Source organism: Bradyrhizobium sp. TM239 (assembly GCF_036247985.1).
Classification (GTDB): Bacteria; Pseudomonadota; Alphaproteobacteria; order Rhizobiales; family Xanthobacteraceae; genus Bradyrhizobium; species Bradyrhizobium ottawaense.
In genome coordinates, this window is sequence record NZ_BTIR01000001.1 from 455,046 (window position 1) to 510,124 (window position 55,079).

Below are 55,079 nucleotides of genomic sequence, written 5' to 3' on the forward strand. Positions count from 1 at the left end.
GGCCCCGCCCCGATGTCGCTGCTGCAGATCGACGACTTCATCCTGTGGGTCACGCTCGGCATCATTCTCGGCGGCCGTACCGGCTACGTGCTGTTCTACAACCTGCCTTTCTTCATCGATCATCCTGCCGCGATCTTCCGATTGTGGGAGGGCGGCATGTCCTTCCATGGCGGCTTCCTCGGCTGCGTCGTCGCGGTGATGTGGTTCGCCTTTCGCAATGGCATCTCGATCCTGTCGCTCGGTGACATCACCACCGCGGTCGCCCCGGTCGGGCTGCTGCTCGGGCGCATCGCCAACTTCATCAACGGCGAATTGTGGGGCCGCGCCACCGATGCGAGCCTGCCCTGGGCGATGATCTTCCCCAACGATCCAACGCAGCTGCCGCGCCATCCGAGCCAACTCTACGAGGCCGGCATGGAAGGCATCCTGCTGTTCACCGTGCTCGCGGTGATGATCCGGCTCGGCGCGCTGAAGCGGCCGGGCATGATCCTCGGCGCCTTCATCCTGATCTATGGTCTGACCCGGATTGCCGGCGAGCACTTCCGCGAACCGGACGCGCAGCTCGGCTTCCTCTGGGGCGGATTAACCATGGGCATGCTGCTGTCGATCCCGATGCTTATCGTGGGCGGCATACTTATTGTATTGGCAGTCAGGCGCGGTGCGCCGAAGCCCGCAGGGGCCATTCGTTAATTCCTTTCGAGAAGATAGCCGTGACCGAACAGCCGCTGCTCAACGAAATCAAGGCGCTGATCAAATCCTCGGGCCCCATGCCGGTCTGGCGGTACATGGAACTGTGCCTGATGCATCCGCGCCATGGCTATTACGTTTCGCGCGACCCGCTCGGGCGTGAGGGCGACTTCACCACCGCGCCCGAAGTCAGCCAGATGTTCGGCGAGTTGCTGGGACTATGGACCGCCTCGGTGTGGAAGCAGATGGGCTCGCCGCAATTCCTGCGGCTGATCGAGCTCGGCCCCGGCCGCGGCACCATGATGGCGGACGCGTTGCGCGCCCTTCGCGTGCTGCCGCCGCTCTACCAGGCGCTTCATATCCACATGGTCGAGGTCAATCCCGTCTTGCGCGAGCGGCAGAATGCGACGCTGTCGGGCGTGCGCAACATCGCCTGGCACGACAGCATCGACGACGTGCCTGAGGGACCGAGCATCATCCTCGCCAACGAATATTTCGACGTGCTGCCGGTCCACCAGATGGTCCGCCACGAAAACGGCTGGCACGAGCGCTTGATCGAGATCGACGGCAACGGAAGACTGCAATTCGGCGCGGCGTCCGAACCGACGCCACGCTTCGACGTGCTGCTGCCGCCCTTGGTGCGCGCCGCGCCCGTCGGCGCCGTGTTCGAATGGCGGCCCGACGGCGAGATCATGAAGCTCGCCACGCGCGTGCGCGACCAGGACGGCGCCGCGCTGATCATCGATTACGGCCATTTGCGCAGCGATGCCGGCGACACGTTCCAGGCGATTGCGCGCCACACCTTCGCCGATCCCTTGAAGGCGCCGGGCCAGGCCGACGTCACCGCACATGTCGACTTCCAGGCGCTGGCGCGCGCGGCCGAGGATCTCGGCGCGCGCGTGCACGGACCGGTGACGCAAGGCGACTTCCTCAAGCGGATCGGCATCGACACAAGGGCTGCCGCCTTGATGCAGAAGGCAACGCCGGAGGTCGCCACTGACATTTCGATCGCCCTCAAGCGGCTGACCGACACCGGGCGCAGCGGCATGGGCTCGATGTTCAAGGTGCTCGGCATCTCCGAGCCGCGGCTGACAGGCATTGCCGGCCTCAGCGATCTCGAACAGGCCGGAGGCGATTCATGACGCTGTCTTCGTCACTGCTGTCCGCCGTGCCCGGACTGCGCCACTCATTCTTCACCCGCGAGGGAGGTGTCTCGGGAGGCATCTACTCCGCGCTGAACGGCGGCCTCGGCTCCAATGACGACCAGACCCTTGTCGCGGAAAACCGCCGCCGCATGGCCGAGCACGTCGGCGTCGCGCCGGAGCGCTTCCTCAGCCTGCACCAGATCCATTCGCCCGACGTGCTGGTCGCCGAGGCGCCATGGCCGAACGGGCCGAGGCCGAAGGGCGATGCGCTGGTGACGAACACGCCCGGCATTGCACTCGGCGTCTCCACCGCCGATTGCGGGCCGGTGCTGTTCGTCGACCCCAATGCGCGCGTGATCGGCGGCGCGCATGCGGGGTGGAAGGGCGCGCTGACGGGCGTGCTGGAAGCGACGATTCTGGCGATGGAGAAACTCGGCGCCACGCGCAGCGGCATCATCGCCGCGATCGGCCCCTTGATCCGGCAGGAGAGCTACGAGGTCGGCAACGAGTTCGTCGTGCGCTTCATCGAGGCCGATGCCGACAACGCGATGTACTTCATCCCGTCGGCGCGCGAGGGACACGCAATGTTCGACCTTGCCGGCTTCATCCGCAAGCGGCTGGAGGCCGCCGGCATCCTGATGATCGACGATCTCGGCGTCGACACCTACGCCGACGAGCGCTTCTTCAGCTATCGCCGCTCGGTGCATCGCAAGGAGCCGGATTACGGCCGCCACGTCCACGCGATCGCGCTGGAGGGGTGAACACAAAGGCAACACTCTGTGTCATTCCGGGGCTCGCGAAGCGAGAACCCGGAATCCATCATGCGGCAGTTCACGCGGCGAAATGGATTCCGGGCTCGCGCCAAGTGGCGCGCCCCGGAATGACCGCGTGTTGTGTCGCTCCCGCCCTAGACCTTAATCGATTTTAACGATATCGCTGCCCTCCATAATGAGGGACGCGTCATTCATCCTGGGCCGTGCGGGTTCGCGCGTGCTGGCGGTCATGCTGCTCGGGGCAGCGACCGCGCTTGGCGGCTGCGCCGGCGGCGGTGGGGCCGCCAACTCCTATGCAATGGCGCCGAGCGCCGGCTCTGGGGCAACGGTCGCCTTCGAATCGATCGACGGGCCGCCGCCGCAGGTGTTCGACCGCATGGTCGGCGTGCTCGACAGCGAATCCAAGCTGCGCAGCCTGTCCGTCGTCTCCCGCGAGGGCTCGGCTGCCTTCCGCGTGCGCAGCTATCTCTCCGCCCAAATCGTGCGCGGCAAGACGGTGATCGCCTGGGTCTGGGACGTCTACGACGCCAACCAGCAGCGGGCACTGCGCCTCTCCGGTGAGGAACCGACCTCGACCAAAGGCAGCCGCGATCCCTGGGGAGCAGCTGACGACCTCGTGCTGCGGAAGATCGCCCAGGCCGGATTCAGCGGACTTTCCAACATGATCAACGGAACGCCGGATACACCTGGCGCTGCTCCGGGCTTGCGGGGCCCGGCGGTGGCGAGCGTGATCCCGCAGGGCCCAGTGGCGGAGATGCCGGCCACGGCACTCGGCTATGCCGAGCGATAACCCCCGCTAAACCACGGCCTCAAGTTGCGGCCAAGCCGTTGGCCCGACTCAGGATTTTCGAAGGGAAAACGTAGCATCCCGGGTTGCCATCGCAGCCCCCGGCCTGATATTTCCTCGCCCGTCGTAACCGTGCTTCCAGTGGGATCTGAGATGTTGAACGTCGTATCCAGCAAAGCGCGGGAGGAAGCGTCCATGTCGGCCAAAAACGGCTCCATCAAGCTCGTCGCCGGCAACTCCAATCCGGCCCTCGCGCAGGCGATCGCGCAGGGCCTCGACTTGCCGCTGACCAAAGCGGTGGTGCGGCGCTTCGCCGACATGGAGATCTTCGTCGAGATCCAGGAGAATGTCCGCGGCTCGGATGCCTTCATCATCCAGTCGACCTCGTTCCCGGCGAACGACCATCTGATGGAATTGCTGATCATCACCGACGCGCTGCGCCGCTCCTCGGCGCGCCGCATCACGGCGGTGCTGCCCTATTTCGGCTACGCCCGGCAGGACCGTAAGTCGGGCTCGCGCACGCCGATCTCGGCCAAGCTGGTCGCCAATCTGATCACGCAGGCCGGTGTCGATCGCGTCATGACGCTCGATCTGCACGCCGGCCAGATCCAGGGCTTCTTCGACATCCCGACCGACAACCTCTACGCGGCGCCACTGATGGTGCGCGACATCAAGGAGAGGTTCGACCTCTCCAAGACGATGGTGATCTCGCCCGACGTCGGCGGCGTGGCCCGCGCGCGCGGCCTCGCCAAGCGCATCAACACCCCGCTCGCGATCGTCGACAAGCGCCGCGAGAGGGCGGGCGAATCCGAGGTCATGAACGTGATCGGCGACGTCGCCGGCTACACCTGCATCCTGATCGACGACATCGTGGACTCCGGCGGCACGCTGGTGAACGCGGCCGACGCGCTGATCGCCAAGGGTGCCAAGGACGTCTACGCCTACATCACCCACGGCGTGCTCTCCGGCGGCGCGGCCGCCCGCATCGCGGGCTCGCGGCTGAAGGAGCTCGTGATCACCGACTCGATCCTGCCGACGGAGGCGGTGACCAAGGCGCCGAATATCCGCACGCTGCCGATCGCCAGCCTGATCTCCGACGCGATCGCACGCACGGCGGCGGAAGAATCGGTGTCGAGCCTGTTCGACTGACACTGTCATTCCGGGGCGGCGCGAGAGCGCCGAACCCGGAATCCATCTTGCAGCAATCCGCGTCGATCAATGGATTCCGGGCTCGCGCTACGCGCGCCCCGGAATGACCATGCTTACCCCACGATCCCCGCCGCGACCTGGCCGCGCAGGCGCTCCAGGCCGAGCAACGTCTCTGCACAAGCGGCCGCGACCTCGACGCCCTTGATCGCAAAATGCTTGCGGAAGAAGTCGTAGTGCACCTCGGTCTCGTGGAATTGCTGCGGCGTCAGCACCGCGGAGAACACCGGCACTTCGGTGCGCAGCTGCACGTCCATCAACGCCTTGATCACGGTGTCGGCGACGAACTCATGGCGATAGATGCCACCATCGACGACGAGGCCGGCCGCGACGATGGCGGTGTAGCGCCGCGTCTTGGCGAGGACCTGCGCGTGCAGCGGGATCTCGAACGAGCCCGGCACCTCGAACACGTCGACATGGGTGAGATGGCGCGCCTCGGCTTCCTTGATGAAGGCGATGCGGGCCTCCTCGACCACGTCGCGGTGCCAGCAGGCCTGCACGAAGGCCACCCGCTGCGGCTTGGCAAAGCGCGGGTGGTCGGGCGCCGGGCCTTGCGGAACCGGCGGTTGGCTGACTTCGGAAGTTTCGGTTTTGGGGTCTTGCAGCATCTGATTCATGGCTTTCCTTCTTAAGGACCAGAATCAGGGCACACGGAACGACAAACAGCCGCATCTTGCGATGCGTCTGCCTCCGACCGTTCTCTTTCATCCGGACTTTAACCGTCGGCTTCGGAGTTGCACCGAATCTGCTGACCCTTCCCCTCGGCAAGAAGACCTTAGGCAAGGCGCTCGCGGGCTTAGGCCTTTCGGCCCTTACCGCCGGTGGGGACTTTCACCCCGCCCTGAGAACATCGGCCGTCCGGGATGAACGGCCTGACGGGAAATATGACGCCAGCCGGCGGCCGCAGCAAGCGTGTTCCGCATGGGGAAAGCGCATGGTCCCATGCCGTCATGGCGGCACGGCCCTCGCCCGGCGGAATTAACGAATGCCGCCCTCCCCCGCGAATCCGATTCCGCTTTGTTCTCATCCAACGGGATCGAGGACGTCCCCCGTTAAGAATTGTGGCGGAGATGAGCTGTGGACGAACGAGTCCTGACTTGTGGACGGACTCGGGACCCCGTTGCGCAGATTCCGCAAATCACATCACTTGATCCGCGACAGGCCCGCGCTGATCCGAGGGATCGCACCAGCGACGTTGAGGGAGCGTGCCGGGCCGACCGCGTGCGTATCAAGGACAACAAGAAGGCAAGAGGTCGAGACGGCATGTCCCTGCTCGAAAGCACTATCGATTCCAAAAGCCATCCGCTCGCGGTGGTCGAGGATATCGCTGCCAGCAACAACTGGCCGTTCGAACGCTCCGGCGAAGACGAGCTCACCATTGTCTCCAAGGGACAATGGACTGACTACCAGATCTCCTTCACCTGGATGGGCGAGATCGAGGCGCTGCATCTGGCCTGCGCGTTCGACATGAAGATTCCGGTCGCGCGCCGCGGCGAGGTGCAGCGGCTCGTCGCCGCGGTCAACGAGCAGCTGTGGGTCGGTCATTTCGACCTGTGGACCAACACCGGCATGATCATGCACCGCCAGGCCCTTGTGCTGCCCGGCGGCCTCACCGCCTCGACCGCGCAATGCGAGGCCATGCTCGCCGGCGCCATCCACGCCTGCGAGCGCTATTTCCCGGCGTTCCAGTTCGTGGTGTGGGCGGGCAAGACCACGACCGAAGCGATGGACGCGGCGATGTTCGACACGGTGGGAGAGGCGTAGGGCTCGCCCCGCCCTCCGCCGTCGTCCCGGACGAGCGAAGCGAAGCTCCGGGACCCATACCGCGTGATGCCTCTTGTGGCGCGCGGCTTGTTGCTCTGCTCTCGATCCACTAGAACCGCCGATGGTTATGGGTCCCTGCGTTCGCAGGGACGACACCGTTTGCAAGGTGATCGCAGTGGCAGATAGCAGCACCCTCCAAAACATCACCGGCACCATCCTGCTCGCCGGCGCGGGCAAGATGGGCGGGGCGATGCTGACCGGATGGCTTTCGGGCGGGCTCGATCCGCGCCGCGTCGCGGTGGTCGATCCGCATATTTCGCCCGAGATCACCGCGCTCGCCGCCAAAGGCGTCGCGCTCAATCCCGATGCAGCCACGGTCGGCACGGTCGAGACGCTGGTCGTCGCGGTGAAGCCTCAGATGTTCCGCGAGGCCGGCGCCAAACTGAAATCGTTCGTCTCGGACAAGACATCGGTGGTCTCGATCATGGCGGGAATCACGATTGCCTCGCTGCAGCAGGTCTGCGGCGGCGCCGTGGTGCGCGCGATGCCGAACACGCCGGCCGCGATCGGCCGCGGCATCACCGTTGCGGTCGCCGCGAATAACGTCAGCGCCGCGCAGCGCGCGGTGGCCGACGCGCTGCTGCGCGCCACCGGCTCGGTCGAATGGGTCGATGACGAGAGCCTGATGGACGCGGTCACCGCCGTCTCCGGCTCCGGCCCGGCCTATGTGTTCCTGCTCGCCGAGGAGCTCGCGCGCGCCGGCGTTGAGGCCGGACTGCCCGAGTCGCTCGCGACCAGGCTGGCGCGCGAAACCGTCGCCGGCTCCGGCGAGCTGCTGCACCAGTCGGAGCTTCCCTCCGCCACGCTGCGCCAGAACGTCACCTCGCCCGGCGGCACCACCGCCGCGGCGCTCGGCGTGCTGATGGGCGAGCCGGGCCTGCGCGATCTCATGATTCGCGCGATCGCAGCGGCGACCAAGCGGTCGAAAGAATTGGCGAACTAGGACGGTGCCGTAGGGTGGGCAAAGCGAAAGCGTGCCCACCATTTCAATCGCAAGCGTGGAGAGACCCGTGGCACGACGCCTCGCGCCTTTGCCCACCCTACGGCGTCGTGCCCGCGGCTAACCGCCTGTTGAACATCTCGACATTGACGAGCCCGCGCGCGTGGCGGCCCTCGCCGAGCTTGCGCGGGCCTTCGAACGCTTCGACCTCGAACCGAATGACGCGGCGCTCGACCGCGACGACCTTCGCGGTGGTCCGCACCGTCGCGCCGACGAGGGCGGCGGCGAGATGGCGGATATCGACCTCGGTGCCAACAGTGACCCAGCCCGGCTGAAGCGCGGCGCGGATCGCATCGCCCGACGTCATCTCCATTTCCAGAATCATCATCGGCGTCGCGTAGACCATCGGCATGCCGGGCACGAAATGCCCGACCGTGCGCTCCGCCGGGACCACCAGCATGCGCTCGGCGCTCATGCCGACCTTGATGAAATCGCGTGCGTCCATGGTGCCTCAAACTCCGCTGTCGTCCCGGACAAGCGAGCGTAGCGAGCGCTGATCCGGGACGACAGCGGTGAATGCCGAACCGCCAGTGGCTACTTCTTCGCGGCCGCCGCGCGTTCCACGAACGTCTTGCCGCCCTTCATCTTGTGGCGGAGCGGGGCTTCGTTGATCTGGATGACGACGGCATCGGCGTCGACGCCGAGATTCTTCACCAGCGCCTGGGTGATGTCGCGCATCATGCCGGCCTTCTGCTCGTCGGTGCGGCCTTCGGCCATGCTGACAGTGATCTCAGGCATCGTTTTCTCCCTGTTGCTGTCGTCATGGCCGGGCTTGTCCCGGCCATCCACGTGCTCATCCATCAAACAAGACGTGGATGCCCGGGACAAGCCCGGCCATGACGGCCTGCCGGAATGGCTATCCCCACTTTACGTCATGGCGGGCCAGGACCTCGCGCACCTTGGCGACGAGATCGGCTTCACTGCACGAGAATTGCGCCGGTCGGCTCTCGCGCCATTCCTGGTTGGAGGCGATCGCCGCGGCCGCCTTCGCGCCTTCGATCAGATCTTTGATCTGCAGCTCGCCGCGCGCCTTTTCATCCGAGCCCTGGATGATCACGCAGGGACTGTTGCGGCGATCGGCATATTTGAGCTGGTTGCCCATGTTCTTGGGATTGCCGAGATAGAGCTCGGCGCGGATGCCGCCGGTGCGCAAGGATGCCACCATCTTCTGATAGTCGGCGACGCGGTCGCGGTCGAACACGGTGACGACGACGGGCCCGAATTCCGGCCGCGTGTCGAGCTTGCCGAGCAACGTCAGTGCGGCCTGCAAGCGCGAGACGCCGATCGAAAAGCCGGTCGCCGGCACCGGCTCGCCGCGGAAACGTGAGACGAGGCCATCGTAACGCCCGCCCCCGCCGACCGAGCCGAAGCGCACGGGCCGGCCCTTCTCGTCCTTGGTCTCGAGCAGCAGTTCGACCTCGTAGACGGGGCCGGTGTAGTATTCGAGACCGCGCACGACGGACGGATCGATCTTGATGCGGTCCGCACCGTAACCCGACGCCGTGACCAGCTTGGCAATCTCTTCCAGCTCGATGACGCCGGCTTGACCGATCTCGCTCTTGGCGAGGTAGGTTTCGGCCGCGGCAATGGCTTCTTTCCAATCCTCGCGCGGCCTGGTGATGGCGAGAACGACATCAGCTTCCGCCGCGCTGAGGTTGGCGCCCTTCGTGAAGTCGCCTTTGCCTTCTTCGCCGCCGTCCCATCGTCCGGGGCCGAGCAATTTACGCACTTCGTCGGCGGAAAACTTGTCGAGCTTGTCGATCGCGCGCAGCACGGTCAGCCTGCGGCCTGCGTTCTCGTCGCCACCGAGCCCGATGGCTTCCAGCACGCCGTCGAGCACTTTGCGGTTGTTGACCTTCACGACATAGGAGCCGCGCGCGATGCCGAGCGCCTCCATCGTGTCCGCCGCCATCATGCAGATCTCGGCATCCGCCGCCGGCGTCGCCGAGCCGACCGTGTCGGCATCGAACTGCATGAACTGGCGGAAGCGGCCGGGGCCCGGCTTTTCGTTGCGGAAGACGTAGCCGACGCGGTAGCTGCGGTAGGGCAAGACCAGAGCGTCGGTGCCGTAGCGCTCGCCGACGTAGCGGGCGAGCGGCGCCGTCAGATCGTAGCGCAGGCTGATCCACTGCTCGTCGTCGTCCTGGAACGAGAACACGCCTTCGTTCGGACGGTCCTGGTCGGGCAGGAACTTGCCGAGCGCGTCGGTGTATTCCATCGCCGGCGTCTCCACCGGCTCGAAGCCGTAGAGCTCGTAGACGGCGCGAATTTTCTCGACCATCTCGCGCGTCGCCCGGATCGCGGCGGGATCGCGATCCTCGAGCCCGCGCGGCAACCGCGCCTTCAGTTTCTGGGGTTTTTTGGGTTTCTCGGCCATGCGCGGCATTTACCAGCCGACGCAGGGGGCGGCAACTGCTGCCTCGCCCTAAGGCTTCTCCATCCGCGCCCTCAGGGCATCCGCGTCCGCCTTCGGCAGCGACTTCAGCGTCGGCTTGATGGTTTCGCCCCCGACGATCTTGCCGTTGCGCATGAACATCCAGTCCGAGATGTCGGCCTCGCCGAATTCGACCTTGTCGCCTGCCCGCTTGCCCGGCAGGTCGCGCGGCTCGTTGGCGAACAGGCCGGAATAGGCCCCATTCGGCAGCTTCTTCACCTCGCCGATCCAGATGTGCTCCCCGCCCTTGCGGGTCGAGAAGCGCACCTTCAGGGCGTGCCCGGCCTCCGACGGCTTTGGCGATTCGTAGGAGGCCCAGAAGGTTGGAAGCGAGCCACGGGCGCGCGCGATCGCGGCATTCATCTCGGGATCGCTGGTGCGGACGTCGACGATCGGTGAGCGGTCTTGCGCGACCACCTCGTGCGTGGGGCCGATGGTCAGAATGCCGAAAACGGAAACGCCGGTGATTGCGGCGAGAACGACCCATTTCGCGGGTTGGGAGAGTTTCGTTGCCATGGTCGCGATGTCCTGATGTCCAGATGTGTCCAGACTTTGTCGCATGTCGGCAACGGCACGTTCAGTGCACGAAAAACCACAAACGATGCGCGTTTCCCCTCTCCTCACGAGAGGGGAAACGCGCATCGCCGCATCTTAAAACACCTTGCGGATCCAGTTGTGCGGATCGTTGGTGCGGCCGTACTGGATGTCGACGAGCTGCTTGCGCAGGCCCATGGCGACGGGACCGGCGGCTCCGCCGCTGATCTCGAAATCGCCGCTCACCGAGCGCACCTTGCCGATCGGCGAGATGACGGCGGCGGTGCCGCAGGCAAACGCTTCCTTCAGCTTGCCGCTGGCGGCATCCTTGCGCCACTGGTCGAGCGAATACGGCTCCTCGCGCACGGTTTTGCCGGCATCCTTCGCGAGCGCGATGATGGAATCGCGGGTGATGCCGGGCAGGATGGTGCCGAGCGGCGGCGTCGAGAGCGAGCCGTCGTCGAACACGAAGAACACGTTCATGCCGCCGAGCTCCTCGATGTAGCGGCGCTCGACCGCGTCGAGGAAGACGACCTGATCGCAGCCATGCTGGATCGCTTCGGCCTGGGCGCGCAGGCTCGCGGCATAATTGCCGCCGCACTTGACCGCCCCGGTGCCGCCGACAGCGGCGCGCGTGTAGTTTTCGGACACCCAGATCGACACCGGCGCGGGACCGCCCTTGAAGTAGGAGCCGACCGGCGAAGCGATGACGGCGAAGATATATTCGGACGACGGCTTGACGCCGAGGAAGGTCTCGCTCGCGATCATGAAGGGCCGCAGGTAGAGACTGCCCTCGCCGCCCGGCATCCAGGCGCGGTCGATGCGCACGACCTGCTCGACCGCCTCGATGAAGACGTCCTCGGGCAGCTGCGCCATCGCCATGCGGTCGGCGGAGTCCTTGAAGCGCCGCGCATTGGCGTCGGGACGGAACAGGTTCACGCCGCCATCGTCGCGCTTGTAGGCCTTCAGACCCTCGAAGATCTCCTGCGCGTAGTGCAGCACCGCGCCGGCCGGATCCATCTGGAAGTTGGCGCGTGCCTCGACACGTGCCTCGTACCAGCCGCCCTTGGCCTGGTTGTAGCGCACGATCGCCATGTGATCGGTGAAGACCCGTCCGAAGCCGGGGTCCACCAGCTTGGCCACGCGGTCCTTCTCGGGCGTCGGATTGGATGCGGGCTGGATGTCGAATTTCATGCTCATGTCCTTGCCTCCCGCTTGCCGGTGGCGACGCCGTTCTGGCGCCGGCCTGCCCTTTTCGGGCCCGGCTGGCTTGATTGGTTTTGGGCCGAACCACCGCCAGCCTTGTTACGGCCGGTTTCCGTGGCCAGCATGTCCGGCAGGACATGCTTTTGCGGAACGCGGAAGTCCAGTATGTTTTGTCGAAACGCCGCTCGACAATCGCACGGTAGATCTGATCCGGCCGTCGTCGCCTGTCCGGCTCTCTCCAGCCGCCCTGCTTCGATGCCACCCCGCGCGAAACGATCTAAAATTTCGTGCTGGTCAATCGTTTTGTAACATTGAACCCAAGATACGTCAATATGCCTGACATAAATTTCGCGACTTCCTCTCACGACGCCGCCGAGCCCAGGCCGGCCGCAGACGACGGAGGCAATTTGCGCTGGGATATCATCGAGCTACTGTTCTTCGCCTATCGCGACTTCGTCGGCGATCCCGACCAGGAGCTGGAGGCTTTCGGCTTCGGCCGCGCCCATCACCGGGTCATGCATTTCGTCTACCGCTATCCCGGCCTCAAGGTCGCCGACCTGCTCGACGTCCTGCGCATCACCAAGCAGTCGCTCGGCCGCGTGCTCAAGCAGTTGCTGGACGAGGGCTACATCGTGCAGAAGACCGGCGACAATGACCGTCGCCAGCGCCTGCTCTACGCCACGCCGAAGGGCGAGGCGCTGGTGCAGAAGCTCGCCGGGCTGCAGACCACGCGGATCACCAAGGCGCTCGCCGAAATGGCTCCGCAGGATGCCGAGACGGTCAAGCGCTTCCTGCGCGCGATGATCGATCGCGATGATCCGGACAAGGTGCTCGAAACGATCTTCGCTTCCGTCAACCACGACGCCAAGGAGTGACCGTGCCGCTCGCTGCCACGCTCGCCCGCCCGCCGGCTCGCCCGGCCGACGACGCCCCGCATCTGCTGCTCGTCGACGACGACCGCCGCATCCGCGATCTGCTGTCGCGCTTCCTCGCCGCCGAGGGCTACCGCGTCACCACCGCCGCGAGTGCCGGCGATGCACGCTCGAAACTGCTGGGCCTGCATTTCGACCTCTTGATCCTCGACGTGATGATGCCTGGCGAGACCGGCTTCGATCTCGCCCGCTTCATCCGGACATCCTCCTCGGTGCCGATCGTGATGCTGACGGCACGACACGAGGCGGAAGCGCGCATCGAGGGCCTGCAGATCGGCGCCGACGACTACGTGGCTAAACCGTTCGAGCCGCGCGAGCTGGCGCTGCGCATCAACAACATCCTCAAGCGCGCCGCTCCGCCGCCGCAGGCCACAGCGGTGGAGAAGATCGCGTTCGGCCCCTACGTCTACCATCTCGATCGCGGCGAGCTGCGCCAGGGCGAGGAGGTCATCCACCTCACCGACCGCGAGCGCGAGATGCTGCGCATCCTCTCGGAGACGCCGGGCGAGACCGTGCCGCGCAGTGCGCTGACCGGCAATGGCAGCGTCAACGAGCGCGCCGTCGACGTGCAGATCAACCGCCTCAGGCGCAAGATCGAGACCGACCCCGCCAATCCGCTGTTCCTCCAGGCGGTGCGCGGTATCGGCTACCGGCTGGTAGCCTCGCCATAAATCAGTGAAGCGCGACCGATGAGCACGATCGATACCGGCCTGACGCTTTTGAAGAGCGCCGCCGGCCGCGTCTCCGCCGCCAATGGCTGGATGGGCAATGCGTTCAAGGGCTGGATGCCGACCGGCCTCTACGCCCGCGCGCTGCTCATCATGATCGTGCCGATGGTGGTGCTGCAATCGGTCGTCGCCTTCGTATTCATGGAGCGGCACTGGAACACGGTGACGCGGCGCCTCTCGGCCGCGGTGGTGCAGGACATCGCCGCACTGATCGACGTCTACAAGGGCTATCCGCAGGACCGGGATCGCGAGCAGATTCGTCGCATCGCGCAGCAACGCCTAGGCCTCGTCGTCGATTTCCTGCCCCCCGGCGACATGCCGCCGCCGGGACCAAAACCGTTCTTCTCGCTGCTCGACCAGACGCTGTCGGTACAGCTCGGCCGCCAGATCGGACGCGCGTTCTGGATCGACACGGTCGGCCGCTCCAATCTCGTCGAGATCCGCATCCAGCTCGACGATGCCGTGATGCGCGTGTTCGCGCAGCGCAGCGCCGCCTATGCCTCCAACTCGGAGATATTCCTGTTCTGGATGGTCGGCACGTCCTCGATCCTGCTGATCGTGGCCGTGCTGTTCCTGCGCAACCAGATCAAGCCGATCCTGCGCCTTGCCGACGCCGCCGAGAGTTTCGGCAAGGGCCGCGAAGCGCCGAACTTCAGACCGCGCGGCGCGCGCGAGGTGCGGCGCGCGTCGGTTGCCTTCCTCGAGATGAAATCGCGCATCGAGCGCACGATGGAGCAGCGCACCGCGATGCTCGCCGGCGTCAGCCACGATCTGCGCACCATCCTGACCCGCTTCAAGCTCGAGCTGGCGCTGATCGGCGACAGCCCCGAGCTCGATGGCATGCGCAAGGACGTCGACGAAATGTCGATGATGCTGGAGGATTACCTCGCGTTTGCCCGCGGCGATTCCGGTGAGCAGTCGCAGCCCACCGACATGGCGCAGGCGCTCGAGGAATTGCGCGGCGACGCCGAGCGCCATGGCCATACCGCGACCGTTGCCTTCCATGGCCTGCCCGTGGTGACGGTGAAGCCGGCCTCGTTCAAGCGCTGTCTCGCCAACCTCGTCACCAACGCGGCGCGCTACGGCAAGGCCATCGCCATCACCGGCCAGCGCGATCACCGTTATTTGACCGTGACGATCGACGACGACGGCCCCGGCATTCCCGCGCATTTGCGCGAAGAAGTGTTCAAGCCGTTCCTGCGGCTCGACAACGCCCGCAACCAGGATGAGGGCGGCACGGGCCTCGGCCTCGCCATCGCCCGCGATATCGCCCGCTCGCATGGCGGCGACATCACCCTCGGCGACAGCCCGATGGGGGGATTGCGGGCGAGTGTGCGGATACCGGTGTAGGCGATGCCGTAGCCCGGATGGAGCGCAGCGCAATCCGGGATCAGCCTATCGTGGCGCGGAGCCCCGGATTTCGCTGCGCTCCATCCGGGCTACGACCTACGATCCCGCCTACTTCGGCAGCAGCGCCTTCAGCTTGTCCATGTCGCGCACGTTCATCTTGAAGCCGCCGGGCATCACGATGTCGCCGGGCTTCTGGTCGGGCTTGCAGGCCCCAAGCCATTTGGCTTGCAGCGTCATGGTGGTATCGCGCCCGGCCGCGCCGGCGACGCCGCCCTGTGCGTGCGAAGAGGTCTTCACCGTGTAGGCCGAATTGAAATCGCCCGTGATCTCGGCATGCGAGGTCGTGCTGACGCCGGCGACGCTGCACTCGGAATCGCTGACATAGCCGGTCGCGGTCTTCTTGATGTCCTGCTTGGCGCAGATCTGCTTCGCCATCGGGGAGACGTTGTTGTTCATCTCCTTGTCGACGGTCTCGTCTGTGCAGTGCTGCATGGTCATCTCGGGCATGGGCGAGCCGGTCGTGACCAGCTTCATTTCCCAAAGACCGGCCTTGCGGACCGGCAGATCGTCGGCGCTGGCGCTGCCCGCCGACACCACGAGGCAAAGCGTCGAGCCGAGCAAAGCGAGTTTGCGCGTCATGTGGAGGCTCCCGGCTGAGAGATGCGGCGCTACGAAAGCGCCTCAGTAGAGCGTGCGGATCGGCTGGTCGGCGGCGCCATAAGGCACCCAGCGGCACGAGAACGAGATGTAGCCGCCCTCATAGGCCTGCACCGCCAGGAATTTCACGACCTTGCCGTAGCGCGCGCAGTGATCGACCGCGGCCTGCCGGGCATCGACCTGGGTGGCCATCGAATAGGCGATGATGCCGCCGGTGTCGTTGCCCTTGAACGGCGGCACATAGTCGGCGCGCGCCGACTGGCTCGCCATCATACCCGAGACAACCAGGCTGGCGAGAAGACCCGCGGCCGCAATGATTCGCATTCCCGTCACTCCAATTGGCTGGCGGCCAGTTTACGGTGCCGGGAGGGAAGTGAAAAGAACGGAAGCCCTGCCAACCACGATGTTGTGGTCAACTCCTGGCGAAGTGTTGCCGCGCTGCACTTGACCTCCCCCGGCCTTCGCGGCACCGTCCAACCTTCGCAAGACTTCAGCTGTCCGGATTGACCATGCTCGCCCCCTTCCTGAAATCGTTCCGCTATGCCGCCGTGCTCGGCCTCATGTTCGGAGCGATGTCGCTCGGCGAGGCCAGGGCCGCCAATCCGCTGGAGCTGAACTTCTGGCTGAGCGGACCGCGCTATGACGGCGCCGTTGCCGATTGCGACCGGGCGCTGCCGACCATCGCCACCCAGTTCTGGGAGAAGGAAAGCACGTTCTGGAATTCCTCGTTGAAGATCACCGGCTTCTCGGCCGTTCGCGAGACCGCGTTCCGGCCCTGGCAGTCCGACAATATTCCGCGCCGCTATTGCACCGGCGAGGCCATGCTCAATGACGGCAAGGTGCGCAAGGTGCACTTCTCGATCATCGAGGATGGCGGCTTCGCCGGCTATGGCAACGGCGTCGAATGGTGCGTGGTCGGGCTCGACCGCAACTGGGCCTATAATCCGGCCTGCCGCGCCGCCAAGCCCTGATCAGGAAGCGCTGATCAGGAAGCCCTGGTTCGTCGCTCGAGGCGCCGAACGGCGGCCACCTGAATTTTGTTCTTGAAATGTTCCCATCGCCTGCTAGGCTTCCTCGCACAGTCTAGTTGAGGGGCGTCGCCATGTTTCATTCCAGATTGCATTCGTTTTCCCGTCTCGTGATCTCCCTGACCCTTGCCGCCGGACTGGCCTTGCTCGCCGGCGGCGCAAACGCCCAGGACAAGCGGCAGAACGCGCCCGGCGAGTTCGACTTCTATGTGCTGTCGCTGTCGTGGTCGCCCTCGTTCTGCGAGGAGGCGGCCGAGCGTGGCGGCCGCTCGCAGATCCAGTGCAGCGGTCGGCCCTACGCCTTCGTGGTGCATGGGCTGTGGCCGCAATATGAGAATGGCTTCCCGGAATATTGCCAACGGCCTTCGCCGCGGCTGAATCGCAACATCGTGTCCTCGATGCTCGACCTGATGCCGGCGCCGGGCCTGATCTTCAACGAATGGGACAAGCACGGCACCTGCTCGGGCCTCGAGGGCCGCAGCTATTTCGAGACGATCCGCAAGGCGCGCGCTGCGATCAAGATCCCGGCCGAATATCTCGATTTGTCGCAGGCCAAGACCGTGGCGCCGGCGGATGTGGAGGAAGCCTTCATCAAGGCCAATCCGGGGCTGAGCAATGCCGCCGTCTCGGTCACCTGCAACCGGACCAGGCTCTCCGAAGTTCGCATCTGCCTCAGCAAGGACCTGCAATTCCGCGCCTGCGACGAGATCGAACGCCGCACCTGCCGCCGCGAGCAGGTGACGATGCCGCCGATCAGGGGCGGATAGGCCGAGGTCTCGTGCCCCGGATGCAGTGCAATGCGCCGCGAAACGCGGCGTAGTGCACTGCTGATCCGGGGCCCATCACACAGGAAGAAGCTGGTCCCGGCTCAGCGGCGCGGCGTTACACGCTGCACCGCGTCCGGGACATGTGATTGTACCTCTTTGCTTCAAGCCATCACGTGGCGTAGTGCTCTTCCCATGAACTACCACCACGCCTTCCACGCCGGCAACTTCGCCGATGTCATCAAGCACATCGTGCTGGCGCGCATCCTCACCTATCTGCAGGACAAGCCGGGGGCGTTCCGCGTCATCGACACCCATGCCGGCGCCGGCCTCTACGATCTCGACAGCGACGAGGCGCGCCGGGGCGGCGAATGGCTGACCGGCATCGCGCGGCTGATGCAGGCGCGCCTGTCGAACGAGAGCGCGGCGCTGGCCAAGCCCTATCTCGACATCGTCCGCGCCTTCAATCCGAAGGGTGAGCTCAAGGCCTATCCGGGCTCGCCGTTGATTGCGCGCGGCCTGCTCCGGCCGCAAGACCGGCTCGTCGCCTGCGAGCTTGAGCCGAAGGCGCGGAAAGCGCTGATCGCCGTGCTGCGCCACGACGAACAGGCTCGCGTGGTCGACCTCGACGGCTGGGTGGCGCTGCCGGCCTTCGTGCCGCCGAAGGAGCGGCGCGGCCTCGTGCTGATCGATCCACCCTTCGAGGCAAAGGACGAGTTCGAACGGCTGGGCGAGGCCTTCTCCACAGCCTTCGCGAAATGGCCGACCGGTATCTATGTCATCTGGTATCCGGCCAAGAACCGGCGCGCCACCGACACGCTGGCCCAAACGGTGGCGCGGCTCGCAGCTGCAGCAAAACCGCCGGGAAATTGTCTGCGCCTCGAGTTCAGCGTCGCGCCTCAGCTCGATGGCGGGGCTCTCGCCTCCACCGGGCTGCTGATCGTCAATCCACCCTACACGCTGCAGGGCGAGCTCAAGACGATCCTGCCCGAGCTGGAAATGCCGCTCGGCCAAGGCGGTGCTGCCAGATTCCGATTGGAGGTGCCCAAGCCTTAGAGCCAAAAAGCCGTAACACTCCGGCATTCTTGGGAAAAATATGCAGGAGCGGTAGTCAATCTGCAGAGAACCGTATTATGCTATTTCCGTGACTGGCTTTACGTTCCGCTTCCGCGAATGGTTGCGGCGGAGTGAAGGCCTAAGAAAGATCCGGCCGGACCGCCAGCGGTCCGCCCAAGGATGGCCAGCTCCCGGGCTTCGTAACGCCCGGTCATGCCGTGACGTGAGTCTGCGTCGCGGCGGAGGAGCAATGAGGGGGAGTTTCCCGATGGCCATGACGGGAACGGTCAAGTTTTTCAACGGCGAACGCGGCTACGGTTTCATCAAGCCTGACGACGGAGGCCGCGACGTCTTCGTGCATATTACTGCTGTGGAGCGGGCCGGACTGAAGGACCTTGCGGAAGGACAGCGTATTACTTTCGAAGTCGAACCTGACAAGAAGGGGAAGGGACCGAAGGCGGTCAATCTGGTCATCCTCTCCTAGCGGGCCTGACGCACAACATTCGGCGCAATACTTGGCGCAAAGATACTTGGCGCAAAAAAAATCCCGGCCGCGAGCGGCCGGGAGGTTGTAGTCCGGTATTTTCTTCTTCAGCTATCAGAAGTGATAGTTCACGCCTGCGCGCACAACGCTGGCGCTATAGCCGTTTGACACGCCCGTAATTGCGAACTGGCTCGACGACAGATCGATGTAGAGATATTCGAGCTTCGCGCTCCAATTCGGCGCGAAGCCGACCTCTGCGCCGGCACCGATGGTCCAGCCAGCGGTGGTGTGCGATTCCGTCCAGCCGAACGTCTGTGCGCGCAGCTCGCCGAAGGCAAGGCCTGCGGTGCCGTAGAACAGGATGTTACTGAAGGCATAGCCGGCGCGGCCGCGCAGGGTGCCGAACCACGGATTGGAGAATTTCCACGGTGCGAAGGTGTCGTCGGCACCGGCGGCCTGGATGTCGCCCTCGACGCCGAACACAAACGGGCCATTCTGGAAGTTGTAACCGGCCTGCACGCCGCCGACGAAGCCCGACGGCTTTGAGGGATTGTTGTCGACCGAGCCCCATTCATAGCCGATGTTGCCGCCGAGATAGGGGCCGGCCCAGCTATAGGCGTTGAGCGGCTGGTTGACGGTATAGGGCGCACGCTGACCGTAATTGAGATCGGCGGCCTCCGCCGAAGCTGTCCAGCCGGCTGCCACCAACGCGGCCGCGCCCACAACGAGCCTCTTCATCACACACTCCAACGCAACTGCCGTCACCGGCTGCGGCGCCTGACGCCGCCGCGCGAGGCAACCCGCATGGTTAGGGAACCACGACCTTTTCGCGTAAGATTTATCGAGAGTTTTAAGTTAAAGGGCTGTTAAGCCGGGTTACCGCGCTGTTAACAGGCTTAAGCAAGCGTTACCGGGAACTGCGCCGCCATCCTGTGCGTGCCGCACGGCCGGAACTTCAAATCGGCACCCCCAGCGCCTAAATTCGCTCCATGGTTCACGATTCCACCGACAATCCGGACGAGCGCGCGCGCAAGCCCGTGCGAGGCACCGCACCGGACGTCCCAGCCGAGACGCCTCCGGACCTCGATCCCGCCACCAGCGGCGGCGATGACGAGGACGATGCGCGGCTGCCCGATATCCTGGAAGAGAGCGGCGCCGTCGGCGAAGGACCGCTGGCAACCGGTCACGAGGCGATCGAACGCGCGGTCCGCCTCGCCCCCACCTCGCCCGGCGTCTACCGCATGCTCAATGCGAATGCCGACGTGCTCTATGTCGGCAAGGCCAAGAACGTCAAAAAGCGCCTCTCCAACTATGCGCGCCAGAATGCGCCGCAGCCGGCCCGCATCCTGCGCATGATCGCAGCCACGGTGACCGTGGAAATCGTCTCGACCAACACCGAGACCGAGGCGCTGCTGCTGGAAGCCAACCTCATCAAGCAGCTTCGGCCGCGCTTCAACGTGCAGCTGCGCGACGACAAATCGTTTCCCTATATCCTGATCACCGGCGACCATTGGGCGCCGCAGATCCTGAAACATCGCGGCGCGCAGAGCCGGCCCGGGCGCTATTTCGGTCCGTTCGCCTCCGCCGGCGCCGTCAACCGCACCATCACGGCGCTGCAGCGCGCCTTCCTGATCCGCTCCTGCACCGATTCCTTCTTCGAGAGCCGCACCAGGCCCTGCCTGCTCTACCAGATCCGCCGCTGCGCCGGCCCCTGCACCCGCGAGATCGACTTTCCCGGCTATACGACCCTGGTGCGCGAGGCGAGCGACTTCCTGTCCGGCAAGAGCCATGCTGTGAAGCAGGAGCTTGCCGGTGAGATGGAGAAGGCCTCCGGCGAGCTCGAGTTCGAGCGCGCCGCGCTCTACCGCGACCGCCTCGCCGCGCTGTCGGCGATCCAGTCGCAGCAGGGCATCAACCCGCGCACGGTCGAGGAAGCCGACGTGTTCGCCATCCATCAGGAGGGCGGCTTCTCCTGCGTCGAGGTGTTCTTCTTCCGCACCGGCCAGAACTGGGGCAACCGCGCCTATTTTCCGCGCGCGGAAAAAACGTACACCCCGGAAGAGGTGCTCGGCTCCTTCCTCGCCCAGTTCTACGACGACAAGCCGCCGCCGAGGAACATCCTGCTCTCGCACGAGATCGAGGAGAGCGAGCTGCTCGCCAATGCGCTGTCGATCAAGGCCGGCCACAAGGTCGAGGTCGCCGCGCCCAAGCGCGGCGAGAAGAAGGAACTCGTCGCCCACGCGCTGACCAATGCGCGCGAGGCGCTCGGCCGCAAGCTCGCGGACACCGCCACGCAAAGCCGCCTGCTCGACGCCATCGCCACGACGCTGAGCCTGCCCCATTCGCCCAAGCGCATCGAGGTCTACGACAACAGCCACATCCAGGGCACCAATGCGGTCGGCGCCATGATCGTCGCCGGCCCTGATGGTTTCGTGAAGAACCAGTACCGCAAGTTCAACATCAAGTCGGAAGGGATCACGCCGGGCGACGACTTCGCCATGATGCGCGAGGTGCTGGAGCGGCGCTTCAAGCGCCTGATCAATCCGCCCGAGGAGGGTGCGAGCAAAGCGAAGGACGACGATTTCCCGCAATGGCCCGATCTCGTCATCATCGACGGCGGCCGCGGCCAGCTCAACGCCGTGCGCGAGATCTTTGCCAATCTCGGCCTGACCCAGGTGTCGCTGATGTCGGTCGCCAAGGGACCGGACCGGGATGCCGGCCGCGAGACCCTGTTCATGCCGGAGCGCGAGGCGATCAAGCTGGAGCCGCGCGACCCCGTGCTCTATTTCATCCAGCGCCTGCGCGACGAGGCCCACCGCTTCGTCATCGGCTCGCACCGCAAGCTGCGCAAGAAGGACATCCGCGAGGCCGGCTTGCAGGAGATTCCGGGCATCGGCCCGTCACGCAAACGTGCCTTGCTGCATCATTTCGGGACCCTGAAGGAGATCGAACGCGCCTCGATCGCCGATCTCGGCAAGGTTCCGGGGGTGAGCGCCGAGAGCGCTCGCAAGATTTTCGAGTATTTCCATCCTCAGCCGGGATGAACTAAAGGGGGCTGTGGTCATATGGTCGTCGCATCCCGCACCCATCTGGGAGCGGAACGGTTGACCTTCAGGCCACAGCGGTATTGGTAGGACGGATGAACATCGCCACGACACGAGGGACGACCAGCCGCGCGATGTCCCTCCCGAACCTCCTGACCTATGGCCGGATCGCCGCGATCCCGGTCGTCGTCGGATGCATCTATGCGCAGTCCATTCTGGATCAGCCGCTCTGGCTACGCTGGGTGGCGGTGGCCATCTTCATCGGCGCCGCGGTGACCGATTACCTTGACGGCTACTATGCGCGGATCTGGAATCAGCAATCGGCGTTCGGCCGGATGCTCGATCCGATCGCCGACAAGCTGCTGGTCGCCTCGTGCCTGCTGATGCTGGCCGCGGACGGCATCATCCACGGCTGGTCGCTATGGGCCGCCATCGTGATCCTGTGCCGCGAGATCCTGGTCTCGGGCCTGCGCGAATATCTCGCCGCGCTCCGCGTCAGCGTTCCCGTGACCAAGCTCGCGAAGTGGAAGACCACGGTCCAGCTCGTCGCCATCGGCTTTCTGCTCGCTGGCCCGGCCGGCGACGAGGTGGTGCCCGTCGTCTCGATGATTGGCCTCGCGCTGCTATGGGCCTCGGCGATCCTGACCATCTACACCGGCTATGACTATTTCCGCGCCGGCATCCATCACCTCATCAAGGAGGACGAGGGATGAAGGTGAAGTATTTCGCCTGGGTGCGCGAACGCATCGGCAAGGCCGAAGAGACCATCGAGCCGCCGGCGACCGTGCGGACCGTCGAGGAGTTGATCGCGTGGCTGTCCGGCCAAGGCGAGGCCTACGCCTACGCGTTCGATAAGCCGAAGGTGATCCGCACCGCGATCGACCATGCCCATGTCAAATCGGATGCCGCAATCGCGGGCGCCCGCGAGATCGCGTTCTTCCCGCCGATGACCGGCGGCTAGACCATGACTTCCCCTGTCGCCAGCTGCCCCGTCACCATCCGCATCCAGGCGGACGATTTCGACATCGCGCGCGAGATCGCGGCTTTGACGGCGGGCCGCACCGACATCGGCGCGGTCGTCACCTTCTCCGGCATCTGCCGCGGTGACGAGGACAGCGCGAAGATCGCCGCGCTGACGCTCGAACACTATCCCGGCATGGCTGAGGAAGAGATCAGGCGTCATACCGACGAGGCGACCTCGCGCTGGCCGCTGAACGGCGTCACCGTGATTCACCGCGTCGGCCGCTTCATGCCCGGACAGAACATCGTGCTGGTGTTGACCGCCTCGCAGCACCGCCAGGCCGCATTCCATGCGGCCGAGTTCCTGATGGACTACCTCAAGACCAGCGCCCCGTTCTGGAAGAAGGAAGAGAGCGAAGCCGGCACCGGCTGGGTCGAGGCTCAGGCTCGCGACGACGAGGCCGCCGCGCGCTGGACCCGATCCTGATGGCAAAAGCATCCAAAAAGACCGTCCGCGGCCGCGCCGCGCCCAAGCTCGCCAAAGTCGGCCCGGGTGAACTTCTCACGCTGGTCGATTTCGTCCGCTATGGGGTGAGCCGCTTTGTCGAAGCCGAGCTCGCCTTTGCGCACGGTACGACCGATCCGGTTGTCGAAGCAGCCTTCCTGGTGAGCGAAGCGCTGCATCTCAATCCCGAGCAGTTCGAGATCTTTGCCAACGCACGGGTCACGGCGGCGGAAGGCAAGACCATCCTCGATCTCATCCATCGACGTGTCACCACGCGCAAACCGGCCGCCTATCTCGTCAACAAGATCTACATGCTCGGCTTGCCCTTCTATGTCGATGAGCGCGTCATCGTTCCGCGCTCCTTCATCGGAGAGCTGCTGGAGTCGCATTTCGGCGGCGATGGCGAGGCCGGATCGCTGATCGACGAGCCTACGGGCGTCGAGCGCGTGCTCGATCTCTGCACGGGATCGGGATGCCTCGCCATCCTCGCGGCGCATCATTTCCCGAACGCCACCGTCGATGCCGTCGATGTCTCCAAGGGCGCGATCGAGGTCGCCACGCGAAATGTCGGCGAATACGGCCTCGAGGACCGGATCAGCCTGTATCGCGGCGACCTGTTCGCCCCGCTCGGCGATGCGCGCTACGACCTGATTATCACCAATCCGCCCTACGTCGATGCCGAAGGCATGGCGACGCTGCCGCCCGAATGCCGGGCCGAGCCGAAGCTCGCCTTCGATGGCGGCAGGGACGGTCTCGACGTGGTGCGCCGGATCCTGCGCGAGGCGCCCGATCACCTCACCCCGGACGGCGGACTAATCTGCGAGATCGGCCGCGGCCGCGACCTGGTCGACGAGGCCTTTCCGGAACTGCCGCTGCTCTGGCTCGACACCGAGGACTCGGAGGGCGAGGTGTTCTGGATCGCAGCCGCCGATCTCGGCTGATTCGACGCGGCGGACAGAGCTCCGTCGGAACAACTCAAATACCGCCACGTTCATCCTCCGACAATTTTCTTGCTCTTGGAGGATGTCCAGATGCTCGCGCCATCGGGCGAATTGCTGCGCGCCGGCATGGCGCTCAAGCTCAACCACGTCAAACGCGCCGCTCAATCCTATCTGCGTGACCAGACCAGCCAGGCAACCGGCAAGGTGACGTCTTACGCGGTGGCTGGCGGGCTGTTCGCGGTCGCGGGCCTTTTCGTTGTCGCGGCCTTCTTCGTCGGGCTGATCGCCCTCTACCGCTGGGTTGCCATCACCTACGGGCAGTTCTGGGGGTTTGGTGCCGCCGGAGGAGTGCTGCTGGTGCTGGCGGCGGTCTGCGCTGGCGTGGCAATGGCGCAGATGAAGCGCAAATCGAAGCCGATCGTGCCACTTGCCAGTCGGTTGCGCGTTGCAATTGCGACCCCACGGATTCCGCGCGGAACGGTCAAGGAAGCCGTTAAAGAGGTCGCCACCACGATTCCCCTTGCGCCGCTCGCCCCCGGCGAGCGCCGCCATGGCGCAAGAGCTTCGGCGGCGCGCACCAACCGACCCGTGCAGCTTGGTCTGATGCTCGCGGCGATTGGGCTGGCGGGATTCACGGCGGCGCGCCGCAGACGTCACGGTCAGAGATTGGACGCTTGAATGCTGGTGCGGCGCTCCGAACAGCTCGACTCCTGGCTGCTGGTGGCCGCCACTGCCGTCTTCGTGCTGACCGCGGAGCGCTATTTCCAGGACCCCGGCCTGGTCGGATCCGGCCCTCCGCAAGACCACCGCAAAGGCGAGGCGAATTCACCGGAAACGCACCCGGCCAGTGCGGCGGTGCAGCCCGGCCGCGGCCGCCGGGCGAAAAGTCCGTTCGAGATCCCCTGGACGGGCTGGAAGGACATCTTCTGGCGCACCTATCAGCGCATCGACGACGATCGCCTGCTCGCGACAGCGGGCGGCGTCGTCTTTTTTGGGCTGCTCGCGATCTTCCCGGCGGTGACGGCGCTGGTCTCCTCTTATGGCCTGTTCGCCGACCCCGCGACGATCAGTTCCAATCTGCAGACGCTTGCGACCATGGTGCCCGAGGGCTCGTTCCAGATCGTGGAGGATCAAGTCTCGCGCGTGGTGTCGAACGGCAATACCACGCTCGGCGCCACCTTCCTGCTCGGCCTTCTGCTCGCGGTCTGGAGCGCCAATGCGGGCGTCAAGGCGATCTTCGATGCCCTCAACGTCGCCTATGAGGAGCGCGAGAAGCGCAGCTTCATCAAGCTCAATCTGGTGTCGCTGGCCTTCACGGTCGGCGGCATCGTGGCGCTGCTGCTGATGGTGGGTGCCGTCGTCGCCTTCCCGCTCGCGCTCAATCATCTCGGCATGGCGCCCGAAAGCAAGCTGATCGTGGCGCTGGCGCGATGGCCGCTGCTGTTCCTGATCCTGCTCGTGGCACTGGCGATCCTGTACCGCTTCGCCCCCAGCCGCGACGCCCCGCGCTGGCAATGGCTGAGCCTCGGCGCAGTGACGGCGGCCCTCCTCTGGATCGCCGGCTCGGCGCTGCTGTCCTGGTATCTCTCGGCATTCGCCAATTACAATGCGACCTACGGCTCGCTCGGCGCCGCCATCGGCCTGATGATGTGGATGTGGATGTCCGCCATCGTCATCATGTTCGGCGCCGAGCTGAATTCGGAAATGGAGCGGCAGACGCTGAGGGATACGACCACCGGCCGGCCCAGGCCGCTCGGCACCCGGGAGGCTGTCTCGGCCGACACGGTCGGCGCCGCCGCACCGTCCTGACTGCGTGATCGTCCTGAACGTGCAGGCCCGAGCCGCTATCCCCTCGAATCAACAATGATGTTAAGGTCATACGGCCTAGGGGGAGCATGAGGCGTGACGGGTTCGCACAGTGACCCGTGTTTTCCCGGGTAAGGCAGTCAGCTCTTGAGGCGTAACGCGCGGCATGATTCGCATTTCGACGATCTTCATCGCCATCTGCATGGTACTGGTCGCGGCCTCGCTCGGGCTTGTGCTCTACGCCGTCGCCGGCATCAGCGGAACCGAATCCGCCATCGTGGCGCTGACCGCGCTGACCTTCCTGATCCTCTACAACGCGGTGTCGATGCGGCTGCGCGACCGCAGCGACGTCGGCGGGCAGATCGCCGATTTGTCGCGCGGCACCGCCGACCTGGCCCGCCAGGTGGCGGAGTTCGGCCGCCGGTTAGCTGCGATCGAGGGACGCATCGCCTCGTCCAATTCGACCAACTCCGACCGCATCCAGTCGGTGGTCGGCGAGATCAACGAGCTCGGTGGATTGGTCAGGCAGCTCGCCACCACCGTATCGACCCATGAGGATCTGTTGGCCGGCAATGCGCCAGCGCCGGCTCCCGTTCCCGCTCCGATCGCCAGGCTGGAGCCGGAGGCGCCGATCGACCTGATTGCGCCGTTCGAGGAGCGGCCGGCGGCCCCTCCCCCGCTGCCCGCACCGCCGTCACGACCGGCACCGGCGGTCCAGAGCCAGGCCGCCAACCCGGTTCCGGCAGTCACCGGGCGCAACCAGACCCAGCTGCTCGCGACGCTGCGCAACGCGATCGACGAAAACCGCATCGATATCTTCCTGCAGCCGATGGTGACGCTGCCGCAACGCAAGGTGCGGTTCTACGAGGCGGTGACGCGCCTGCGTGACGAGCGCGACCAACTGGTCGCCGCCGAGGAGTTCATTAGCATCGCGGAAGCATCCGGGCTGATCGGGCGCATCGACAACATGGTGATGCTGCGCTGTGTGCAGGTGCTGCGGCGCCTGATGGTGCGCAACAAGGACGTCGGCGTGTTCTGCAACGTCGCGGCCTCCACGCTCGGCAATTCCACAACCTTCGCGCAATGCCTCGACTTCCTCGAAGCCAACCGGGCGCTGGCGCCCTCGCTGGTGCTGGAGTTCAAGCAATCAACCTTCCGCAATCTCGGCCCGGCCGAGACCGAGAATCTCGCGGCACTGGCCCAGCGCGGCTTCCGTTTCTCGATCGACCATGTCACGGATCTCAGGATCGAGCCGCGCGAGCTGGCCGACCGCGGGGTGCGCTTCATCAAGGTGCCGGCCACGCTACTGCTCGACCCCAGGCAGACCTCCGCCTCGGACATCCATCCCTCCGACCTCTCCGACCTGCTCGGCCGCTTCGGCATCGACCTGATCGCCGAAAGGATCGAAGGCGAGCGCGCCGTCGTGGACCTGCTCGACTATGACGTGCGGTTCGGCCAGGGCTTCCTGTTCGCGCCGCCCCGGCCATTGCGGCCTGAGGGGGCATCTGCTACCGGCGGGGCCTCGCCGAACCAGGCGCAGGACATTCAGGGATCCAATGGCTCCGCTCCCCCCAGCCAAGGCACGAAATCTGGCGCGACGTCAGCCGCTCCTCCGGCCCAACGCATCACCGGCAACGCGGCGCTCGCGCGCCGCATCTGATCGACGCTGCGCATCATGACCACACTGCATTTCGCCAAAAGCCTGCGCGAGCTCGTGGGCGGTGTCGATGTCGTGCTCAGCGACATCTGGGGCGTGGTCCATAACGGCCTCGAATCCTTCCCCGAAGCCTGCGAGGCGCTGCACACATATCGCAGCCGCGGCGGTACGGTGATCCTGATCACCAACGCACCGCGCCCGGCCGACAGCGTGCAGCGGCAGTTGCGCAAGCTCGGCGTCGCCGACGAGACCTATGACGCGATCGTTTCGTCCGGCGACTTGACGCGGCTCTATGTCGCCGAGCATCCCGGCCGCAAGATGTTCTGGCTCGGCCCCGAGCGCGACAACTCGATCTATCGCGGCCTCGATGCGAAAACCGCGCCGCTCGAGGACGCCGACTACATCGTCTGCACCGGCCTCTATGACGACGAGACCGAAACGGCGGAAGACTATCGCGGCATGATGCTGAAGGCGCGCGAGCGCAAGCTGACGCTGGTCTGCGCCAACCCCGACATCGTGGTGGAACGCGGCGACCGGCTGATCTATTGCGCCGGCGCCATCGCGGAGCTCTATCGCGAGCTCGGCGGCGAGGTGATCTTCTACGGCAAGCCGCACCGGCCGATCTACGAGCGCGCGATGGCACTCGCCGGCGAACGCCAGGGCCATCCGATCGAGCGGAAAAAAGTGCTTGCGATCGGCGATTCCGTCCGCACCGACTTAACCGGCGCGCGCGAATTCGGCATCGACTGCCTGTTCGTGACCCGCGGCATCCACGCCGAGGAGTTCGAGGGTCTCGACCAGCTCGACCCGGCATCGGTGATGGAATTGTTCGGCCATCCGCCGAAGGCGCTGATGCGCGAATTGAAGTGGTAGTGATCTGATCGTCATTCCGGGGCGCGCGAAGCGCGAGCCCGGAATCTTAAGATTCTCAGGTGCGCAATCGCGCCCCATAGTTCGGTGCTTCGCACCGTGCCGGAATGACGAACCGAACAACAAAAGCCCGGGACAAGCCCGGGCCTTTCCGAATTCGCCTGATGGCTTCGAACGCGCGCTTACGCGCTCGCCATGTCCGGGAAGACCGCCTCGATCTTGGTCTTCAGCGTCGCCGCATTGAACGGCTTGACGATGTAGTTGTTCACGCCGGCCTTCTTGGCAGCGATCACGTTCTCGGTCTTGGATTCCGCCGTGATCATGATGAAGGGCGTGGTGGCGAGGTTCGGATCCGCGCGCACTTCGCGCAGCAGGTCGTAACCCGTCATCGGCTCCATGTTCCAGTCGGAGATCACGAGCCCGTACTTCTTGCCGCGCATCTTGTTCAGTGCTGCCGAACCGTCGCTGGCATCATCGATGTTCTCGAAGCCAAGCTGCTTCAGCAGATTCCTGATGATACGGATCATGGTGCTATAGTCGTCCACCACCAGAACCGGCATCGACAAATCAACCGCCATCTCGACTCCCCCAACGCAAACCCAGGAATATTACGATCGGACCTGCCCAAGCCGGAGCCCGGCAGTTCCACGGTCAAGGACTAACACCAAGGCGTTAAACAGCGCGTTAATTGGGGACGCCCCCCAAGGACTGAAATCGCGTTCGATGCGGCCGCCCCCTCCCGCTTGACTTCATCCGGCCGGTCGCGCCACGGTCCCGGCCGGTCCCGCCGGCTTGAGAATTCCCCTGATGGCTCCGCATTTTACCATTATCCGCGACACCACGCCGGACTCCGCGATTCCAAGGGGTTCCGTGGTCGCCATGGGCAATTTCGACGGGGTTCATCTCGGCCACCGCGCCGTGATCGCCGCGGCCCTGGAAATGGGCCGGGCGCAGGGCCGCCCCGCGCTGGCATTGACCTTCGAGCCGCATCCGCGGCGGTTTTTCAGCCCCAACACCCCCCAATTCCGCCTGACGGACGAGCGGGCCAAGCTGCGGCTTCTGGCCGGCACCGGGCTTGCCGGCGCCGTGGTCATGACCTTCGACAAGGCCCGTGCCGGAACCAGCGCGCAAGACTTCATTCACCATGACCTGATCGGGCGGCTCGGCGTCAGCGGGATCGCGGTCGGCTATGACTTCCATTTCGGCAAAGGACGGGTCGGCTCCCCGAGCCTGCTGGTCAACGAGGCGCCCCGGCTCGGCATCGAGGTCGACGTGCAGCCCCATGTCGATATCGACGAGCGGCCGGTATCCTCCAGCGCGATCCGGATCGCTCTCGCCGAAGGCCAGCTGGACGAGGCCACCACCATGCTGAGCGCACCCTGGTTCGTCACCGGTCAGGTGATCCACGGCGAGAAGCGCGGCCGCGATCTCGGCTATCCCACCGCCAACATCCGCCTGGACGCCAATTGCGGACTGAAGCACGGCATCTATGCGGTGCGGGTCGGCCGCGGGCCTGAGCGGCTCGACGGGGTGGCAAGCTTCGGCCGCCGCCCGACCTTTGATAATGGCGCTCCCCTCCTCGAGATCTTCCTGTTCGACTTCAAGGGCGACCTCTACGAGCAGGAGCTGGACTGCGCCTTCGTCGGCTTCATCCGCGAGGAGCTGAAATTCGACAGCCTGGAGGCTCTGATCCGGCAGATGGACGACGATTCCGCCCGTGCCCGCGCCATCCTGGCCGCCGCCCCGGACGCGTTTCCGCGGCTCGGCACCGTCGATTGAGCCCGACCCCAGCCTCCCCGAACCTTTGCGCTTCCCTTGGCCCCCTGCTATGGAGAGCCCATGTTTGCGCGGCGCATCATAGGGATTAGCGGCCCGGCTTCCGCCTGAGCCTGAAGGCTCGGCGCAAGACCGGGATTTTGTCGTTTCACCCCGCGATTCCGCATCGCCATCCGTTCCCGCGCCCTTCCGAGCCAGTCAGCCTCATGTCCGAAAAGCCGCAAAAGTCCCAAAAGCCTGAAGCCAAAGACTATTCCAAGACCCTGTTCCTGCCGCAGACCGAATTCCCGATGCGCGCCGGCCTGCCGCAGCGCGAGCCGGAGATCCTCAAGCGCTGGTACGAGATCGGCCTCTACGAGAAGCTGCGCGAGAGCGCGAAGGGCCGCGCCAAGTTCGTGCTGCATGACGGCCCGCCCTATGCCAACGGCAACATCCATATCGGCACGGCGCTGAACAAGATCCTCAAGGATCTCGTCACCAAGAGCCAGCAGATGCTCGGCTTCGATTCCAACTACGTGCCGGGCTGGGACTGCCACGGCCTGCCGATCGAGTGGAAGGTCGAGGAGGAGCACTATCGCAAGAAGGGCAAGCAGAAGCCCGACTTCCGCGACAGTGCCGCGATGATCGATTTCCGCCGGGAGTGCCGCGCCTACGCCACGCATTGGCTCGGCGTGCAACGCGAAGAATTCAAGCGCCTCGGCGTCATCGGCGATTGGGATCATCCCTACGCCACGATGAGCTATCCGGCCGAAGCCCAGATCGCGCGCGAATTGATGAAGTTCGCGGCCAACGGCACGCTCTATCGCGGCTCCAAGCCCGTGATGTGGAGCGTGGTCGAGAAGACCGCGCTGGCCGAGGCCGAGGTGGAGTACGAGGACCACACCTCCGATACGGTGTGGGTGAAATTCCCGGTCACGTCGCCCGCGCACGGCGCTCTCGCCTCCGCAAGCGTCGTGATCTGGACCACCACGCCGTGGACCCTGCCGGGCAACCGCGCCATCTCGTTCTCGCCGAAGATCGCCTACGGCCTGTACAAGGTGACGGACGCGCCCGCCGACAATTGGACCAAGACGGGCGACCGCCTGATCCTCGCCGATGCGCTCGCTGAAGAGGTCTTCAAGCAGGCGCGCGTGACGGCCTTCGAGAAGGTGCGCGACGTGCCTGGCGACACCATGGACGCGATCGAATGCGCCCATCCGCTGAAGGGCCTTGCCGGCGGCTACGACTTCGTCGTGCCGCTGCTGCCCGGTGACCACGTCACCGACGACACCGGCACCGGCTTCGTGCACACCGCCCCCGGCCATGGCCGCGAGGACTTCGATGCCTGGATGGCGCAGGCGCGCGATCTCGATGCGCGCGGCATCACCACGGCGATCCCCTACACCGTCGACGAGAACGGCGCCTACACCGATCACGCGCCGGGCTTTGCCGGCAAGCGTGTCATCAACGACAAGGGCGAGAAGGGCGATGCCAACGAGGCCGTGATCAAGGCGCTCGTCGAAAGAGGCATGCTGCTGGCACGCGGCCGGCTCAAGCACCAATATCCGCACTCCTGGCGCTCCAAGAAGCCGGTGATCTTCCGCAACACGCCGCAATGGTTCATCGCGATGGACAAGGATGTTGCAGTGAGCGGCAAGGCGAAGAGCGGCGACACGCTGCGCGCCCGCGCGCTGCACGCGATCTCGGTGACGCAATGGGTGCCGCCGTCGGGCGAAAACCGCATCAACGGCATGATCGAGGCGCGGCCCGACTGGGTGATCTCGCGTCAGCGCGCCTGGGGCGTGCCGATCGCCGTGTTCGTGCGCGAGAAGGGCGACGGCTCCGCCGAGATCCTCCAGGACGAGGCCGTCAACACCCGTATCGGCGATGCCTTCGAGCAGGAAGGCGCCGACGCCTGGTACGCCAAGGGCGCGCGCGAGCGCTTCCTGGGCGCGCGTGCCAATGAAGACTGGCAGAAGGTCGACGACATTCTCGACGTCTGGTTCGATTCCGGCTCGACGCACGCCTTCGTGCTCGAAGACCCCGTGCATTTCCCGGGCCTCGCGGGGATCAAGCGCAAGGTCGACGGCGGCACCGACACGGTGATGTATCTGGAAGGCTCGGACCAGCATCGCGGCTGGTTCCACTCCTCGCTGCTGGAGAGTTGCGGCACGCGCGGCCGCGCGCCCTACGATATCGTGCTGACCCACGGCTTCACCCAGGCCGAGGACGGCCGCAAGATGTCGAAGTCGCTCGGCAACACCATCGAGCCGCAGTCCGTCATCAAGGAATCCGGCGCCGACATCCTCCGGCTCTGGGTCGCGTCCTGCGACTACACCGACGACCAGCGCATCGGTCCCGAGATCCTGAAGAACACCGTCGAGACCTACCGCAAGCTGCGCAACACCGTGCGCTGGATGCTCGGCACGCTGCATCATTACAAGCCGGCCGACGCAGTGGCGCCTGCCGAGATGCCCGAGCTCGAACGCCTGATGCTGCACGAGCTCGCGATCCGCGCCGCCGCCATCGGCAAGGCCTACCAGGAGTTCGACTTCAAGTCGGTGGTCGCGATCCTGTCCGCTTTCCTGAACAGCGAGCTTTCGGCGTTCTATTTCGACATCCGCAAGGACACGCTGTATTGCGATCCGCCGTCGTCGCCGACGCGCAAGGCGGCGCTGACGACGATCGACCTGTTGTGTACCTCGGTCCTGAAATGGCTGGCGCCGATCCTCAGCTTCACCGCGGAGGAAGGCTGGCGCATGTACCGGCCCGATGCCGAACCGTCGGTGCACCTGACGCTGTTTCCGAACGATCTCGAAGCCTTGCGCGACGACAAGCTTGCTGAGAGATGGCAGATGATCCGTACAGTGCGCCGGGTCGTCACCGGAGCGCTCGAGATTGCACGCGCGAACAAACTCATCGGCTCCTCGTTGGCGGCCTCGCCTGAGATCTATTTGGCGAAGGAATTCATGGGAGCCTTGTTCGACGTCGATTGGGCGGAAGTCTGCATCACCTCGAACGCCGAGGTTCATGTACTCCGCGACGGCGAAAAGCTCCCCGAGGAAGCGTTCACGATCGACGGCGTGTTCGAAATTGGTGTGATCGTGAAAGAAGCGCAGGGTCGCAAATGCGCCCGCTCCTGGAAGATCTCGCAGTTTGTCGGCGATGATCCTGAATATCCCGACGTCACCCCGCGCGACGCACAGGCGCTGCGTGAGTGGAAAGCGTTGGGCGTGAGCGTCTGATCCCCGGCATGACCCCGCTTGGCGCCGGCATCCTCGCGGCCCTGGTCACGCTCGTGGCCGACCAGGCCTCGAAGCTCTGGCTGCTGAACGGGTTCGACCTCGCCCGTCGCGGCGTGGTGAAGGTGACGCCGTTCTTCGACCTGGTGCTGGCCTGGAACATCGGCATCAGCTTCGGCTGGCTCCAGAACGACAGCCAGGCGGCACAGCTCGCGCTGATGGCCGTCAAAACCGTCGCCGTGGTCGCGCTGGCGATCTGGATGGCCCGCTCGCACACCCGGCTTGCCACGGTCGCGCTGGGGCTGATCATCGGCGGCGCCATCGGCAACGGCATCGACCGCTTCGCCTATGGCGCGGTGGTCGATTTCGCCCTGCTCCACATCGAGATCGGCGGAAATACCTATAATTGGTATGTGTTTAACCTCGCCGACGTGGCCATCGTTGCTGGGGTGGCGGGGCTATTGTATGATTCCTTCCTGGGGGTACCCGCCGCAAAAGCGCCCTGATCCCGGCCGATACGGACCGGCAGGTGGAACCCGGCCTTTGCGAGGGTTTGCCGCGTGCGAGCGGCGATCTGACACAATATGGAACAGGTACAGTAATGCGCAGCTCGAAGACCAGCATTTCGATGGTTCGAGACCCCCGATCGGGGCTTTGGCAGGCGTTGAAATTGTCCGCCGTCGCGCTTGGCATCGGTCTCGTCATGTCGGCCGGCGTGGCCCGCGCCGGTGACGACGAGGATGAAGATGACGGGATGACCTTCGAAGAGAAGATCATCGACAATCTGATGTCCGGTATCGGCGCCAAGAGCATGGAAAAGCCCGGCATCGAATACCGCGAGCGCTCGCCGCTGGTCGTGCCGCCCAAGCTCGACCTGCCGCCTCCCGCGACCCAGGCCAAGGCCGCTCCGAACTGGCCCAAGGACCCCGAGGAGAAGCGCCGCAAGGAAGCCATCGCCGCGCGCAAGAAGGCGACCAAGGAAACGGAAAACTGGCAGGTCGCCCGGCCGCTGACGCCCGCCGAAATGAAGGCCGGCCAGACGGCTGCCCCCGAGCGCACCAGCAACGATCCCATTCAGCCGGGTACCAACGGCAACCCGTCGCTCAGCCCCGCCCAGCTCGGTTTCTCCGGCGGGCTGTGGAACATGATGAAGGGCGGCAACAGCTCCGAGGAAAAGAAATTCACGACCGAGCCCCCGCGCCAGTCTCTGGTGGAGCCGCCGCCGGGCTACCAGACCCCGTCCCCGAGCTATGCCTATGGCGCCGGGGTCGACAAGTCGCGCCGGACCTATTTCGACATCATGTCGGGTAAGGACAAGGAGCAATAACGCTCCTGTCCTACGGACCCGAAATCCCGCGCCGGCGATTCATGTACGCCGGCCGAGGCGCATAAATTGCTGATCAGTAACTTGCCACCGCGTTGAGTTCTCTGCTTCGTGACGCGAAGCCTCAGCCGCACGGTGTAGCATGCCGTGCCGCCCGAGCCGGACATCCGGACTCGGCCTTTCATAAGGATCATGATGTCCTCTTACCGATCGGCTGCCTGCCTCCTTGCCGCGCTGCTTTCGACCAGTGTCCTGACATCAGGCGCGGCCATTGCCCAGACCACGGTCACATCGGCCCCGCCCGCCAGCTTCACGCTCAGCAACGGCATGCAGGTCGTGGTGATCCCCGATCACCGCACGCCCGTCGTCACCGAGATGATCTGGTACAAGGTCGGCTCGGCCGACGAGACGCCGGGCAAGTCCGGCCTCGCCCACTTCCTCGAGCACCTGATGTTCAAGGGCACCTCGAAGCATCCGGTCGGCGAATTCTCCCAGACCGTGCTTCGCGTCGGCGGCAACGAGAACGCCTCGACCTCGGTCGACTACACCAACTATTACCAGCGCGTGCCGAAAGAGCAGCTGCCGACCATGATGGAGTTCGAGGCCGACCGCATGACCGGCCTCATCCTCAAGGACGAGAACGTGCTGCCCGAGCGCGACGTCGTGCTCGAAGAATACAACATGCGCGTCGCCAACAATCCGGACGCGCGGCTGAACGAGCAGATCATGGCCGCGCTCTATCTCAACCATCCCTACGGCCGGCCGGTGATCGGCTGGCATCAGGAGATCGAGAAGCTCGATCGCGAGGACGCGCTCGCCTTCTACCGCCGCTTCTATGCGCCGAACAACGCGATCCTGGTGATCGCCGGCGACGTCGAGGCCGCCGACATCCGCCCGCTGGTCGAGCGCAATTTCGGCTCCATCCCCGCGCAATCGGCGATCCCGGCGCGGCGCGTCCGTCCGCAGGAGCCGGAGCCCGCCGCCCCGCGCACCGTCACGCTGGCCGACCCGCGCGTCGAGCAGCCGAGCATGCGGCGTTATTATCTGGTGCCCTCGGCAACCACGGCCGCCGCCGGTGAAAGTGCCGCCCTCGACGTGCTGGCCCAGCTGATGGGCAGCGGCAGCAATTCCTATCTTTACCGCGCCCTCGTCGTCGACAAGCCGCTCGCGGTCTCCGCCAACGCCAGCTATTCGAGCATCTCGCTCGACCCGACCCAGTTCGCGATCTCGGCCTCCCCGAAACCCGGCGTCAGCTTCGCCGAGGTCGAGCAGGCGGTCGACGGCGTCATCGCCAACGTCGCGCAGAATCCGATCCGCGCCGAGGATCTGGAGCGGGTCAAGACCCAGCTCATCGCGGAAGCGATCTACGCCCAGGACAACCAAGCGGTGCTGGCACGCTGGTATGGCGGCGCGCTGACCACGGGCCTGTCGATCGAGGACATCAGGAGCTGGCCCGACCGCATCCGCGCGGTCACCGCCGAGCAGGTCCGCGCCGTTGCGCAGAAATGGCTCGAGAAGAAGCGCTCGGTAACGGGCTATCTGATCAAGGACACTGCCGCCACCAAGCGCGAGGAGAAGCGTTCGTGACCTATCCTTTCCTTCGACGCGCTGCACTCTCCCTTGCCACCGGCGCTGCGCTCGCGCTCGCTGCGGTCTCGCCGTCACAGGCGGCCGCAAAGATCCAGCACCTGATCTCGCCGGGCGGCATCGAAGCCTGGTTCGTGCAGGACGCAACCGTGCCGCTGATCGCCATGGAATATTCCTTTGCCGGCGGCTCGGCGCAGGATCCCAAGGACAAGCCGGGCGTCGCCAATCTGGTCGGCGACCTGCTCGACGAAGGCTCCGGCGATCTCGACTCCAAGACCTTCCACGAGCGGCTCGACCGCCGCGCCATCGAGCTCTCCTTCAGCGCCACCCGCGATACTTTCCGCGGCAGCCTGCGCATGCTGCGCGACAACAAGGACGAGGCCTTCGACCTGCTCAGGAGCGCGCTGACCTCGCCGCATTTCGACGCCGCCGATGTCGAACGCATCCGCTCGCAGGTCATCTCGGGCCTGCGCCGCGAGACCACCAACCCGACCTCGCTGGCGAGCCGCAAGTTCCTGGAGGTCGCCTTCGGCGATCATCCCTATGGCCGGCAGACCAACGGCAACCTCGACAGCGTGCCGACCATCACGGTCCCGGACATGAAAGACTATGTCGGCCGCGTGCTTGCGAAGGACGGGCTGAAGATCGCTGTCGTCGGCGACGTCGATCCGGCGACCCTCGGCAAGCTGCTCGACCATACCTTCGGCAGCCTGCCCGCCAAGGCCAACCTCACGCCGGTTCCGGACGTCGAGGCCGCAAGGCCGCCGCAGCGCGCCTTCGTGACGCTCGACGTGCCGCAGACCGTGATCACCTTCGGCGGCCCAGGGGTGAAGCGCAGCGATCCGAACTTCATGGCGGCCTATGTCGTCAATCACATCCTCGGCGGCGGCGGATTGTCCTCCAGGCTCTATCGCGAGGTCCGCGAGAAGCGAGGCCTCGCCTATTCGGTGTTCGAATCGCTGCTCTGGATGGAGCATTCGGCGGTGTTCATCGGCAATACCGGCACGCGCGCCGACCGCGCCGGCGACACCATCGACGCCATCGACAAGGAAGTGCGCCGGATCGCAGAGGAAGGTCCGACACAGAAGGAGCTCGACGAGGCCAAGTCTTACCTCAAGGGCTCGCAGATGCTGGCGCTCGACACCTCCTCCAAGCTGGCGCAGGCGCTGCTGCAGTATCAGCAGGACAAGCTGCCGATCGACTATATCGAGAAGCGCAATGCCATCGTCGATGCCGTCACGCTGGACGACGCCAAGGCCGCCGCCAGGCGCCTCTGGGGCCAGGGTCTTCTGACCGTCGTCGTCGGCCGCGCCCCGCAGGCCGCGGCGCAGCCCTCCGCGGCCCCGGCGACGAAGTCGAACTGACGTCTCCCTACGTTTTCTGAAATGGCCGGGCTCCGCCCGGCCATTTGCGTTTCCAGGATGCGCCATTGCCGAACGTGGACGTCCGCGATATGTCCGGACATCACGAATGGTGCCACCATGCTGCGGATATCCCGCGATCTCGTCATCGACGAGGACGACATCGAGATCGGCTTTGTCCGCGCCTCCGGCCCGGGCGGGCAGAACGTCAACAAGGTCGCGACCTCGGCGCAGCTGCGCTTCGACGCCAGCAAGCTGACCTTGCCGGAGGATGCTGCCCTGCGCCTTGCCCGCCTCGCCGGTCAGCGCATGACCAAGGACGGCGTGATCGTGATCCAGGCGCAGCGCTTCCGCACCCAGGAGCGCAACCGCCAGGATGCGATCGACCGCCTCACGGAGATGCTGCGTGAGGCCATGATACGGCCGACGCCGCGGCGCGCGACGCGGCCGACCTTTGCCTCCAAGCAGCGCCGGCTCGACGGCAAGAAGCGCCGCGCCGACGTCAAGGCCGGGCGCGGCCGGAGCTTCGACGATTGATTGGGCAAGAACCTCCAGTCGCGAAGCGACCGGAGGTTTGCCTGTTCGCGGCCCGGCGTCAGTAACGCTTGCCGGGGGCGGGACTGCCGGTAGCGGAATCGTCGACCGCCCCCTTGTGCGCTGCGCTGCCCGTGGTGCCGACCGTGCCCTTCGTGCCCTTGGTCGACTTCATGCCCGTCTTCTCGCCTGCAGCCCCCTGCTGTGCACCGACATCTTCGTCCTCACTGCCTGCCGCGCCGCCCTGCATGGGTTTGCTTTGCACGGTGCCGCCAGGCCTGGCACCAGATGACGTGCCTTGCGCGAAAACGGGCGTCGCAATGAGGGCCGCGACAGCGCATGCGATTGCAGAGGTCTTCACCAACTTCATTCATTTCTCCTGGATTTTTCGCGATGAACGGTTCGGCTGCTTGCTGCGCCGCCCGCCTGTGCCGGACCGGTTCATCGCGTCGAGAGTTCGAACGGCGCGATCACGATGCAATCCGCATGGTGTGGTGATCGTTTAGGGATTTCGGGGCGGTTTCGCGGAATTGCGCTCCTCATATGCGGCGGCGCGGAACACGCGCGACCCACGAGCATCTCCGCGCGCAGCGAAACAGCCCGCTACTACCACCGCCCATCTGACGCCGCCTAGAGTTTGCGCAGGTTGATGTGGATGGGCGGCTCTTGACGATGCGCGCGTTCGTGCTGGGATTGTGCACTGCGATGGTGCTGGTGGTGCGGGCTGCCGACGCGCAAATGCCTTTGCCGGCCGCAAAGCCGCCGGATGGCGCGACACTCTTCAAGCAACAATGTGCGGTGTGCCACACGTTGAGCCTGTCGGAGCCGGCGCGCCAGGGGCCGCCGCTGCTCAAGGTCGTGGGCCGTCCCGCCGGCAAGATCGAAGGCTTTCGTTACTCGGAGAGCCTCGCAAGAGCTGACTTCGCCTGGGACGAAGCCCGGCTCGACGCATGGCTGACCAATCCGCAGGCCGTCATTCCCGGCGTGGTCATGGCCTACCGGCAAGGCAAGCCGGAGACACGCGCCGCCATCATCGCTTACCTGAAGGAGCAGAACTGAATGGCAAAGCCGGTCCATTCCATGATCCGCGTGCTTGATGAAGCGCGCTCGCTCGACTTCTACCGGCGCGCCTTCGGCCTCGAAGTCGCCGACCATCTGAAATTCGCAGACTTTGCCTTGATCTATCTGCGTCACCCCTCCTCACCTTTCGAGGTCGAGCTGACGGTGAATTTCGATCGCAAGGAGCCGTACCAGCTCGGCGACGGCTACGGCCATCTCGCCGTCGTGGTCGAGGATCTCGAGGCCGAACACGCCCGCTTCGAGCGCGAGAAGCTCGCACCGGGACCCTTACGCGATTTCAAGCACGACGGCAGGACGCTGGCGCGCTTCTTCTTCGTCAGCGATCCCGATGGCTACAAGATCGAGGTGATCCAGCGGGGCGGACGTTTCAACTAGACCAAATCAAAAAAATCTTAGGAGGAATGCCATGAGAGAAGTCGATCGCCGAAGCAAGCACAGCCGCCGCGTCTTTCTCAAGGGCGCGGCCACCGCCGTTCCGGTCGTGGCCGTTGCAACCAGCGTCGCCGTCAGCATCGAGGGCGCCTGGGCGGATGAGGCGAGCACGCTTTCGCCCGCGACGATGAAGACGCTGCTGAAGGTCGCGCGCGACATCTATCCGCACGATGTGCTCGGCGACAGCTATTACATCACCGCGATCAAGCCGTGGGACGGCAAGGCGGCCAAGGACGCGTCCGTCAAGTCGCTGATCAGCGACGGCATCGCGCGGCTCGATCAGAATGCGCGGGATCGCCACAAGATGCCTTATGTCGAAGTGCCGTGGGAAGCCGACCGGGTCGTGCTGCTGAAGGAGATCGAGGGAAGCGACTTCTTCCAGAAGGTGCGCGGCGACCTCGTCGTGTCGCTCTACAACCAGAAAGAAGTCTGGCCGCGGTTTGGCTACGAGGGTTCCTCCGCCGAGCATGGCGGCTACATCAACCGCGGCTTTGCCGACATCGACTGGCTGCCGAAAGCCTAAAGGCCACCCAACGGTTCAGGAGAACGCATATGGCAAAATTCGATCTGAACGACTCCAGCGTTGTGGTGATCGTCGGCTCCGGTGCCGGCGGCGGCACGCTGGGCAACGAGCTCGCGCAGAAGGGCGTCAAGGTGGTCATTCTCGAAGCAGGTCCCCGCATCGAGAACCACGATTTCATCAACGACGAGTGGGAGAGCTTCTCGCAGCTCGCCTGGACCGATCCCCGCACCACATCCGGGACATGGCGTGTTGCAAAAGACTTCTCGGGTCTTCCCGCCTGGATCGTCAAGGCGGTCGGCGGCTCGACCACGCACTGGGCCGGCGCGTCGCTGCGCTTCGACGAGCACGAGTTCAGGGTGAAGAGCACCTACGGCAGCATTCCCGGCGCCAACCTCCTGGACTGGCCGGTCACGCTCGCCGAGATGGAGCCGTGGTACGCCAAGGCCGAGAACAAGATGGGCGTAACCCGCACCAACGGCATTCCCGGACTTCCCGGCAACAACAATTACAAAGTGCTGGAAGCCGGTGCGAAGAAGCTCGGCTACAAGACCGTGCACACCGGCAACATGGCGATCAACAGCCAGCCGCGCGACGGCCGCGGCGCCTGCCAGCAGATCGGCTTCTGCTTCCAGGGCTGCAAGTCCGGCGCGAAATGGTCGACGCTCTACACCGAGATCCCCAAGGGCGAGGCGACCGGCAATCTCGAGGTCCGTCCCGCCAGCATGGCGGTCAAGATCGAGCACGATGCCGGCGGCAAGGTGACCGGCGTGGTCTACGCCGACGAGAGCGGCGCGATGCAGCGCCAGAAGGCGCGCATCGTCGCGGTCGCCGGCAACTCGATCGAGAGCCCGCGGCTGCTGCTCAACAGCGCCTCGACCATGTTCCCCGATGGCCTCGGCAATTCATCGGGCCAGGTCGGCCGCAACTACATGCGGCACATGACCGGCAGCGTCTATGCGGTATTCGAGAAATCGGTGCACATGTATCGCGGCACCACGATGGCCGGCATCATCCGCGACGAGGCCGCCAACAATCCGAAGCGCGGTTTCGTCGGCGGCTACGAGATGGAGACGCTATCGCTCGGCCTGCCCTTCATGGCGGCGTTCCTCAATCCCGGCGCCTGGGGACGTCCGTTCACGGCGGCGCTCGACGGTTATCCCAGGATGGCCGGCATGTGGCTGGTCGGCGAGGACATGCCGCAGGAGACCAACCGCATCACGCTCGACCCGGTCATGAAGGACAAGTTCGGGCAGCCGGTCGCGAGCGTGCATTTCGACGATCATCCCAACGATATCGCGATGCGCGCCCACGCCTACAAGCAGGGCGCTGCGGTCTACGACGCCGTCGGCGCCACCGTGACCTATCCAACGCCGCCCTATCCGAGCACCCACAATCTCGGCACCAACCGAATGAGCGAGAAGCCCCGGGACGGCGTCGTCAACAAGTTCGGACAGAGCCACGACGTCAAGAACCTGTTCGTCTCGGACGGCAGCCAGTTCACCAGCGGGGCTGCCTGCAACCCGACGCTGACCATCGTCGCGCTGGCGATCCGGCAGGCGGACTACATCGCGGGTGCGATGCAGAAGAAGGAGATTTGAGGAGGGGGTGTTGTCACCGCGCCAGCGATGGCGACGTTGAAGGATTGCGTATCCACACCCAAGGTGTCGTCCCGGCGAACGCCGGGACCCATAACCACAGGGAGACATTTGGCGAAGATTGATCGTTCGGTACACCGACCTTCTGCAACAGCGAGATCACGCGGTATGGGTCCCGGCGTTCGCCGGGACGACATTGTGGAAGCGTGCTCGCGCCCAACTGCTACTCCGCCGCGTCGAGCATGGGCGCCACCGTGGCCTTGAACTCCGGCGCCGTCACCATGCTCTTCGATCGGTAGATCAAGCACGAGCAGCGCAGCAGCGAGGCGAAATTGTTGACCTCGCCGTGATGGTCGAGGACCTCGTTGTAGAGCGTGGTCAGGAACTTGCCGACGCTCATATTCTCCTTGGCCGCGATCTCCTCCAGCGTGTCCCAGAACGCCATTTCCAGGCGGATCGAGGTGCAATGGCCGCCGATCCGCAATGAGCGGGTCTGGGATTCGTAGTCGCGTTGGGGCTGGTGCGCAAAGAGATGGCACATGGCGTCCTCCCGTCCTGTTGCCATTTTTTCACAATGCTACACCGCCGCCCCACACCCCACAATCAGGACAGTCGCCGGGGAAGCCGGCTCCGGATTGCGCGATTTTCTCGAACGGCCAATGTCTTCAATGTGATAGGCATCCCTCTTCCCCAGGCCGTCACGCGGCTGTTGCCCAACACATGCTTTTGACGCAACACGGCCTAGAATAGCGCCGTCAGCGAATCCAGATCGTAAGCCTAAGTCCAGAGCCCATGCCCGTCCGCCAGCTTCCAGAGCAAGTCGTCAACCGCATCGCCGCCGGCGAGGTGGTCGAGCGGCCGGCGAGCGTGGTCAAGGAGCTGGTGGAGAACGCCATCGATGCCGGCGCGAGCCGGATCGACGTCTTCACCGACGGCGGCGGCCGACGCCGGATCGGCATCACCGATGACGGCGGCGGCATGACCGCGAAGGACCTGGCGCTCGCGGTCGAGCGCCACGCCACCTCCAAGCTCGACGACGAGGATCTGCTGCAGATCCGCACCCTCGGGTTCCGCGGCGAGGCGCTGCCCTCGATCGGCTCGGTGGCACGGCTGTCCATTACCACGCGCCATGCCAGCGAGCCGCATGCCTGGGCACTGTCGGTCGAAGGCGGCGAGAAGTCCGAGATCATGCCGGCGGCGCTGGCGCATGGCACCCGCGTCGAGGTTGGCGACCTCTTCTACGCGACGCCGGCCCGGCTGAAATTTTTGAAGACCGACCGCACCGAGGCCGAGGCGATCCGCGAAGTGGTCAGGCGCCTCGCGATGGCGCGACCCGATATCGCCTTCACGCTGGCCGGCGAAGAGCGCGCACCGGTGACTTGGGCTGCCGCCCTGCCCGGCGCCGCCGGCCGCCTGACGCGGCTCGGCGACATCCTGGGCGCGGAATTCCGCAGCCATGCCTTCGAGGTCCATGCCGAGCGCGAGGGCGTGGTCGTCGCCGGCTACGCCGCGGCCCCGGCGCTGACCAAAGCCAATGCGCTCGGGCAATATCTCTTCGTCAACGGCCGCCCGGTGCGCGACAAGCTCATCTTAGGGGCGGTGCGCGGCGCCTATGCCGACTATCTGCCGCGCGACCGGCATCCGGTGCTGGCGCTATTCGTCACGCTCGATCCGCGTGAGGTCGATGCCAACGTGCATCCGGCCAAGACTGAAGTGCGCTTCCGTAACGCCGGTCTGGTCCGCGCGCTGATCGTGCACGGGCTGAAGGAAGGCCTCGCGCGGGAGGGCCGGCGCACCGCCGCCAACAGCGGCGAGAGCGCGTTGTCCGCGTTCCGACCGGCCTTCACGCCGCGTCCCGCAAGCTGGGACTGGCGGGCCTCGCCGTCGGCTCCCGTTGCGCCGATGCCGTCCTTCGAAGGCGCCGCGGCGCCTGCCTTCGCCGAGCGCGCGCAGGCGGCCTTCGACGTCGGGGCGCCCAGTGCGGACGTGAGGATCGAGACGCAGCCCGTCAGCGATCTCGTCGACCGCCCGCTCGGCGCGGCGCGCACGCAGATCCACGAGACCTATATCGTCTCGCAAACCCGCGACGGATTGATCATCGTCGACCAGCACGCCGCGCATGAGCGCATCGTCTATGAGCGGCTGAAGGCCTCGCTGGCCGCGAACGGCGTGCAGCGGCAGATCCTCCTCATTCCCGAGATCGTCGAGATGGACGAGGCGACGGTGGAGCGCCTGCTCGAGCGCAGCGAGGAGCTCGCATCGTTCGGCCTCGCCATCGAATCCTTCGGCCCGGGCGCGGTCGCCGTGCGCGAGACGCCGTCGCTGCTCGGCAAGACCAATGCGGGCGGGCTCTTGCGCGACCTCTCAGAGCATATGGCCGAATGGGACGAAGCGCTGCCGCTCGAGCGCCGCCTGATGCACGTCGCCGCGACCATGGCCTGCCACGGCTCGGTGCGCGCCGGCCGCAGGCTGCGGCCCGAGGAGATGAACGCCCTGCTCCGCGAGATGGAGGACACCCCGAACTCCGGCCAGTGCAATCACGGCCGGCCGACCTATGTCGAGCTGAAGCTGAGCGATGTGGAGAAGCTGTTCGGAAGACGGTGACAGTGCCGTAGGGTGGGCAAAGCGTAGCGTGCCCACCATCACGATCTCAGCCTTCGATGGTGGGCACGGCGCGCGAAGAGCGCGCCTTTGCCCACCCTACGATCTCTTCAAAAACACGAACTCCGTATCGTCATACGCCCGCCGCTCCAATTCCTCGAAGCCATCAGGCGCCACGAACTGCGCGGCCTTCGCCTCCTCGACCACAATCAACGCGCCGGGCGTCAGCCAGCCGCCATCGCGCAAGGAGGCCAGCGCCTTCTCCGCAAGACCCTTGCCGTAGGGCGGATCGAGGAACGCCAGCGAGAACGGCTCGACGGGATGCGCGGGGCCGAGATCGGTCGCATCGCGGCGATACACTTTGGTCACGCCGCCGAGGCCGAGCGACTCGACGTTATTGCGCAGCAGCGCCCGCGCTTCCGCGCCATTATCGACGAACAGCGTGAACTTCGCGCCGCGCGACGACGCCTCGATGCCGAGCGCGCCGGTGCCGGCGAAGAGATCGAGCACGCGCGCGTCTTGAATCGGATCGTCATAGGCGTGCACGAGGATGTTGAACACGGACTCGCGCAGGCGGTCCGCCGTGGGGCGGATGTCGCGCGAGGACGGTGAGGCGAGATTACGCCCCTTCAAACGACCGCCGACGACGCGCAACCCTAGTCCTCCTTCGGCGTCAGGTCGCGCTTGCCGTGATAGCCGCGCTTGGGACGGCGCGGCGGGCCGTAGCCGCTGGCCTCTTCCTCGTTGCGCTCGCGCGCCTCCTCGCTGCCGGTGCGCTGCACCAGCACGCGGCGGCCCTTGCGGTCGTTGATCACCGCGCGCTTGCTGGCGGGCTTCGTCTCGCGCGGCGCGTCGTCGACGCGCGAGGCGGATTTCGAGGGCACGTCGAACTGCGCCCCCGACTTCTCGATCACCTTGTCGCCGAGCTGGTCGCGCAGCACGCGCGACTTGATCTCCTCGACCTGACCTTCGGGCACCTCGCCGAGCTGGAACGGACCATAGGAGACCCGGATCAGCCGGTTCACCTCGAGCCCGAGATGGGCGCAGACATTGCGCACCTCGCGGTTCTTGCCTTCGCGGATCGCGAACACCAGCCAGACATTGGCGCCCTGGTCGCGCTCCAGCGTGGCTTCGATCGGACCGTATTTGACGCCCTCGACCTCGATGCCGTTCTTGAGCTCGTCGAGCTGCGCCTGGGTGACGTCGCCATGGGCGCGAACGCGGTAGCGGCGCAGCCAGCCGGTATCGGGCAGCTCGAGCGTGCGCGCGAGGCCGCCGTCATTGGTGAGCAGCAGCAGGCCCTCGGTGTTGAAGTCGAGCCGGCCGATCGAGATCAGCCGCGGCAGGCCTTCGGGCAGATTGTCGAACACGGTCGGACGACCCTCGGGGTCGTCATGCGTGGTCATCAGTCCGCGCGGCTTGTGATAGAGGAACAGCCGCGTGCGTTCGCGCTCCGGCAACGGCTTGCCGTCGACCAGAACGACGTCGTTCTTTGTAATGTCGAGCGCCGGCGAGTTGATGACGCGGCCGTTGACGGTGACGCGGCCCTGCGTGACCATCTCCTCGGCATCGCGGCGCGAGGCAAGCCCCGCGCGGGCCAGCGCCTTGGCGATGCGCTCGCCGGCCTTCTTCGGCTTCGGCTCTTCCTCCCGGCGCGGCCGTCGGTCGAAATCACGGTCGCGCTCGCGATAGGCGCCGCGGCCGCCGAAGGCGGGGCGTTTCTCGAAAATCCGGCTCTCGTCCTCGTTTTCACGGCGCGGGCGATCGCCGAAACGGCCCTCGCTGCGCGGATGCTCGTGCCAATCCGAACGGCCTTCCGAGCGCTCGCGCGGACGATTGAATTTCGGCCGGTCGCCGCCGCGGTCGCCATCGCCGTCGCGACGGGGCCGATCGAATTTCGGACGATCCTCGCGGGGCCGATCGAATTTGGGCCGCTCGCGGAACGGGCGATCACCCGAGGTGCGATCGTCGCGCGAACGCGAGAACCGGGGACGGTCCTCGCCGCCTTCGCGCTTTTGCCAGGGCTTGTCCCCGCCGCGGTCGCGGCCGCCGAAATCCTTGCGCGGCCCGCGATCCCCACGGTCGCGTTCGCGATCAGGTGCGCCTCGCGAAAACTTTCGCTCGCCGTCGAACTTGCGCTCCGGACGGTCGCCACGCGGCGCACGATCACCGCGATCGAAATTCGGGCGATCTCCACGCGGCTTAAAACTGCGCTCGCCACGATCTTCGCGCGGCCCGCGATCGGGTGCGCCCCGCGAGAACTTCCGCTCGCCGTCGAACTTGCGTTCCGGGCGGTCGCCACGCGGCGCGTAGGGCTTCTTGTCGCCAAACTTTCTGTCACCGGTCCGGCCGGCCGGGCGGGAATCGTCACGATCCCTGCGCGGCGGACGGTCGTCGCGGCCATAGGACGGGCGATCGCCACGCGGCTTGAAGGGACGCTTCTCGCCGTCGCGCGAGGAGCGATCGGAAAACGGACGGTCGCCGCGGGGCTTGAAGCTGCGCTCGCCACGCTCCGCGCCGCCGCGGTCGTCGCGCTTGAACTTCGGCCGATCGCTGAAATCGCGGCGCGGCGCATCGCCCTCCTCGCGGCGGCGGAAGGGTTGACCCTCGCGGGGCGCGCGGCTGTCGCGGTCGCCACGGGGCGGGCGGGCGTCGCTCCTGCCCTCGGGGCCGCGCTTGGCGAACTTCTTCTCGGGACCGCGCGGCTTGCCGGACCGGCCCTTGGGCGGGCCGCCTCGATCACGCCGGCCGCGGGAATCGTTGTCTTTGTCGCTGTCGCGAGGCATGAATGATCTCACTCAGGGGGTAGCCAAAAAGCTTTGTGCGCGCTCGTTCCGAGCCGCAAGCTCAGGCAAAATCGGTAAGCACTTCTGCTGAAGGCGCAGCTACTAGCAGGTTTCTGGCGATGATACGAGGCTTGAAAGCCCCCTCTTTCATGGATTTGGCGCTCAAAACGGCCGAAAATGCCGGAAAGGCGGGCGAAGTTCCGATCGGCTGCGTGGTGGTCCGCAATTACGAGGTGATCGCCACCGCGGCGAACCGGACGCTGACCGATTACGACCCCACTGCTCACGCCGAGATCGTCGCGCTGCGCGAGGCGGCGAAAAAGATCGGCAGCGAGCGCCTGGTGGACTGCGACCTCTACGTGACGCTGGAGCCCTGCACCATGTGTGCGGGCGCGATCTCGTTTGCAAGGGTCAGGCGGCTCTATTACGGCGCCGCCGATCCCAAGGGCGGCGCGGTGGAATCAGGCGTGCGGTTCTTCGCCTCGCCGACCTGCCATCATGCCCCGGATGTCTATTCCGGCGTCGGCGAGAGCGAGGCGGCGCGGCTGCTCAAGGAGTTCTTTCGCGAGCGGCGGTAATCCGGCGTCGCGTAGCCCGGATGGAGCGAAGCGCAATCCGGGACAGTGTCGCCGCGCTGACTAACAGACCCCGGATTTCGCTTCGCGCCATCCGGGCTACAAGATCGTTAAGCCGTGAAGAACTCGCGCAGCGTCCGTGCTGTCACGTCCGGATTCTCCTCGGTGAGGAAGTGGCCGGAATCCACCGGCATGCCCTCCACGTTGGTCGCCCATTGCCTCCAAACGTCGAGCGGCGTCGCGGCGGCCTGTGCCACGCCGGCATTGCCCCACAGCGCCAGCATGGGAATGGTGATCTTCTTGCCGGCTTCGAAATCGGCCTTGTCGAGGTCGTAGTCGAAATAGGCGCCGGCGCGGTAGTCCTCGCACATCGCGTGCACGCGGGCGGGATCGCGGAACGGGGCGATGTAGTGCTCGAGCGCGCGCGGGTCGATGGCATCCAGCGTCCTCGACCTGGTCTGGCTCGCCATCTTGAAGCGCAGGAAGAACTCGCCGTTGGAGGAGATCAGCGTCTCCGGCAGCGGATAGGGCTGCGCCAGGAAGGTCCAGTGATAGATCTTCAGCGCGTAGGCGCGGTTCATCCGCTCCCAGTAATTATAGGTCGGCAGGATATCGAGCACCGCGAGCTTCGACAGCCGGCCGGGATGGTCGAGCGCGAGGCGATAGGAGACGCGGCCGCCGCGGTCGTGGCCGGCCAGTGCGAAGTGGACGTGGCCGAGCCGCTCCATCACCTCCACCATCGCCTTGGCCATGGCGCGCTTGCTGTAGGGGATGTGCAGCGCATCGCTCTCCGGCATGTCGGACCAGCCATAGCCCGGCAGATCGGCGATGATCAGCGTGAAGGCGTCGGCCAGCTCCGGCGCCACGCGGTGCCACATCACGTTGGTCTCGGAGAAGCCGTGCAACAGCAGCAGCGGTGGGCCCTTGCCGCCGACGCGGGCGAAGATGCGGCCGAACGAGGTATTGATCCATTCAGAGCCAAAGCCCGGATAGAGGTCGGCGAGATCGGACATCTTGTTGCATCCTTGAGGGGTCAGTCGGGGCCGGTCCCCGACACCAAAATTTGCGAAAACAACCCCATGCACAGTACCGGTATCATCATCGGGGCCACTAACCCCAACGACCGATTGCACATTCTGGCGGGCTGATGTGGCGATCCGGTGACGCCAACCGCGCCGAGCTCGCTCTGGACGAGCCCTCGACTAGCCCTCGACTACCCCTTGGCCTTCTCCGCCTCCACCGCCTGCCAGCCGATGTCACGGCGGCAGAAGCCCTCGGGCCAGTTGATGCGGTCGACGGCCTGGTAGGCGCGCGCCTGCGCCTCCGTCACGGTCTTGCCCAACGCGCAGACATTGAGCACGCGGCCGCCACTCGCGAGGATCGCGCCGTCCTTCGCGACCGTGCCGGCGTGGAAGATCTCGACGGTGTCCACCTTGGCAGCGTCATCGAGCCCCTCGATCCGCGTGCCCTTCTGGTAGTCGCCGGGATAGCCCTTGGCCGCCATCACCACCGTGAGCGCGGAGTCCGGATGCCAGCGCAGATCGAAATGCTTCAACTCCCCGTCGCAGGCGGCGATGAACGCCGGCACGATGTCCGACATCATGCGCAGCATCAGGACCTGGCACTCGGGATCGCCGAAGCGGACGTTGAACTCGAACAGCTTTGGGCCCTGCGTCGTCAGCATGATGCCGGCATAGAGAATGCCGCGGAACGGCGTGCCGCGCTGCTTCATGCCCGCGACCGTCGGCAAAATGATCTTCGCCATGATCGCGTCGTGGATCGCGGGCGTGACCAAAGGCGTCGGCGAATAGGCGCCCATGCCGCCGGTGTTCGGTCCGACGTCGTGGTCGAACACGCGCTTGTGGTCCTGCGCGGAGGCCAGCGGAATCGCGGTCTCGCCGTCGCACAGCGCAAAGAAGCTGATCTCGCGGCCGGGCAGAAACTCCTCGATCACGACCTCGGCTCCGGCCTCGCCAAAGGCGCCCTCGAACATCATGTCGATGGCGTCCTCCGCCTCGCGCACGGTTTTGGCGACGACGACGCCCTTGCCGGCGGCGAGACCATCCGCCTTCACCACGATCGGCGCGCCCGTGCTCTGCACATAGGCGCGCGCGTCATCGGCATTGGTGAAGCGCTTGTAGGCGCCTGTGGGAATACCGAACTCGGTGCACAGCGCCTTGGTAAAGCCCTTGGAGCTCTCGAGCTGGGCGGGGATCCTGTTCGGCCCGAACGCCTTGATGCCGGCGGCGGTGAGATCGTCGACGATGCCGGCCGCCAGCGGCGTCTCCGGCCCGACCACCACGAGCTCGACCGCGTTGGTCTTGCAGAAGGCGATCACGGCAGCATGGTCGGCAACATCGAGCGCCACGCACTCCGCCTCCCGCGCGATGCCGGCATTGCCGGGCGCGCACCAGAATTTGGTCACGAGAGGCGAGGCTGCGATTTTCCATGCGAGGGCATGTTCACGGCCGCCGGAACCAAGCAGGAGAATGTGCATCGAAGGCTCGAAATGAGGGGTTTTGCTGGGGGCGGAGGTCGCATGAATCGGGGCGGGGCTCAAGGGGGTGGCCCACACTTCCATCATTCCGGGCCGCGCGCGAGCCGGCATTCATCGGGCCGTGCGCAGAACAGTTGGTGACGCTCCGGAAGCTCCCCCCGGCTTTCGGCGGAGCCACGAACCTTGCGGAATACCAGCCTTCGCTCTGTTTTTAGAACGGGCGCCCGATAACTTTGCCCCTGTCCAAGGAGCTAGCAGGGTCCCACCAAACTGCGCGCAGATGGCCCATAACCATACTGAAAAGCTCCCACACCACGTCAGCATGCATGGGGTGAGGCGGTTTACCTTCAGACTGACGCTTCTTTCGCTCGGCGTTTTCTGCTTTGCATAAAATGAAAATCTCCGAGATGTCGGTGACCTCTGGGGTGACTTCGGAGTCCATCTTCAGAAATTCTGTGGCAATCAGATACATGCAATAAGGGTTGGCGCGCTTTAGACTTTGCGCAGTGGCAGAGCACATATCGAGGTGATTTTTCGCTAGGTACGTTTTGCACTCGATGGCAACCACGGGCAAGATCACTGTTAGCGCCGGTGCCGAATCGTCCGATTTACTTGCCATGACCTTGATTGCGACCGTCGCGCCGATTGCAAAGTCCTGGTCTTTCTTACTGATCTTGGGGTTGGGATCTTCGAAAAGGCTTTGGAAGTTTTTGGGCGCGAAAGTCAACGTCAGATAGCTGCTAGTGGCCTTGCCCGCCCAGTAATTCGTTGGTTGGTCGAACTGGAGGATGGCGAAGAGATCCTTGAACAGCCATGAAAACAGCTCTTCAAGCATGGTAGAGCGTAAATTCTCTTGTGGGACATTCTTGCCCGATTCAAAGAGGTAGACCGCTTCGTTCCGATAAGCGTTAAATGCTTCGACGAGCGCAAACACGCTGTTCTTATCAGACACGACTAGGCTGAGAGCAGCAGTCGAGAACTTCTCATAGGAACCCAAAATTGATGCTAGCGTTGGATTATCCTTCGCCTTTCTTCGCAACAGGCTGCCGTGCGGTGAACGCAGAGGAGCGCTAGGCTGAATTTTGGTCATTTTAGCGCGGGATTTCCAAGAATTAACCGACCGTTCGGCACCCGAAGCGTTAGGTCCTTGTGTACGGACTGTTGCGACACTATCGAAGCGAAGACGTTTTTGATGATCTCTTCAACTAGCTCTGCATCGATTTTGTTCGCATCGTTTGACTTACGCCAAGCTGAGCGCTTCTGCTTTCGTAGAATGAAGATTTCGTCGATCTCACTTGATGCGTAACTGTGAGCGGCGAGGTCAAAGTCGGCAAACTCGCCGATCGCATAGTACAAGCAATGTGGAAACGTGCTTTTCATCGAAGCGACCGAATAGTCCACGCCAGAGACCATATTCTTGTCGAAGTAGGTCTTCGCTTCCGCTGCAAACAACGGAATGCAGAAACCTGCGAGCTGTGTGTCGTCCGCCGTCAGTTTGATCTTTTTGACGACGGCAATGTCTACTCGCTGCATTCTCGGGACAATGACACCGGGTCGCTTTAGGTCAAATGCAATTTCTATTGCGAGGTCCGTTTGCCCGCTTGCTGCGAATGGCAATTTGTTGGTCTCAATATACTTATGGAAAATCCTCAAGAAAAAATCAGGTATAACGCTTGTCTTGAAATCGGACTGGCTAACGAACTTGTCGTTCTCCTTCACCCTCAACAACGCGAGATAACGCTCGAGCGCGACAACTGCCTTTGGAATGTGGGCGTGAAGATTCTCGGAATCTACGGCCGAAGCTGCTTTTGCAAACTTCAGAAATTCAGGCACGATTGTCTTAAGAACCGGCAGAGTGTCTTTTTTCGCATGCTTGATCTGGTGCAACAGATTGTAAGCATGCGGTGTTACCTGTGGAATGCAGCAACCTTCGACAAGTTCAATCAACCCAGATTCTTTAGAACTCATCGCAGAGCTCCAGGAGTGTCTCGCCAATCGCACGCGCCAGCGGAGGCGGAACCGCGTTTCCTATCTGGTTATACTGAGACAAGCCGATTTCGTCGGTTCTTCCTTCACGCTCAAGCAATTTCCGACTCATCAAAGTCCGCGGACCGGTGAATACGAATGAGTCAGGAAAGCCCTGAAGGCGCGCGCCTTCCCGAGCAGTGAGCATCCTGTGCTGATGCGGGTGGACGTGTATGGTTTGAAAATTAGCTGGCACCGAGATGGATGGCCGCTTCGGATTGATCCGAGTGCAGTTCATTTTGTAGCGTTGGCCGGCGTCAATGAGTCCGGAATTCCGCTTTCTCTGCCCATGCTCGCTGGATACATCCTTCATTGAGTCGCCGTGGCCGATGACCGCGAGACGGGCGAGCATGCGAGGCGTATGCTTCATGGCGACGTGGTTCGCCACCCCAGAAGACGAGCGCCGCATTAGCAGTTGATACTTGTTTTGAGCTGCTCTCGGATACGGAACTACCTCATCTGTTCCCTCGCCAGGGTTTAAAGTTGGCAAATCGCCAAAGCAAACAGAAGAGGCTAGCCGACTGAGCTTGCGACGCTGAATCAAAGGCTCGAATGCTTTCAGCGCGTCCTCATCTCTAGATGAAATCACAAAAACACGTTCTCGAAGCTGAGGAACGCCGAAATCAGCGGCCTGAAGGCGCACAACAGTGGAGAAATACCGAGCTTCTTGAAGACTTGCGAGGTATGCATCCAGAGCCATACGGGCGCCAGACAGTTTGCCCGACAAGATACCTCTAACGTTCTCCAAAACGGCAAATCTTGGGCGCACGCATTTCACGACGCGAGCCATCTCCAAAACAAGCGCATTCCTCGCGTCTAGGCGGCCGTATTGGAGAGGGCCAGCCACTGAAAAGCCTTGGCAAGGGGGGCCGCCTGCCACGATGTCCACGTCAGAAAAATGCGACCGGAGCCATCTGTCAGAACATTCCTCAACAGAGCGATTTGCTACAACACTGCTGCTGAAATTCCTTTTGTAAGTCGATGCTGCAAATCGATCGGCCTCCACTGAGCCAGCAACCGATACGCCAGCTTGCTTCAGCCCAAGAGAGAAACCGCCTGCCCCTGAGAAGAGGTCTAATGCTGTAAGCGTCAAGCGAACACCGTTTTCGTTAGCGCCTGTCCGATGACAGCGCCCATGCGGGGAGGGACTGCATTTCCGACTTGGTTCAGTTGATTCAGTCCCATGTCTTCCACCAAGCCTTTCCTGGCCAAGAGCTTGGATGAAAGCGTGGTGCGCTTACCAAAAAAGCGGAACCAGTCGGGAAAGGTTTGAAGTCGGGCTGCTTCGCGAACAGTCAGATTGCGATGCTGAAAGGGGTGCAGGCACGTCGAATACATGAAGGCAGTGATGGTGGGCGACGGACGGTTAGGATCAACCCGCCTATGGTTTTGATGGAATCGAGTGCCTTCTTGTGTCGTGTCCCCTCGTTTGCGAGCCGAGTGCTCGTCCCAAACGGACAAACCATTTCCACCTATCGGGATGGCAGCGAAACGGCGAACTAGACGTTCGGAGTGCCGCATGGATACGTGATTGTAGACGCTTCCAGCCGATCGTCCCCGCAAAACCTCTTGAAAAGGGGTCTGCGGAGGAACTGTGTAGTCAACCGCATCGTCCTCATCCAACATTCCTGGTCCCGTAGGCGGAAGATCGGAGATAGCTTCTTCTACCGAAATCCAACGGCTCTGCGCCAACAATGGCACATCAGGTCCGCTGTGAGAGCGAAAGGAGAGCAAGTCGGGCAGCCTTCCTTTTTTCGCAGCCATGAGGAACAGTCGGCGTCGGTTTTGCGGCACCCCGAAGTCGGCACAATCGGCAATGAAATAACGAGCATCGTATTTTTGCTCTGCGAGCTTCTCTAGAACGGACTCGAGCAACAGTTGGCCTGACTCCAGGCGATAGCCCGTAAACGGAGGCACGTTTTCTAAGACGATAGCGCCAGCCTTAAGACGGAAGGCCGCCTCCAAAAATCGAAATACCTCCAGGTTGCGCGTATCACCCGCGTTACGCCGATTGGCGGCAGTCACAGAAAATCCCTGGCATGGCGGGCCTCCCACCACTAGATCGACCCCCTTGTGCTTGGCGAAGAAGTCGTCGGGCAGCTCGGCAACGCTGCTGACAACCACTTTCCCGCAATCGACGTTATTGGAGAATGTGGTTGCGGCCCACTTGTCTTGCTCCACGGCGGCTTCTATCCGGAACCCTGCCTCCGATAGCCCGACAGACAACCCACCCGCCCCCGCATATAGATCGACGGCGCTCAACCTTTTTTTTGCACTCATCTGGTCTCAAGTCGCGCACTGCGAATCGTTTCACAATTATCGTTGTCTCACTTGCAGTTTCAATCCGCCACTGATCCTTGAAAATGTGCCCAGCAATCGCTGGTCGCGCCTGGCGACAGCACTTGCCCCAAATACATGATGTCACTACAAAAGGTCTTAGCGGCAAAAGTTGAGTTCTATCAATGGGTAATATTCCGGGTGTTAGTACCCACTCAACTGTACAAGCCCTGCCAATGGCCTAAACCTGCTTCCCCGCAATGATCTCCTGCAACGTCGCCACATGCCGCGCGAAGGCCCCCCGGCCGGCGGCCGTGGCCGTCACCGTCGTCTGCGGCTTCTTCCCCACGAACGCCTTCTCCACTGACACATACCCGGCCTTGGCCAGCGTCTCGATATGGGCGCCGAGATTGCCGTCGGTGGCGCCGGTGAGCTTCTTGAGCCGGGAGAATTCGAGACCGGCGGCGGTGGCGGGCAGCGAGTTCAGCGCGGCCATGATCTTGAGCC

At 64.6% G+C, this 55,079-nt stretch carries 57 protein-coding genes and 1 riboswitch (2 of these 58 cut by a window edge); of the genes, 36 read left to right on the plus strand and 21 right to left on the minus strand.

Features of this window, described 5'->3' with window-relative positions:
- The 5 genes from lgt to AABA84_RS02260 form a co-directional block, all read left to right on the plus strand.
- On the plus strand, positions 1–690 hold the 3' portion of the coding sequence (gene lgt, locus AABA84_RS02240) for a prolipoprotein diacylglyceryl transferase (RefSeq protein WP_212248400.1). 156 nt of this gene lie to the left of the window's left edge; 690 of the gene's 846 nt are visible here — the last part of the coding sequence; its start codon lies beyond the left edge, outside the window; the stop codon is at positions 688–690.
- 20 nt (positions 691–710) lie between these two features.
- Entirely contained in the window at positions 711–1,829 is a 1,119-nt protein-coding gene (locus tag AABA84_RS02245) for a class I SAM-dependent methyltransferase (protein WP_338311209.1), read from the plus strand.
- Positions 1,826–2,593 carry a peptidoglycan editing factor PgeF gene (gene pgeF, locus AABA84_RS02250; RefSeq protein ID WP_338309631.1) on the plus strand — a complete coding sequence of 256 codons (768 nt, stop codon included), beginning with the start codon at positions 1,826–1,828 and terminating at the stop codon, positions 2,591–2,593. Before AABA84_RS02245 ends, pgeF begins: the two co-directional genes overlap by 4 nt.
- Before the next feature lie 187 nt (positions 2,594–2,780).
- Positions 2,781–3,395 (plus strand): hypothetical protein, encoded by a 615-nt coding sequence (locus AABA84_RS02255; RefSeq protein ID WP_338309630.1) that lies wholly within the window; start codon positions 2,781–2,783, stop codon positions 3,393–3,395.
- A gap of 192 nt (positions 3,396–3,587) precedes the next feature.
- The gene (locus AABA84_RS02260; protein ID WP_212248404.1) at positions 3,588–4,541 is read left to right on the plus strand and encodes a ribose-phosphate pyrophosphokinase; all 954 of its coding nucleotides are present in this window, start codon (positions 3,588–3,590) and stop codon (positions 4,539–4,541) included.
- Between the two features lie 113 nt (positions 4,542–4,654).
- On the opposite strand, the gene AABA84_RS02265 is transcribed toward AABA84_RS02260, so the two are convergent.
- The gene (locus AABA84_RS02265) at positions 4,655–5,215 is read right to left on the minus strand and encodes a 6,7-dimethyl-8-ribityllumazine synthase (protein WP_212248405.1); all 561 of its coding nucleotides are present in this window, start codon (positions 5,213–5,215) and stop codon (positions 4,655–4,657) included.
- A gap of 75 nt (positions 5,216–5,290) precedes the next feature.
- Positions 5,291–5,451: riboswitch (FMN riboswitch) on the minus strand.
- Positions 5,452–5,861: 410 nt separating this feature from the next.
- On the opposite strand from AABA84_RS02265, the gene AABA84_RS02270 reads away from it, so the two are divergent.
- Both AABA84_RS02270 and proC read left to right on the plus strand, forming a co-directional pair.
- Positions 5,862–6,362 (plus strand): YbjN domain-containing protein, encoded by a 501-nt coding sequence (locus AABA84_RS02270; RefSeq protein WP_212248406.1) that lies wholly within the window; start codon positions 5,862–5,864, stop codon positions 6,360–6,362.
- Between the two features lie 127 nt (positions 6,363–6,489).
- A complete protein-coding gene (gene proC / locus AABA84_RS02275) occupies positions 6,490–7,365 on the plus strand; it encodes a pyrroline-5-carboxylate reductase (RefSeq protein ID WP_338311483.1) in 876 nt (291 codons plus the stop codon).
- Positions 7,366–7,462: 97 nt separating this feature from the next.
- On the opposite strand, the gene AABA84_RS02280 is transcribed toward proC, so the two are convergent.
- From AABA84_RS02280 to AABA84_RS02300, 5 genes are all read right to left on the minus strand, one after another.
- Positions 7,463–7,867 (minus strand): thioesterase family protein, encoded by a 405-nt coding sequence (locus tag AABA84_RS02280; RefSeq protein ID WP_338311210.1) that lies wholly within the window; start codon positions 7,865–7,867, stop codon positions 7,463–7,465.
- A gap of 89 nt (positions 7,868–7,956) precedes the next feature.
- The gene (locus AABA84_RS02285) at positions 7,957–8,223 is read right to left on the minus strand and encodes a tautomerase family protein (protein WP_018318340.1); all 267 of its coding nucleotides are present in this window, start codon (positions 8,221–8,223) and stop codon (positions 7,957–7,959) included.
- 55 nt (positions 8,224–8,278) lie between these two features.
- Positions 8,279–9,799 (minus strand): histidine--tRNA ligase, encoded by a 1,521-nt coding sequence (hisS, locus tag AABA84_RS02290; protein ID WP_338311211.1) that lies wholly within the window; start codon positions 9,797–9,799, stop codon positions 8,279–8,281.
- Positions 9,800–9,847: 48 nt separating this feature from the next.
- Positions 9,848–10,372, minus strand: coding sequence for a YegJ family protein (locus tag AABA84_RS02295; protein ID WP_338309627.1), 525 nt, complete (start codon positions 10,370–10,372; stop codon positions 9,848–9,850).
- Between the two features lie 135 nt (positions 10,373–10,507).
- The gene (locus AABA84_RS02300) at positions 10,508–11,590 is read right to left on the minus strand and encodes a branched-chain amino acid aminotransferase (RefSeq protein ID WP_212248410.1); all 1,083 of its coding nucleotides are present in this window, start codon (positions 11,588–11,590) and stop codon (positions 10,508–10,510) included.
- A 338-nt stretch (positions 11,591–11,928) separates the two neighbouring features.
- On the opposite strand from AABA84_RS02300, the gene AABA84_RS02305 reads away from it, so the two are divergent.
- Genes AABA84_RS02305 through AABA84_RS02315 form a run of 3 tightly spaced genes read left to right on the plus strand, consistent with a single transcriptional unit; the run spans position 11,929 to position 14,606 of the window.
- Positions 11,929–12,471: a MarR family winged helix-turn-helix transcriptional regulator gene (locus AABA84_RS02305; protein WP_246550251.1), complete on the plus strand. Its 543-nt coding sequence runs from the start codon at positions 11,929–11,931 to the stop codon at positions 12,469–12,471.
- Complete coding sequence (locus AABA84_RS02310; RefSeq protein ID WP_094973056.1) at positions 12,468–13,199, plus strand: response regulator; 732 nt, start codon at positions 12,468–12,470, stop codon at positions 13,197–13,199. Before AABA84_RS02305 ends, AABA84_RS02310 begins: the two co-directional genes overlap by 4 nt.
- 18 nt (positions 13,200–13,217) lie before the next feature.
- Positions 13,218–14,606: an ATP-binding protein gene (locus AABA84_RS02315; RefSeq protein WP_338309626.1), complete on the plus strand. Its 1,389-nt coding sequence runs from the start codon at positions 13,218–13,220 to the stop codon at positions 14,604–14,606.
- Positions 14,607–14,714: 108 nt separating this feature from the next.
- On the opposite strand, the gene AABA84_RS02320 is transcribed toward AABA84_RS02315, so the two are convergent.
- Positions 14,715–15,245: a DUF3617 domain-containing protein gene (locus AABA84_RS02320; protein WP_212248412.1), complete on the minus strand. Its 531-nt coding sequence runs from the start codon at positions 15,243–15,245 to the stop codon at positions 14,715–14,717.
- A gap of 42 nt (positions 15,246–15,287) precedes the next feature.
- Entirely contained in the window at positions 15,288–15,587 is a 300-nt protein-coding gene (locus AABA84_RS02325; protein ID WP_038947472.1) for a hypothetical protein, read from the minus strand.
- A 236-nt stretch (positions 15,588–15,823) separates the two neighbouring features.
- Here AABA84_RS02325 and AABA84_RS02330 point away from each other — a divergent pair, with 236 nt between their 5' ends.
- From AABA84_RS02330 to AABA84_RS02345, 4 genes are all read left to right on the plus strand, one after another.
- Positions 15,824–16,234: a hypothetical protein gene (locus AABA84_RS02330; protein ID WP_246550281.1), complete on the plus strand. Its 411-nt coding sequence runs from the start codon at positions 15,824–15,826 to the stop codon at positions 16,232–16,234.
- Between the two features lie 131 nt (positions 16,235–16,365).
- The gene (locus AABA84_RS02335) at positions 16,366–17,058 is read left to right on the plus strand and encodes a ribonuclease T2 (protein WP_338311212.1); all 693 of its coding nucleotides are present in this window, start codon (positions 16,366–16,368) and stop codon (positions 17,056–17,058) included.
- A gap of 192 nt (positions 17,059–17,250) precedes the next feature.
- Positions 17,251–18,111: a 23S rRNA (adenine(2030)-N(6))-methyltransferase RlmJ gene (locus AABA84_RS02340; protein WP_338311213.1), complete on the plus strand. Its 861-nt coding sequence runs from the start codon at positions 17,251–17,253 to the stop codon at positions 18,109–18,111.
- Between the two features lie 268 nt (positions 18,112–18,379).
- On the plus strand, positions 18,380–18,595 hold the full coding sequence (locus tag AABA84_RS02345; RefSeq protein WP_008544396.1) for a cold-shock protein: 216 nt from the start codon (positions 18,380–18,382) through the stop codon (positions 18,593–18,595).
- 114 nt (positions 18,596–18,709) lie between these two features.
- Here AABA84_RS02345 and AABA84_RS02350 read toward each other — a convergent pair whose 3' ends face one another.
- Positions 18,710–19,333: an outer membrane protein gene (locus AABA84_RS02350; protein WP_212248416.1), complete on the minus strand. Its 624-nt coding sequence runs from the start codon at positions 19,331–19,333 to the stop codon at positions 18,710–18,712.
- A gap of 251 nt (positions 19,334–19,584) precedes the next feature.
- Between AABA84_RS02350 and uvrC the strand changes: the two genes are divergently transcribed.
- The 9 genes from uvrC to AABA84_RS02395 all read left to right on the plus strand — a co-directional run bounded on the left by uvrC (position 19,585) and on the right by AABA84_RS02395 (position 28,381).
- Positions 19,585–21,639: an excinuclease ABC subunit UvrC gene (uvrC, locus tag AABA84_RS02355; protein WP_212248417.1), complete on the plus strand. Its 2,055-nt coding sequence runs from the start codon at positions 19,585–19,587 to the stop codon at positions 21,637–21,639.
- Between the two features lie 95 nt (positions 21,640–21,734).
- Entirely contained in the window at positions 21,735–22,352 is a 618-nt protein-coding gene (gene pgsA, locus AABA84_RS02360; protein ID WP_212248418.1) for a CDP-diacylglycerol--glycerol-3-phosphate 3-phosphatidyltransferase, read from the plus strand.
- The gene (gene moaD / locus AABA84_RS02365; RefSeq protein WP_338311214.1) at positions 22,349–22,600 is read left to right on the plus strand and encodes a molybdopterin converting factor subunit 1; all 252 of its coding nucleotides are present in this window, start codon (positions 22,349–22,351) and stop codon (positions 22,598–22,600) included. Before pgsA ends, moaD begins: the two co-directional genes overlap by 4 nt.
- A 3-nt stretch (positions 22,601–22,603) precedes the next feature.
- Positions 22,604–23,086, plus strand: coding sequence for a molybdenum cofactor biosynthesis protein MoaE (locus tag AABA84_RS02370; protein ID WP_338311216.1), 483 nt, complete (start codon positions 22,604–22,606; stop codon positions 23,084–23,086).
- Positions 23,086–24,045, plus strand: coding sequence for a 50S ribosomal protein L3 N(5)-glutamine methyltransferase (gene prmB / locus AABA84_RS02375; protein ID WP_212248420.1), 960 nt, complete (start codon positions 23,086–23,088; stop codon positions 24,043–24,045). Before AABA84_RS02370 ends, prmB begins: the two co-directional genes overlap by 1 nt.
- A 90-nt stretch (positions 24,046–24,135) precedes the next feature.
- A complete protein-coding gene (locus AABA84_RS02380; RefSeq protein WP_338311217.1) occupies positions 24,136–24,723 on the plus strand; it encodes a phage holin family protein in 588 nt (195 codons plus the stop codon).
- Positions 24,724–25,854 (plus strand): YihY/virulence factor BrkB family protein, encoded by a 1,131-nt coding sequence (locus AABA84_RS02385; protein ID WP_338311219.1) that lies wholly within the window; start codon positions 24,724–24,726, stop codon positions 25,852–25,854.
- 163 nt (positions 25,855–26,017) lie between these two features.
- The gene (locus AABA84_RS02390) at positions 26,018–27,511 is read left to right on the plus strand and encodes an EAL domain-containing protein (RefSeq protein WP_338311220.1); all 1,494 of its coding nucleotides are present in this window, start codon (positions 26,018–26,020) and stop codon (positions 27,509–27,511) included.
- A gap of 15 nt (positions 27,512–27,526) precedes the next feature.
- A complete protein-coding gene (locus AABA84_RS02395) occupies positions 27,527–28,381 on the plus strand; it encodes a TIGR01459 family HAD-type hydrolase (RefSeq protein ID WP_338311221.1) in 855 nt (284 codons plus the stop codon).
- A gap of 179 nt (positions 28,382–28,560) precedes the next feature.
- On the opposite strand, the gene AABA84_RS02400 is transcribed toward AABA84_RS02395, so the two are convergent.
- The gene (locus AABA84_RS02400) at positions 28,561–28,956 is read right to left on the minus strand and encodes a response regulator (RefSeq protein WP_008567674.1); all 396 of its coding nucleotides are present in this window, start codon (positions 28,954–28,956) and stop codon (positions 28,561–28,563) included.
- A 229-nt stretch (positions 28,957–29,185) separates the two neighbouring features.
- On the opposite strand from AABA84_RS02400, the gene AABA84_RS02405 reads away from it, so the two are divergent.
- From AABA84_RS02405 to arfB, 7 genes are all read left to right on the plus strand, one after another.
- The gene (locus tag AABA84_RS02405; protein ID WP_338311222.1) at positions 29,186–30,157 is read left to right on the plus strand and encodes a bifunctional riboflavin kinase/FAD synthetase; all 972 of its coding nucleotides are present in this window, start codon (positions 29,186–29,188) and stop codon (positions 30,155–30,157) included.
- A gap of 203 nt (positions 30,158–30,360) precedes the next feature.
- Complete coding sequence (gene ileS, locus AABA84_RS02410) at positions 30,361–33,378, plus strand: isoleucine--tRNA ligase (protein WP_338311223.1); 3,018 nt, start codon at positions 30,361–30,363, stop codon at positions 33,376–33,378.
- Positions 33,379–33,386: 8 nt separating this feature from the next.
- A complete protein-coding gene (lspA, locus tag AABA84_RS02415) occupies positions 33,387–33,881 on the plus strand; it encodes a signal peptidase II (RefSeq protein ID WP_212248427.1) in 495 nt (164 codons plus the stop codon).
- A gap of 95 nt (positions 33,882–33,976) precedes the next feature.
- Positions 33,977–34,702 carry a hypothetical protein gene (locus AABA84_RS02420; protein ID WP_212248428.1) on the plus strand — a complete coding sequence of 242 codons (726 nt, stop codon included), beginning with the start codon at positions 33,977–33,979 and terminating at the stop codon, positions 34,700–34,702.
- Positions 34,703–34,891: 189 nt separating this feature from the next.
- Positions 34,892–36,286, plus strand: a complete 1,395-nt coding sequence (locus AABA84_RS02425; protein ID WP_445083393.1) for a M16 family metallopeptidase — start codon at positions 34,892–34,894, stop codon at positions 36,284–36,286.
- Positions 36,283–37,650 (plus strand): M16 family metallopeptidase, encoded by a 1,368-nt coding sequence (locus AABA84_RS02430; protein ID WP_338311224.1) that lies wholly within the window; start codon positions 36,283–36,285, stop codon positions 37,648–37,650. The genes AABA84_RS02425 and AABA84_RS02430 overlap by 4 nt, the downstream gene beginning before the upstream one ends.
- A 117-nt stretch (positions 37,651–37,767) precedes the next feature.
- On the plus strand, positions 37,768–38,184 hold the full coding sequence (arfB, locus tag AABA84_RS02435) for an alternative ribosome rescue aminoacyl-tRNA hydrolase ArfB (protein WP_338311226.1): 417 nt from the start codon (positions 37,768–37,770) through the stop codon (positions 38,182–38,184).
- Between the two features lie 58 nt (positions 38,185–38,242).
- On the opposite strand, the gene AABA84_RS02440 is transcribed toward arfB, so the two are convergent.
- Positions 38,243–38,551, minus strand: coding sequence for a hypothetical protein (locus tag AABA84_RS02440; protein WP_212248432.1), 309 nt, complete (start codon positions 38,549–38,551; stop codon positions 38,243–38,245).
- A 302-nt stretch (positions 38,552–38,853) separates the two neighbouring features.
- On the opposite strand from AABA84_RS02440, the gene AABA84_RS02445 reads away from it, so the two are divergent.
- Genes AABA84_RS02445 through AABA84_RS02460 form a run of 4 tightly spaced genes read left to right on the plus strand, consistent with a single transcriptional unit; the run spans position 38,854 to position 41,814 of the window.
- The gene (locus AABA84_RS02445; protein ID WP_212248458.1) at positions 38,854–39,240 is read left to right on the plus strand and encodes a c-type cytochrome; all 387 of its coding nucleotides are present in this window, start codon (positions 38,854–38,856) and stop codon (positions 39,238–39,240) included.
- A complete protein-coding gene (locus AABA84_RS02450; RefSeq protein WP_212248433.1) occupies positions 39,241–39,636 on the plus strand; it encodes a VOC family protein in 396 nt (131 codons plus the stop codon).
- Positions 39,637–39,667: 31 nt separating this feature from the next.
- On the plus strand, positions 39,668–40,216 hold the full coding sequence (locus tag AABA84_RS02455) for a gluconate 2-dehydrogenase subunit 3 family protein (RefSeq protein WP_338311228.1): 549 nt from the start codon (positions 39,668–39,670) through the stop codon (positions 40,214–40,216).
- A 29-nt stretch (positions 40,217–40,245) separates the two neighbouring features.
- The gene (locus AABA84_RS02460; protein WP_338311229.1) at positions 40,246–41,814 is read left to right on the plus strand and encodes a GMC family oxidoreductase; all 1,569 of its coding nucleotides are present in this window, start codon (positions 40,246–40,248) and stop codon (positions 41,812–41,814) included.
- Between the two features lie 220 nt (positions 41,815–42,034).
- On the opposite strand, the gene AABA84_RS02465 is transcribed toward AABA84_RS02460, so the two are convergent.
- A complete protein-coding gene (locus AABA84_RS02465) occupies positions 42,035–42,352 on the minus strand; it encodes a ribbon-helix-helix domain-containing protein (protein WP_212248436.1) in 318 nt (105 codons plus the stop codon).
- Positions 42,353–42,603: 251 nt separating this feature from the next.
- Between AABA84_RS02465 and mutL the strand changes: the two genes are divergently transcribed.
- On the plus strand, positions 42,604–44,415 hold the full coding sequence (mutL, locus tag AABA84_RS02470) for a DNA mismatch repair endonuclease MutL (protein ID WP_338309615.1): 1,812 nt from the start codon (positions 42,604–42,606) through the stop codon (positions 44,413–44,415).
- 96 nt (positions 44,416–44,511) lie between these two features.
- Here the strand turns inward: mutL and rsmD are convergent, their stop codons facing one another.
- Positions 44,512–45,066 (minus strand): 16S rRNA (guanine(966)-N(2))-methyltransferase RsmD, encoded by a 555-nt coding sequence (gene rsmD / locus AABA84_RS02475; protein ID WP_338309614.1) that lies wholly within the window; start codon positions 45,064–45,066, stop codon positions 44,512–44,514.
- 2 nt (positions 45,067–45,068) lie between these two features.
- Positions 45,069–47,198 (minus strand): pseudouridine synthase, encoded by a 2,130-nt coding sequence (locus AABA84_RS02480; RefSeq protein WP_212248439.1) that lies wholly within the window; start codon positions 47,196–47,198, stop codon positions 45,069–45,071.
- 119 nt (positions 47,199–47,317) lie between these two features.
- Here AABA84_RS02480 and AABA84_RS02485 point away from each other — a divergent pair, with 119 nt between their 5' ends.
- Entirely contained in the window at positions 47,318–47,776 is a 459-nt protein-coding gene (locus AABA84_RS02485; RefSeq protein ID WP_011090228.1) for a nucleoside deaminase, read from the plus strand.
- A 107-nt stretch (positions 47,777–47,883) separates the two neighbouring features.
- Here AABA84_RS02485 and AABA84_RS02490 read toward each other — a convergent pair whose 3' ends face one another.
- The 7 genes from AABA84_RS02490 to AABA84_RS02520 all read right to left on the minus strand — a co-directional run.
- Complete coding sequence (locus AABA84_RS02490; RefSeq protein ID WP_338311230.1) at positions 47,884–48,786, minus strand: alpha/beta fold hydrolase; 903 nt, start codon at positions 48,784–48,786, stop codon at positions 47,884–47,886.
- Between the two features lie 200 nt (positions 48,787–48,986).
- On the minus strand, positions 48,987–50,270 hold the full coding sequence (gene purD / locus AABA84_RS02495; protein ID WP_338311231.1) for a phosphoribosylamine--glycine ligase: 1,284 nt from the start codon (positions 50,268–50,270) through the stop codon (positions 48,987–48,989).
- A 211-nt stretch (positions 50,271–50,481) separates the two neighbouring features.
- On the minus strand, positions 50,482–51,360 hold the full coding sequence (locus AABA84_RS02500) for a Bpu10I family restriction endonuclease (RefSeq protein ID WP_338311232.1): 879 nt from the start codon (positions 51,358–51,360) through the stop codon (positions 50,482–50,484).
- Entirely contained in the window at positions 51,357–52,238 is an 882-nt protein-coding gene (locus tag AABA84_RS02505; RefSeq protein WP_338311233.1) for a Bpu10I family restriction endonuclease, read from the minus strand. The genes AABA84_RS02500 and AABA84_RS02505 overlap by 4 nt, the downstream gene beginning before the upstream one ends.
- Positions 52,228–53,388 carry a DNA cytosine methyltransferase gene (locus tag AABA84_RS02510; RefSeq protein ID WP_338311234.1) on the minus strand — a complete coding sequence of 387 codons (1,161 nt, stop codon included), beginning with the start codon at positions 53,386–53,388 and terminating at the stop codon, positions 52,228–52,230. Before AABA84_RS02510 ends, AABA84_RS02505 begins: the two co-directional genes overlap by 11 nt.
- Positions 53,385–54,575: a DNA cytosine methyltransferase gene (locus AABA84_RS02515; RefSeq protein WP_338311235.1), complete on the minus strand. Its 1,191-nt coding sequence runs from the start codon at positions 54,573–54,575 to the stop codon at positions 53,385–53,387. The genes AABA84_RS02510 and AABA84_RS02515 overlap by 4 nt, the downstream gene beginning before the upstream one ends.
- A gap of 238 nt (positions 54,576–54,813) precedes the next feature.
- A protein-coding gene (locus AABA84_RS02520; RefSeq protein ID WP_200470141.1) for a winged helix-turn-helix domain-containing protein crosses the window boundary here: on the minus strand, positions 54,814–55,079 show its 3' portion. 37 nt of this gene lie beyond the right edge of the window; the window shows 266 of its 303 coding nt (coding positions 38–303); its start codon lies off the right edge, out of view; the stop codon is at positions 54,814–54,816.

What these genes read in the sequence shown, in the direction of transcription:
- proC (WP_338311483.1), top strand. Translation starts at nt 6,490, where the DNA reads ATGGGTCCCTGCGTTCGCAGGGACGACACCGTTTGCAAGGTGATCGCA.
- AABA84_RS02280 (WP_338311210.1), bottom strand. Translation starts at nt 7,867, where the DNA reads ATGGACGCACGCGATTTCATCAAGGTCGGCATGAGCGCCGAGCGCATG.
- pgeF (WP_338309631.1), top strand. Translation starts at nt 1,826, where the DNA reads ATGACGCTGTCTTCGTCACTGCTGTCCGCCGTGCCCGGACTGCGCCAC.
- moaD (WP_338311214.1), top strand. Translation starts at nt 22,349, where the DNA reads ATGAAGGTGAAGTATTTCGCCTGGGTGCGCGAACGCATCGGCAAGGCC.
- AABA84_RS02300 (WP_212248410.1), bottom strand. Translation starts at nt 11,590, where the DNA reads ATGAGCATGAAATTCGACATCCAGCCCGCATCCAATCCGACGCCCGAG.
- hisS (WP_338311211.1), bottom strand. Translation starts at nt 9,799, where the DNA reads ATGGCCGAGAAACCCAAAAAACCCCAGAAACTGAAGGCGCGGTTGCCG.
- AABA84_RS02260 (WP_212248404.1), top strand. Translation starts at nt 3,588, where the DNA reads ATGTCGGCCAAAAACGGCTCCATCAAGCTCGTCGCCGGCAACTCCAAT.
- prmB (WP_212248420.1), top strand. Translation starts at nt 23,086, where the DNA reads ATGGCAAAAGCATCCAAAAAGACCGTCCGCGGCCGCGCCGCGCCCAAG.
- AABA84_RS02380 (WP_338311217.1), top strand. Translation starts at nt 24,136, where the DNA reads ATGCTCGCGCCATCGGGCGAATTGCTGCGCGCCGGCATGGCGCTCAAG.
- AABA84_RS02395 (WP_338311221.1), top strand. Translation starts at nt 27,527, where the DNA reads ATGACCACACTGCATTTCGCCAAAAGCCTGCGCGAGCTCGTGGGCGGT.
- AABA84_RS02335 (WP_338311212.1), top strand. Translation starts at nt 16,366, where the DNA reads ATGTTTCATTCCAGATTGCATTCGTTTTCCCGTCTCGTGATCTCCCTG.
- AABA84_RS02440 (WP_212248432.1), bottom strand. Translation starts at nt 38,551, where the DNA reads ATGAAGTTGGTGAAGACCTCTGCAATCGCATGCGCTGTCGCGGCCCTC.
- AABA84_RS02490 (WP_338311230.1), bottom strand. Translation starts at nt 48,786, where the DNA reads ATGTCCGATCTCGCCGACCTCTATCCGGGCTTTGGCTCTGAATGGATC.
- lspA (WP_212248427.1), top strand. Translation starts at nt 33,387, where the DNA reads ATGACCCCGCTTGGCGCCGGCATCCTCGCGGCCCTGGTCACGCTCGTG.
- purD (WP_338311231.1), bottom strand. Translation starts at nt 50,270, where the DNA reads ATGCACATTCTCCTGCTTGGTTCCGGCGGCCGTGAACATGCCCTCGCA.
- AABA84_RS02305 (WP_246550251.1), top strand. Translation starts at nt 11,929, where the DNA reads ATGCCTGACATAAATTTCGCGACTTCCTCTCACGACGCCGCCGAGCCC.
- arfB (WP_338311226.1), top strand. Translation starts at nt 37,768, where the DNA reads ATGCTGCGGATATCCCGCGATCTCGTCATCGACGAGGACGACATCGAG.
- AABA84_RS02255 (WP_338309630.1), top strand. Translation starts at nt 2,781, where the DNA reads ATGAGGGACGCGTCATTCATCCTGGGCCGTGCGGGTTCGCGCGTGCTG.
- AABA84_RS02485 (WP_011090228.1), top strand. Translation starts at nt 47,318, where the DNA reads ATGATACGAGGCTTGAAAGCCCCCTCTTTCATGGATTTGGCGCTCAAA.
- AABA84_RS02285 (WP_018318340.1), bottom strand. Translation starts at nt 8,223, where the DNA reads ATGGATGAGCACGTGGATGGCCGGGACAAGCCCGGCCATGACGACAGC.
- AABA84_RS02405 (WP_338311222.1), top strand. Translation starts at nt 29,186, where the DNA reads ATGGCTCCGCATTTTACCATTATCCGCGACACCACGCCGGACTCCGCG.
- AABA84_RS02325 (WP_038947472.1), bottom strand. Translation starts at nt 15,587, where the DNA reads ATGCGAATCATTGCGGCCGCGGGTCTTCTCGCCAGCCTGGTTGTCTCG.
- AABA84_RS02390 (WP_338311220.1), top strand. Translation starts at nt 26,018, where the DNA reads ATGATTCGCATTTCGACGATCTTCATCGCCATCTGCATGGTACTGGTC.
- AABA84_RS02425 (WP_445083393.1), top strand. Translation starts at nt 34,892, where the DNA reads ATGATGTCCTCTTACCGATCGGCTGCCTGCCTCCTTGCCGCGCTGCTT.
- AABA84_RS02455 (WP_338311228.1), top strand. Translation starts at nt 39,668, where the DNA reads ATGAGAGAAGTCGATCGCCGAAGCAAGCACAGCCGCCGCGTCTTTCTC.
- uvrC (WP_212248417.1), top strand. Translation starts at nt 19,585, where the DNA reads ATGGTTCACGATTCCACCGACAATCCGGACGAGCGCGCGCGCAAGCCC.
- AABA84_RS02265 (WP_212248405.1), bottom strand. Translation starts at nt 5,215, where the DNA reads ATGAATCAGATGCTGCAAGACCCCAAAACCGAAACTTCCGAAGTCAGC.
- AABA84_RS02460 (WP_338311229.1), top strand. Translation starts at nt 40,246, where the DNA reads ATGGCAAAATTCGATCTGAACGACTCCAGCGTTGTGGTGATCGTCGGC.
- AABA84_RS02445 (WP_212248458.1), top strand. Translation starts at nt 38,854, where the DNA reads ATGCGCGCGTTCGTGCTGGGATTGTGCACTGCGATGGTGCTGGTGGTG.
- AABA84_RS02350 (WP_212248416.1), bottom strand. Translation starts at nt 19,333, where the DNA reads ATGAAGAGGCTCGTTGTGGGCGCGGCCGCGTTGGTGGCAGCCGGCTGG.
- AABA84_RS02345 (WP_008544396.1), top strand. Translation starts at nt 18,380, where the DNA reads ATGGCCATGACGGGAACGGTCAAGTTTTTCAACGGCGAACGCGGCTAC.
- AABA84_RS02400 (WP_008567674.1), bottom strand. Translation starts at nt 28,956, where the DNA reads ATGGCGGTTGATTTGTCGATGCCGGTTCTGGTGGTGGACGACTATAGC.
- AABA84_RS02505 (WP_338311233.1), bottom strand. Translation starts at nt 52,238, where the DNA reads ATGAGTTCTAAAGAATCTGGGTTGATTGAACTTGTCGAAGGTTGCTGC.
- AABA84_RS02330 (WP_246550281.1), top strand. Translation starts at nt 15,824, where the DNA reads ATGTTCGGAGCGATGTCGCTCGGCGAGGCCAGGGCCGCCAATCCGCTG.
- AABA84_RS02295 (WP_338309627.1), bottom strand. Translation starts at nt 10,372, where the DNA reads ATGGCAACGAAACTCTCCCAACCCGCGAAATGGGTCGTTCTCGCCGCA.
- AABA84_RS02320 (WP_212248412.1), bottom strand. Translation starts at nt 15,245, where the DNA reads ATGACGCGCAAACTCGCTTTGCTCGGCTCGACGCTTTGCCTCGTGGTG.
- AABA84_RS02515 (WP_338311235.1), bottom strand. Translation starts at nt 54,575, where the DNA reads ATGAGTGCAAAAAAAAGGTTGAGCGCCGTCGATCTATATGCGGGGGCG.
- AABA84_RS02385 (WP_338311219.1), top strand. Translation starts at nt 24,724, where the DNA reads ATGCTGGTGCGGCGCTCCGAACAGCTCGACTCCTGGCTGCTGGTGGCC.
- pgsA (WP_212248418.1), top strand. Translation starts at nt 21,735, where the DNA reads ATGAACATCGCCACGACACGAGGGACGACCAGCCGCGCGATGTCCCTC.
- AABA84_RS02420 (WP_212248428.1), top strand. Translation starts at nt 33,977, where the DNA reads ATGCGCAGCTCGAAGACCAGCATTTCGATGGTTCGAGACCCCCGATCG.
- AABA84_RS02270 (WP_212248406.1), top strand. Translation starts at nt 5,862, where the DNA reads ATGTCCCTGCTCGAAAGCACTATCGATTCCAAAAGCCATCCGCTCGCG.
- AABA84_RS02340 (WP_338311213.1), top strand. Translation starts at nt 17,251, where the DNA reads ATGAACTACCACCACGCCTTCCACGCCGGCAACTTCGCCGATGTCATC.
- ileS (WP_338311223.1), top strand. Translation starts at nt 30,361, where the DNA reads ATGTCCGAAAAGCCGCAAAAGTCCCAAAAGCCTGAAGCCAAAGACTAT.
- AABA84_RS02370 (WP_338311216.1), top strand. Translation starts at nt 22,604, where the DNA reads ATGACTTCCCCTGTCGCCAGCTGCCCCGTCACCATCCGCATCCAGGCG.
- mutL (WP_338309615.1), top strand. Translation starts at nt 42,604, where the DNA reads ATGCCCGTCCGCCAGCTTCCAGAGCAAGTCGTCAACCGCATCGCCGCC.
- AABA84_RS02465 (WP_212248436.1), bottom strand. Translation starts at nt 42,352, where the DNA reads ATGTGCCATCTCTTTGCGCACCAGCCCCAACGCGACTACGAATCCCAG.
- AABA84_RS02500 (WP_338311232.1), bottom strand. Translation starts at nt 51,360, where the DNA reads ATGACCAAAATTCAGCCTAGCGCTCCTCTGCGTTCACCGCACGGCAGC.
- AABA84_RS02450 (WP_212248433.1), top strand. Translation starts at nt 39,241, where the DNA reads ATGGCAAAGCCGGTCCATTCCATGATCCGCGTGCTTGATGAAGCGCGC.
- AABA84_RS02480 (WP_212248439.1), bottom strand. Translation starts at nt 47,198, where the DNA reads ATGCCTCGCGACAGCGACAAAGACAACGATTCCCGCGGCCGGCGTGAT.
- AABA84_RS02315 (WP_338309626.1), top strand. Translation starts at nt 13,218, where the DNA reads ATGAGCACGATCGATACCGGCCTGACGCTTTTGAAGAGCGCCGCCGGC.